Genomic DNA, 56,237 nt, shown 5'->3' on the forward strand with positions numbered 1-56,237 from the left:
AGGGGGCGTACACGATCCACTATCCGGTGATCATGGCCGGCGCGGTGCTGGCCAGCATCCCCGTCCTGATCCTCTTCAGTCTGACCCAGCGGTACGTCATCGAAGGCATCTCTCGCAGCGGCCTGAAAGGCTGACCCATGCACCTGGCTGTCATCGCCACGCTCATCCTCTCCCTCTTCACCAATCCGGTGTCCGGCTCCTTCTCCGACACGTTCGCCGACCCGTCGGTGATCCGCGGACAGGACGGCTACTGGTACTCCTACGGCACGTCGGACCCGCTGCGCGAGGGCGAGAAGGTCCTGCACAGGCTGCCGATCGCCCGCTCCGCCGACCTGGTCAACTGGACGTACGTGGGCGACGCGTTCGGGCCGGACAACCTGCCGTCGTACGCGGCGCCGGGCAGTCTGTTCTGGGCGCCGGACATCCGTTACCTCGACGGCCGGTACGTCATGTACTTCACCGTCACCGACACCGCCACCACGCCCGCCAACTGGGACTACTCGATCGGGGCCGCCACGGCGCCCACGCCGACCGGGCCGTGGACGCACATCGACGCCCCGGTCGTCGCCCCGCGCCCCTCGGGCGGCTCGTACTGGAACACGATCGACCCCTCCCAGTTCACGGACGTGGACGGACGCAAGTACCTGTACTTCGGCGGGTTCTTCGGCGGCCTGTGGGTGACCGAGCTGTCCGCCGACGGGCTGCGCGCCGTCGGGCAGCCGCAGCAGGTCGCGATCGACAACAAGTTCGAGGGCGCGTACGTGGTGCGCCACAACGGCTACTACTACCTGCTCGGCTCCTCGGCGAACTGCTGCGCCGGGCCGACCACCGGCTACTCGGTGCTGGCCGGGCGCTCGACCAGCCCGCGCGGGCCGTTCACCGACCGCGAGGGCGTGCCGCTGCTGGCCTCACGCGCCGGCGGCACCCCCGTCCTGGACCAGAACGGCAACCGCTTCATCGGCACCGGCCACCACGCCCAGCTCACCGACCTTTCCGGTCAGGACTGGATGCTCTACCACGCCATCGACCGCAACGACCCGTTCCTGGACGAGCCGTACGGGATCAACGAGCGGCCCATGCTGCTGGACCGGCTGGACTGGATCGACGGCTGGCCGGCCGTGCGTGCCGGGGCCGGGCCGTCCGAGCGGTCGCGGGAGACGCCGGTGACCCGCGGGGTCGTGGACGACCGGTTCGCGGGCGATCTGTCGGGCTGGCGGAACCCAGCCGGCTGGACCGTGCAGGATGGACATGTCCGCGGCCAGGGCACGCTGATCAGCCGCAGGTCGCTCGGCGGGGACGTCCGCGTCGAGACCGACCTCAAGACGGACAGGTCCGCCGGAATCCGCATCGGCGGCACGACCGCGGTCGTCTCGCGCGACGGGCTGACGCTCACCTCGGGCGGCACGTCCCGTACGGTGGCGCTGCCCGGAGGGGCCGCGACCTGGCACAACCTGGCCGTCACCGTCAAGGGACGGACGATCACCGCCGAGGTGACCGAGGCCCGGCTCCGTGACCCGCAGGCGAGCGTCACCGTCACGGGCAGCGCGCACGGCCCGATCGGGCTGGTCTCCGACGGGGGCGCCGACTTCGACAACGTCTCCGCCGCCCCGCTGTTCAAGGCCGTCACCAAGGCGGCGCCGACGCCGCGTACGGGCAGGCTGCTGGACGCCGACGAGTTCGACGGGCCGCCCGACTCCCGCTGGACCTGGGTGCGGCAGGACGCCGCGGCCAAGGTCGAGGAGGGCGTGCTGCGCTGGCCAGTCCAGGGCGCCGACCTGGTGGGGACCGGCAACAAGGCATCGGTGCTGCTGCGCGAGGCCCCCGAGGGCGACTACGTCGTGGAGACCAAGGTCACGCTCGACCTGGGCGAGGACTCCGTGCGCAACTACCAGCAGGCCGGGCTGGTCGCCTACGCCTCCGACGACGACTTCGCCCGCCTGTCCCAGGTCGCCATCTGGAACACCCGCCAGGTCGAGTACGGCCGCGAGCTGGCCTTCGCCGGTCGCCTGTCCTACGGCGGCAACATCGTCGGCCCGCCCGCCAGGACCACCTGGCTGCGGCTGGCGCACCACGTGGACCCGGTCAACGGGGAGCACGAGTTCCGCGCCGGGTCCAGCCGCGACGGCAAGACCTGGACCTGGGGCGGCGTGTGGACCTTCCCCAAGGACACGGCCGTGCGCATCGGCCTGGTCGCCCACGGAGGGGCCCAGCCCGCCGTCAACGCCGACTTCGACTACGTACACGTCTACCGAGGAGCCTGACCTGTGCCGCAAGCACACCTGACCCTTGACCCCGCTTTCCGCGTCGCCCCCGTCAACCGGCGCCTGTTCGGCTCGTTCGTCGAGCACATGGGCCGGTGCGTCTACACCGGCATCTACGAACCGGGTCACCCTGCCGCCGACGACAACGGCTTCCGCACCGACGTGCTGGAGCTGACCCGCGAGATGGGCGTGAGCGTGGTCCGCTACCCGGGAGGCAACTTCGTCTCCGGCTACCGCTGGGAGGACGGCGTCGGCCCCGACCGGCCCACCCGGCTGGACCTGGCCTGGCGGCAGATCGAGACGAACGCGTTCGGGCTCAACGAGTTCATGACCTGGACCCGGGCCGCCGGGGTGGAGCCGATGATGGCCGTCAACCTCGGCACCCGGGGCCTCCAGGAGGCCTGTGACCTGCTCGAATACGCCAACCACCCCTCGGGTACGCAGTGGTCGGACCTGCGGGTCAAACACGGGGCGACCGACCCGTACGGGATCAGGCTCTGGTGTCTCGGCAACGAGATGGACGGACCCTGGCAGATCGGCCACAAGACCGCGCACGAGTACGGACGGCTCGCCAACGAGACCGCCAAGGCCATGCGGCTCGTCGACCCCGGCATCGAGCTGGTGCTGTGCGGCAGCTCCAACAGCGGGATGCCGACGTTCGGCGCGTGGGAGGCCACCGTGCTCGAACACGCCTACGACGCGGTCGACTACCTGTCGCTGCACAACTACTACGAGGAGAACGGCGACCTGCCCGGCTTCCTCTGCAGCGCCGTGGACATGGACCGCTACATCTCGGCCATCGTGGCCACGGCCGACCACATCGGGGCGAAGCTCCGGCGCAAGAAGAAGATCAACCTGTCCTTCGACGAGTGGAACGTCTGGAACCAGAGCCGGTTCACCGGGCGCGAGCGCTCGCCGTTCCAGGAGGCGCCGGAGCTGATCGAGGACACCTTCACCGCCGCCGACGCCGTGGTGGTGGGGGACTTCCTGATCACCCTGCTGCGGCACGCCGACCGGGTGAGCATCGCCTGCCAGGCGCAGCTCGCCAACATCATCGCGCCGATCAGGACCGAGCCCGGCGGCCCCGCCTGGCGTCAGACGATCTTCCACCCGTTCGCGCTGACGGCCCGGCACGCGCGCGGCACCGTGCTGCGGGTGGAGCCGTCCGGGCCGCTCCTGGAGACCGAACGGTACGGCGAGGCGCCCGCGCTGTCGGCGGTGGCCACCATCGACGGGTCCCAGGTGGCGCTGTTCGCCGTCAACCGGTCACCCGACCAGGACCTCGACCTCACCGCCCGGCTGCTGGCGGCGGTCAGGCCGCTGTCGGCCTCGGTGATCGCCGCCGGGGACGACCCGCACCGGGTGGAGGCCCTTCCGCAGCCGCTGACCGTACAGGCTGACGGCGACCGGCTGACGGCGCGGCTGCCCGCCGCCTCGTGGACGATGATCCTTGCCGAATGCGAAAGTCTGCGCGACCAGCAATAGTTCGCAGACCGGGCTACGCGTGAACAGGAAGCCCGGGACGCTCCGTGGGGGCCGCGCTCCAGCTCGCGCTGGAACGCGGCCCACGCTCCGGGCTTGACCTTGCCCCTGGGGCAAGGTCCGACGATACTTCACATGAACGACAACGCACTGCACACCGTCGAAGCCCGGATCCGCGAGCAGGCCGCCGCCTACTGCGAGGCCAACCACGTCCCCGGGTTCGTCGCCGGCGTCCACCACGCCGGCGAGCAGATCATCGTCGCCCACGGCACGGCGAACGTCGCCACCGGCGCACCGATGCGCGAAGACACCGGATTCCTCTTCGGCTCCGTCACCAAGGTCCTGACCACCACGCTGGTCCTGCGGCAGGTCGACCGTGGGCTGCTGGACCTCGACGCCCAGGTGGTGAAGTACCTTCCCGAATTCGCCCTGGCCGTTCCGGGCACGGCGGACAAGATCCTGGTCCGGCACCTGCTCTCCCACACCAACGGCATCGACGCGGACCTGTTCTTCCCCGACGCCAAGGGCCGCGACGCCCTGAAGACCTACGTCACCGGCCTCGCGAGCGACTGCGGCACCCTGTTCGAACCCGGCGAGCAGCTCAGCTACTCCAACGGCGGCATGATCGTCGCGGGCCGCCTGCTGGAAGCGGTGACCGGCGTGCCCTTCCCCGACCTGCTCGAGCGCGAGATCTACGCACCCGTCGGCATGAAGGACTCCAGCACCTCGGCCGAGCAGGCCATCCTGCGCAGCACCGCCGTCGGCCACTTCCTGGACCCCGAGACCATGGCGGCGAAGCCCACGGGCATGTTCACGCTGCCTGACACCTGGGGGCCGGCCGGCGGCACGCCGATCGGGACCGTCGCCGATCTGCTCGCCTTCGGACGCACCCACCTCGCGGGCGGTGTGTCCCCATCCGGGGCACACGTCCTGTCGGCCGAGTCGACCGCGCTGATGCAGCAGGTCTCGCACGACATGGCGACCCCGAACGTCCCGCCGATGGGCCTGGGTTGGGTGCGGTACCCGTTCGGCGACACGACCGTGCTCGCCATGTCGGGCGCGTCGCCCGGTGGCGTGTCCATCCTGTGCGTCGTGCCCGAACACGACCTGGTCTTCACCGCCTTCGGCAACGCCTCGGGGGCGATCATGCTGCAGGACCAGATCCTGCAGCAGCTCCTGAGCGAGCATCTCGGCGTCCGGATCCCGGCTCTGGTCACCGAGGCGGAGCAGGACGTCGACCTCACCCCGTACGTGGGCACCTACCGCTCCGATCAGCTCCGCATCGACGTCAGCATCGTCGATGGTCAGCTCGAGGAGCGGACGACGTACGAACCGGCGGACGAATCACAGAAGCGGATCTTCACCGAGTTCGCCGGCGGCATGACCTCCGCCCCGCCTCAGCGCTACGTACCGATCCGGCCCGGCCTTTTCGCGCCCGCCGGATACCCGCTGGAGACGTTCGACGGATACCTGCGACTGCTGCTCGTCTCCTACCACGACGTCCGCGACGGCCAGGCGCGCTTCCGCAACGGGGGCGGCCGCCTGACTCGACGGGCCTGATCGTCCCGGCTGACCCGCCGGCTGGAAGGATGTCCCCTATGATCACGATTGGCCAGCTCGCGGACTACGCCGGAGTGACCACCAAGGCCATCCGCCACTATCACGAGCGCGGTCTGCTCCCCGAGCCCGACCGCGATTCGTCCGGCTACCGGCGCTACACCGCCAAGGACGCCATCGACCTCGTCAAGATCAGGACGCTGGCCAACGCGGGCGTGCCGCTGGCCCGCATCAAAGACGTTCTCGACGCCGGCCCCGACGCGCTCACGGCGGCCATCGCCGAGATCGACCACAACCTCCAGGACCGCATCGAGCAGCTGCGGCGAACCCGCGATCAACTCGCCCAGCTGCACGGCGGCGACCGGCTCTTCGTCACCCCTGAAGTCGCCGACCATCTCGACGAGTTGCGCGAACTCGGCGTCAGCGAGCGCCAGATACACCTGGAACGCGACGGCTGGATCCTCATGCAGACAGCCTCACCCGAAGACGTCCGCGTGTGGATCGCCGAAAGGCGCGAGCTCATGACCGATCCCGAGTTCCGCGCCCTCTATCTCGAGCATGACGCCGCCTACGACTGGTCGCCGGGCGATCCCCGCCTCCCCGCCCTCGCGGAGCGTACCCGGGACTGGTTCACCAGGCACCACAGCCGGTCCGAGACCCGCCCCGTCCACAACCCGACCATCGCGCGACTGGCCGCGCAGTCCCAGCCCGGAGCCTCATCCCCCGCTTGGGACCGGCTGGGGCAGCTGATGAAGGACTAGCCGCGGGTCTCATGAGACGCGGAACCTCATCCGCCGGTGGGCGTCGAACAGCTGCACCAGCTCCACGCCCGGGTCCCAGCGGTCCCAGTCCTCGACGAACGCCCGAGCCTGCCGCTCGTCCTCCGGGTGGGTGACGTTGACGGCCACCACCCGGTCGCCCAGCGACAGCGCCGCCGACAACGCGTCGCGGGTCAGCCGGGTGACCGCGTGCACCGGCACCACCACCAGCGAACGGCGTGGCCGCGGCGGCGACGGCGTCCTGCCCAGCTCCAGCCGGGCGCCGATCCGCGCGTACGAGCGGTGGACCCACTCCATGCCGGCCACCATCAGCGGCAGCGCCACCACGATCAACCAGCCGCCCTCGCCGAACTTCGAGCCCGTCACCACGATCGCGGCCACGAAGGTCAGCAGCGCGCCGAACCCGTTCAGCCCGGCCCGCCACCGCCACCCGGCGGGGCGCTCGCCCACCCAGTGCCGGACCATGCCGGCCTGCGACAGAGTGAACCCGACGAACACCCCGATCGCGAACAGCGGCACCAGCAGGTTCATCTCGCCGCCCGCCACGATCAGCAGCAGGGCGCTGGTGACGGCCAGGAACGCGATGCCGTAGCGGTGCACCTGCCGGTCGGCCCGCAGGGCGAAGAAGTGGGGCAGGTTGTTGTCGCGGGCCAGCAGCTCGGCCAGCACCGGCAGGCCGCCGAAGGAGGTGTTCGCGGCCAGCGCCAGCAGCGCCACGGTGGCGAACTGCACCACGTAGAACAGCGGCCCCGTCCCCAAGCGAGGCCCGCGTGACCTGGGCGAGCACGGTCACCCCGTCGGCCGGGGCGACGGCGAACTTCTCGATCAGCGCGGCGATGCCCAGCAGCATGACCGCCAGCAGGGCGCCCAGGGCGACCTCGGCCCGCTGTGCCCGCCGTACCCGCGGCTTCCTGAAGGAGGGCACGGCGTTGGCGATGGCCTCCACGCCGGTCAGCGACGCGCAGCCGTTCGCGAACGCCTTCAGCAACAGCAGCACCCCCACCGTGTGCAGGCCGCTCACCTGGTGGGAGACGTCCACGGCGGGTTCGCGGCGGATGAGCCCGGCCACGACGACGAGCAGGATCGCGCCCACGTAGATCACGGTCGGGGCGATGAACGCGCGGGCGCTGCGCGCGATCCCGCGCAGGTTGACCGCCGTCACCAGCGCCAGCACGGCCAGGCAGAGCCACACCGTGTACGGCACCTTCTATGAACCGCTCGGATGTGTAGTGGCTGGTCAACGGCGTGTCTACCAGTCAGGCGAAGGATCGGCCGACTGGCCGTATCTGAAGCCGTAGACGCCGGTTGAATACCCTCCGGTGCCGCCTGCTGTGGCGTTGAAGCTTGGCCGGAGTTCGGCCGAGGTAACCGCTCCACGGGCTGCGGGGCGAGTCCCTGGGCGGTGGAGTCGTGGAGTATGTCCCAGAGTGATCAGGTGACGGATCGCGCCACCAGTGCGATGGCCTCTCTCATGGCATTCCGTACCTCGGCGGGTCCGTCGCCGCGCTGCAGCGCTGTCACGGCGGACGCGCTGACCGCGCCCACCATCGCGCCGACCAGGGCGGAGGCTGTGATCGCGTCGAGTCTGTCGGGGAATGCCCGCAGCAGCGCCTGGGCCAGTTCGGCCTGCGCGGTGAGGTAACGCTGCAGCAGCCGGGCCTGCAGCGCCGGCACCGAGGCCGCCAGCCGTGTCCGAAGCGCTGCCAGTCCGCTAGAGAGGTCGCTGTCCCAGGCGTTGGCGATCATCTGGTCCATTGCCCGCACCAGCAACTCGGGCAGCCGTTCCTCGGCGCGGCGCTCGGCGATTGTCTGCAGCGCCAGGTCGACGCGCAGGTCGGCGTCGGCCAGGAGCACGTCCTCCTTGGCCTGGAAGTGGAGGAAGAAGGTGCGGGGGGACACCTCCGCGGCGTCTGCGATCTCAGCCACGGTCACGTGGTCGTAGCCCTTGTTCTCGAACAGGCGAACCGCCGCCTCGATCAGTGCCTGCCGGGTGCGCTGCTTCTTGCGCTCCCGCAGTCCGAGTTTCTCCACCATGCGGGGCAGTTTATTGCATCTTCCGAATTGATGCATACTATGAATTGCTACATAGACTGTAGTCATTGAAGGGTGGTCATCATGGGAAGTCTGGACGGACGCGTCGTCCTCATCACCGGAGCAGGGCGCGGCATCGGGCGAGAGGAGGCATTGTTCTTCGCCGCCGAAGGCGCCAAGGTCGTCGTCAACGACCCCGGCGTAGCCATCGACGGCACAGGCGGCGATGCCGGCGTGGCAGCGAAGGTCGTCGAGGAGATCACTGCCCGCGGCGGGCAGGCCGTGCCCAACACCGACAGCGTCGCCGACTGGAACGGCGCCCGCCGCATGGTGGAGACGGCACTACAGTCTTTCGGCGACCTGCATGTAGTGGTCAACAACGCGACCGTCGAACGGAACATGGGTCTGACCGACCTGTCGGAGGAGGACTTCGACGACGTCCTGACCGTCAAGCTCAAGGGCACCTTCGCGGTGACGCACTGGGCGGCCCGCCACTGGCGTGACCAGTTCCACGCAGGGGTCCACGCCGACCGCGCCGTCGTCAACACCTCCTCCGGCTCCGGGCTGCTCAACCCGCTGCCCGCGCAGGTCTCCTACGCGGCGGGTAACGCCGGAGTCGCGGCGCTGACCACCGTGGCGGCCCTCGAACTCGGCCGGTACGGCGTGCGGGTCAACTGCATCTCGCCCTCGATGGCCCGCACCAGGCTCACCCTCGCCGTTCCCGGCATGAGTCAGGAACCGCCGGCGGGCCGGTTTGACCCCCTGAGCCCCGCTGTCAACGCGCCTGTTGCCGCCTACCTGGCCAGTTCAGCCTGCCCGCTCACCGGCCAGGTGCTGTCGGTGCGGGGCGGGACGGTCGCGGTCAATCGCGGCTGGTCCCTCGGCGGCCATATCCACAAAGACGGGCTGTGGAGCGTGGAGGAACTGGCCGAGAGGGTGAAGGAGTTGCCGATGGACGACCCGTTCGACAAGCTCGCCCAAGCCCTGACTGGCGCGCTCGGCACCGTGGGACGCGCCCAGCTCCAGGAGATGATCAACGCCTTGCTTGACCAGGGAGGCGAGACCGGCACGGCCTCCACATGACGCGAAGGCGCACCGACCGGACCGCGTGCTCAGTCTCGCGGTCCGGGGACGGATGCGCTCGGCTCCAACACGGCCACGAGACCACAGCGGCGCTTTCGTTCCGCTTCTGCATCAGTCCCGCGCGTCAACACACATACTCGCAGGCAGCCTCAGCATTGCCCTTCACCTGTTCGAACCTCGCCCCGGATCGCTGACGTCCGCGGTGGCCCGCTCGGCCTCCTGACGGCGCCTACTGTTCTCGATCATTAGCCGTTGGTTGAGGTTGCGTAGTGCAGCGAGATCGGCTTCTGCGGTGCGCAGCTCGGCGAGGGCCCGGTCACGTTCGCGACGGAGCTGCTCGATTGTTCCGTCCGCGTCGGATAGTTGCCCAGCGAGAACACCGGTGGCGGACCGTGCGAGTTCCTGGATACGCATGGCGCGCAGTTCGGCGCGAGCGATGTTCAGGTCGCGGCGTAGCTCAGCGTTCTGCTCGATGAGCATCGCGTTTTCGATGACCAGGGCAGCCTCGTGCTCAGTGCGGGTAGCAGCGGCGGCGCGGACGGCGTCGCCCTCAAGGTCAGCGCGGACTTTCGCGGCTTGTGCTTTGAGGTCGCGGTGTCGCTGGAGGTATTGGGCATTGACCTGGGCTCGGCGGGTGATCTCAGCGTCGCTGAGTGGAGTACGGGTTCGCCGCATGGTCGCGATCACGGCGCTCACGCGGTCGCGGCAGCGCTGGCTCTCCGCGCGGCGGCGGGCGATGGCCGCATCCCGGCCAGCGTTCAGAATCTCCTCGCGTGCCGGCATATCCGCGGGTGGGAACATTCAGGCTCCGCGTGCTTGGGCGTCGAGGGTAATGGGGTCGAAGGTTGCCTGGTCAAGCCGCTGTTGGCGGGCCTTCAGAGCTTCGACCGGGATGAGGGTGGTGTAGCGGTCGCGGGCGGTGAGCCACTGTTCCACCTGGTGGCGTTCGTCGTCGGTCAGGCTGGTCAGGTCGGCTTCGCATTTACTGATCAGCGTGTCGAGCTGGGCAATCTCCTCGGCCAAGAGGCGCAGGTTGGCGTCGGTGAGCGGCCCTGCGCGCAGTATGGTTCCGTAGCTGGCTTGGAGCCGGGCCAGATGCTCGGCCTTGGCCTGGCGCAGCTCTCTGAGCTGCGGGAGCTGGGTGAAGTCGGTACTGAAGAAATGGCAGGAGAAGCAGCGGTAGAACACCGGGCAGCCCTTGCCGTCCGCGCGGACGTTGTTCATCTCGTGGCAGGAGCCCCCGGGCACGGGAACTGAGCCGACCCCTGCCCGGTGGCGGGCGGCGTCGGACTCAGCGCGGGTCTGGGAGCGGATCCGGTCGCCGCTGAGGTCAAATCGGAAGCGGGCGGCGATGTCGTGGACTGCCTCGACCCGGCGGCGATGAGAGACCCGGTAGTACACCTGCGTGGTGCTGGGCAGCTCGTGGCCCATGAGGACTTGAAGGACGTCGAGCGGAACGCCTGCGTCTGCGCGGAGCTGGGCGTAGGTGTGGCGAAATGCGTAGGCGAACACCCGGCGGCGGTCGAACGGTGCGCCGTCCTCGTCGAGCATCTCCGGGAGAGCCTGCATCCATGCTGCCAGCCAGTAGCCGACGGCCGATGACTCGTGCGGCCGGGTCCCGAACTGGTTGGCCCGCGTACGACGGGGCGTCGGGAACAACATCATCTCCGGATGCTGGGGCCTGCCCTCGTCGTCGAACCACTCCGGGTAAGTGCAGCGCAGGTAGTCCTGCTGCCGCTGGATCACCGCCGCGTCGGTGTCATGCAACGGCAGGACGTGACGACGCCGGGTCTTCTGCATCCAGTAGGTCAGGAAGGGATACGTACGATCTTCGAAGGTGCCGTCGGCCCGCTCCACCGTGATGGTGTCGAAGTTCAGGCAGTCGAACGGCAGGTTGAAGATCTCCCAGGGTCGGCGGCCGATCCGGGCCTGGAGCTCGACCAGGTTCCGCGGGGCGCCCGGCGTCAGGAGTGCGAGCGCCTCCTCACGCAGGAGTTGCAGGTAGACCGTCTCGGGGAGCGCGTCTTCCGAGCGTCCTTCTTCTTCGCTGAACCCTCTGTCCTTTTCCGGCCAGGGTGGGACCTCCTCGTCAGTGACATGAAGGTCGCCAGCGCCCTGCTCATGCAGCCACTGCCGATGGCGGTCAAAGGCATCCTTGAGAGCGCGGACGTAGTGCCAGTGAAGCTGAGCCGTCACGAGAAGGATTCGCGTGGGATCGGCGAGGCTGGGCAGCATTCGTTCAGCGATCATGGCCCGCCGCGGATTCGTCTCATCCATGTGCTGATAGTCCTCGCTGTCGCGTGCCCGTTCGGCGAACCACTCCAGGAAACCCATGACGCCAACGCGGCCCACGCTCCGCGCGGTGCGGCCTTGGTCGGGATGATGGAGCCGCAGGTAGTAGGCGAACCAACGAAGCGCGTAACAGGCCTGCCGGACGCGGGTGGAGCTGGCGCCAGCGGCCGCCAGCGCCCACGCCTGTTCCTGCGCCAGATGCACCAGCCAAGGTGCCTGGATGTCGGTGAGGTGGACGTAGCCCTTCAGCCGCGGGTTCAACGTCCCTAGCCGGATCACGGTGCTACGCCGGGCCTTTTCCGGGCTATCGGCGAGACGCAGCAGAGCCCGCTTCCAGACGCGCAGGTAGGTGGTCGTCGTGCCACGTTCCGGCAGATCAGCCTCCAGCAGGTCGTCGACCCGGTGGACCCGGAGCCAGATGATCGCGGACTTCACCTGGTGGGGACTGAGACGGCCGCCGGCGCGCAACTGTTCTTGATAGCCGACCAGGACCTGTCGCCGAACGGAGAGCTCAAGTCCCGACAGCGGGACCTCGTCCATGGCCGTCCAGACCGGATCGGCCTTCGCCGCCCAGGACGCCAGATCGGGCCGCCCCTCCACAACCGACCATTGCCGCTGGTGCGGCTTACACAGTCGAACCCCGCGCCAGGCGGCCATGCGTGTGCAGGTCGTTACCTGGCAGGTGCCAAATCCGGGCCTAGGCTCTGGCCGTGTCGCCAGGTACTCCTCTGCGGTCAATCCGCACTTACGGGCCGTTGTAGTGCAAGTCTTGCACAGCCCTGCGGCCTCGGCCGGACGCTCGCATCCCACCGCGCAGGGCTTCTCCCCGTAGATGCGTCTCTCGGGCGGCGCCGGGGCGGTTGAGCACCACGCCGCGACATCCGGGGGGCTTCCGGCCTTGCGCCACGCGGCCAGGCAGCGTTGGCACAACCAAGGACTGCTCTCGGAAGGGCGCTCACAGGCCGGATGAAGACAGCGACGCAGAACATGCCACGGTTCTCCGGCCGGGAACCGAAGCAGGTCGGCCGCCTGATCCAGGCCGTGCGCGATCAGGTAGTCCCAGTCCGGCTCCAGAGCAGCGAGACGGGCTGCCGCGATCTCGCTGGTCGCTATCGCGATCATGGAACATCATGCCCCTCGATGAGACGGCCACTGATCAGCGTCGCTGCTTCGACGATCCGTGCCGCCCCTGCGTGGCGGTAGATCTCTTGGGAGGCCAGGGCATCGTGGCCGAGGAGTCGTTGCAGCACGTCCCTTGCGATGTCCAGATCCGAGGCGGCAGCGCCAAAGGCGTGCCGGAGCATGTGCGGATGGATGTGGCGCAGCCCGGCCTTAGCGGCCAGGTCCACGACGATGCCGTAGATCCGCCGGGTACTCAACGGCTGCCCAGCGGCCGTGTGGGCCGGTCCGTCGAAGGACACGAACGCCCACGGACTCGTCGCCGCCGCTGGGATCGTCCGCCGCTCGTTCAGCCAGCCCGCGTACAGCATCACCAACGGTCCTGGCACCGGCAGCACGTTGGTACTTCGTGACTTGCTGATCGCCCCGCGGGGATGGCCATCACGGCGGACAACGTGGAGATGAGGGCCGTGCCGATACGCGCACCCGGGGACTGTCCGGCCAGGCGGCACCAGGTGGATGTCCTCGCGACGGACGGCGGCGAGCTGACCGATGCGAAGGCCCAGTCCGGCAAGGAATCCCACCATGCAGGCGTCCCGCGCGGTCGCCACCTGCTCCAGCAATGCGGCGACCTCGTCGGCGGTAGCCTCCGGCGGTCCCAGATGGGCTGAGTAGCTCGGCCGTGCATCGACGCGCAGCCGAGGACGAAGCACCAGCGACCGTTCCCGCTCCCCATACGGCAGGCGGTCACCCTCAATAACCTCGAACAGCAGGCGCAAGACCTGATCATTAACCTCGCCGACATCCGCAGCATGCCGGTAAAACCCATGAATGGCAGCCAGGGCCGGCCCCAGCGCGGCATCGCTTGGCGCACGTCCTCGGCCCCTGCCCGGGTGAGCCCGCGGTGTGATCCGCCGCTCAATGAGATGCCCAGCAATGTCGCGAGCAGCTTCCTCCCACGTCAGGCCACGGCTTTGACGCCATCGCTCGAACCGTTTGAGGTGTCCGGCATAGGACTTGGTCGTCGACTCCGCTCGACCGCGCCCGAACCGTAAGTGACGCAGGTAATGATCCATAGGCAGAACCGGAGCCAACGTGGGTCCGCTGAGCACCGTCCAGTAGGCCAGCCCCTGTCCTACCTCAACACGAGCGACGTCCGTCGGCCAAGGATCGACAGTTACATCCCGTGACACTTCGGTAACACTAGTGGCCTGCGCCTGTGGATGTGCGACGTTCGCACCTCCGACCCTGACAACTGAGGCTCGGCAGGAAGCCCGGTCACGTGTGGATCAATGCAGTTCGGCACGGCTCCACCCACTGGGCTCCTGGTATGACAGGACTACCAGTGGGTCATAACCATGCTCTGGTTCAGAGAAGGCAGCAGCTCGGGGAAGGCCGAGGTGAGCGCGGCCACCCCGGCGGCGACCGAGACGGCGACGTTGAGCACGTAGTCGATGACCAGGGAGGCCCCCGCCACCAGGGAGGCCCGGCGGCCGAGGTAGGTCCTGGCCACCCCGTAGGCGCCGCCGCCGTCGGGGAAGGCGGCGATGACCTGCCGGTAGGAGAGGGTGAGCACGGCCAGCAGGCCCGCGATGGTCAGCGTGACCGGGATGGTGAACCCGAGCCCGGCGCCGCCCGCCAGGGCCAGCACCAGCACGATCGCCTCGGGCCCGTACGCCACCGACGCCATCGCGTCCAGGGACAGCGCGGCCAGCCCGCCGATGACGGACAGCCGATGCCGTTCACCGGTATCAGCGGGCTCCTTGGCGGTGGGAGTCTTCACGAAGGCTGGTCAGCCGACGTGGACGCGCGGCCTGCGTTCCGGGTCCGGCTCGGCCTGCCGCAGGACCTCCCGGGTCAGCGGCGGGACGTCACCGCCGCCGAAGACCAGGTACCGCAGCATCGACACGACCGGATTGCCCTCGGTCCAGTGGAAGTAGATGTGCGGCACTCCCCCGGTCCGGTCGCGCAGGTAGAGCAGCAGCGCCGCCAGGGTGTTGGGCACGGCCGAGCTCTCGATGGTCAGGATCTTGTGGCCGTACCGCTCCTCGCCCTTGACGTGCAGCTCGGTCTCGAACTCCGAGGCGTCCGGCACCGAGACCTCCACGAACAGCACCGGCTCCGAGCTGCGCAGCCGATGGGTGGCCCACGTCTCGCGCAGCTTGTCGTTGTACTCGGCCTGGTCGCGCGCGTTCGGCTCGTTGGCGATCACGTGGATCTCACCGCACGCGTCGTTGACGAACCGCTCGGCCAGCGAATCCAGGTGCACCTCGGTGACCCGCAGCTCGGTGGAGCGGGTCGCCCGGGAGATCAACGAGGTGACGATGATCGCCGCGATGAAGAATGAGGCGATCTTGACGCCGTCCGGCCGCTCGATCACGTTGTCCACCAGGGTGTAGCCCAGCACGGCCGCGATGATCGCGAACCCGGCCGTCGCCCCCTGCTGGCGCTTCTTCCACGCCGACAGCGTCACCGCCACGGCCGCCGACAGCATGAGCACGAGCACCCCGGTGGCGTACGCGCCGCCCTGGGCGTCCACGTCGGCGTCGAAGATGATCGTGATACCGAACGCGATCGCCGAGAACACCAGCACCAGCGGCCGGATCGCGCCCGTCCACTCCGGCGCCATGCCATAACGCGGCAGGTAGCGCGGCACCAGGTTGATCAGCCCGGCCATCGCCGAGGCCCCGGCGAACCACAGGATCGCGATCGTGGAGACGTCATAGGCGGTGCCGAACCAGTCGCCCAGATACTCGTGCGCCAGATAGGCCAGCGCCCGGCCGTTCGCCTTGCCACCGTCCTCGAACTCCTGGTGCGGGATGAGCACGGTGGTGACGAAGCTGGAGAAGACGAGGAACACGCTCATGATCAACGCCGCGGTGGTCAGCAACCTGCGGGTGCCCTTCACCCGTTGCTCCATGTCACCCTTGACCACCGGCATCACCGCGACCCCGGTCTCGAAGCCGGACATGCCCAAGGCCAGTTTCGGCATCACCAGCAGCGACAATCCGATCATGACGAGCGGGCTGGAGAAGTCCAGGCTCAGCGCGCGCTGCCAGTCCACCACGACCTGCGGCGCCTCCAGCACGTGCACGAGGGCCGTCGCGACCACGACCGCGTTCAGCGCCAGGTAGACGAAGACGAGCACCACGGCGATGCCGATCGCCTCGGTGAAGCCCATCAGGAACACGCCACCGAGCAGGGCCAGCAGCACCAGTGTCACGATGACCCGCTGGCCGGCCAGGAAATCCGGCACGAACGGGTTCTCCAGGATGTGCGCGGTCGCGTCCGCCGCCGACAGCGTCATCGTGATCACGAAGTCGGTGGCCGCGAAGCCGAGCAGGGCCAGCACGAACAGCTTGCCCCACCACTGCGGCGCCAGCTTCTCCAGCATCGCGATCGAGCCCTGCCCGTACGGGCTCTCCACCGCGACCCTGCGATACACCGGCAGCGCCCCCAGCAGCGTGAGCGCCACCAGGAACAACGTGGCCAGCGGCGAGAGCAGCCCGGCCGCCAGCGCCGCGATGCCCGGCTGGTAGCCCAGCGTGGAGAAGTAGTCCACACCCGTCAGGCACATCACCCGCCACCACGAGTGCTTCGCGTGCGGGCCGTGCTCGATCTGCTTCCGGTCGGTCTGCAAACCCTCCAACAGCCAGGAACGCGCGGTCCCTTCCGTAGCGGCCGGCCGCTTCGCCAGCACCATAACGGGCACCCCTCCGTAAAGACCGCATCAAGCCGCATCGCACACTACTCAGCACAGAAGGGACATTGGCGGGGCGAGGGCGTCAAGAAAACGTATAAATTGGCCGGCCCGCAAAGATCACTTCCGGCCTGGCTGCTGGAGGAGGGGGCCAGGCGCGCACGACATCAGCTCATCGCGGCTCTGGTGTGGCGCGTTTCCTCACCAGGCCGGCCAGCAGGTCCTTGACCTCGGTCGCGTCGTAGCGGTCGCGGTCGAAGGGGCCGATGAGCAGCGGGCCGTCGTCGGGGCTGTCGGGCAGGCGGCCGTGGCTGCCCCGCACCGGTGCCGGGTCGAGCGGGACCACCGGCATCGTGTAGCGGAAGCCCAGTTTCTTCCTGGCCAGGGCCGCGGCGGCGCGGAGCTTGACGAACGGGTCGCGCGGGTTCATGAACAGCTCGGCGGGGTCGTAACCGGGTTTGCGGTGGATGTCCACGAGCCTGGCGAAATCCGGGGCGCGGTCGTCGGAGAGCCAGTAGTAGTAGGTGAACCAGGCGTCGGGTTCGGCGATGGCGACGAGTTCGCCGGCGCGTTCGTGGTCGAGCCCGTACTTGGCCTTGCCCGCCTGGTCGAGCACCTCGTCCACGCCGGCGAGTTCGGCGATGACGGCGCGGGTGCGGTCGAGGTCGGCGGGGTCGCGCACGTAGATGTGGGCCACCTGGTGGTCGGCGACGGCGAAGGCCCTGGACGCCCACGGGTCGAGGTATTCCATCCCGGCCTGGGTGTGGACCTCCAGGAGCCCGGCGGTGCGCAGCGCCCGGTTGACGTCGATCGGCCGGGACGCCGGGGTGATGCCGTACTCCGACAGCACGACGATCTCGGCCTCCTCGGCCAGGAGCGGGGCGAGCGCGGCGTCGACGGCGCGGGCGGCGGCGATGGCCTCGGGTCCGTCGGGGCCGTGCCGTTGCAGGTCGTAGTCGAGGTGCGGGACGTAGACCAGCAGCAGGTCAGGGCGTTCGCGGGCCAGGATGCGGCGGGCCGCGGCGATGATCCATGCGGAGGAGGTGATCCCGGCGTTGGGCCCCCAGTAGGTGAACAGGGGGAACGGGCCGAGAGCGGACTCCAGATCGTCGTGGAGCGAGGGTGGGCGGGTGTAGCAGTCGGGATCCTTGCGGCCGTCGGCGTGGTAGATGGGGCGTGGGGTGACGAGCAGGTCGGTGGCCGCGCCCATGGCGTACCACCAGCAGACGTTGGCGGTGCGCAGTCCGGGTACGGCGGTCCATAGTTGGTCGCCCTGGATGAGTGCGTTGTGCTGGCGCCACAGCAGCACCTCGCCGAGGTCTCGGAAGTACCATCCGTTGCCGACGATGCCGTGGTCGCGGGGCATCGCGCCGGTCAGCAGGGTGGCCTGCATCGAGCAGGTGACGGCGGGGAGCACGGGCCGCAGCGCGGCCGCCGTTCCCACCTTGGCCACGTTCGGCATGTGCGCGAGCAGGCGCGGGGTCAGGCCGACGACATTGATCACGACCAGCGGCGCCATCACTGCTCCTTCATTCCGAGCGAGGTCAGCCGGCCTCGCATCCAGTCGAGCTCGGCGGCGATGCCGGCGGCGAGATCCGGGGACGCGCCGGGGAGCACGTTCCAGGTGTAGGTCTCCACCTCGATGTGCCGGGTCAGCGGGCCGGGGCCGCCGAGGAGCGTGTCCAGCAGGTCACGCAGGTAGGGGGCGCTGGTGGTGAGTGGAGGGGGCGGGTCCGCGTGCAGCGGGACGTGGAAGTGCACCCGCCAGCTCTCGTCCGCGGGCAGGCCGCCGGCGAGGGCCTCTCCCAGGTCGTCGACGTATCCGGTGGCCGAGCGCGTCTGGTGAAGGAACCTGGGCTCGTCGAACGCCGCCAGCGCCCGCTGCGCTCCAGGCGGGGCCTCCAGGGCGCACGACGCCTGGAGCTTCACGATCGGGAGCCCGGTGCCGGCGCCCGCGCCGGGTTTCTCGAAGCCCACGGCCATGTGGCAGGCGTCCAGGCACAGGCCGAGGTAGTCGTGGTCCACCTCGCTCAGCAGGGCGGTCGCCTGGGGTGTGACCTCGATGACACAGCCGGGCTCCGGCTCGAAGCCCACCCGGATCACCTTGCCGGTCCGGTGGGTCAGGGCGCGCAGCCCCTGGGCGAGCGCGTCGAGGTTGGCCATGACCGCCGTCGCCTTGTCCTGTGTCCATGCGGTACGCCAGGCGAGGGGCAGCGTCGAGATCGTCCCCTCGGTCACGTCGTCCGGCAGCAACGCGGCGAGGATCTCGGCCAGCCCGAGCGTGTAACGCAGCCGCTCCGCGTCGGCCCAGTCGGGTTGGTACACGCGGTACTTCACGACCTCGTCGTGGAAGCCGCGGTAGGGGAACCCGTTCAGGGTCACGACCTCCAGCCCGAGCGAGGCCAGCCGCTCGCGCAGCGCGGCGAGTTCGTCGCCCCGGGCAAGCAGCTCGCCGGCGGCCTGCCGGGGCAGCCAGAGGCCGACGCCGAGCCGTTCGGCGCCGAGCAGGGTTCTGACCCGCGCGGCGATGCCGGAGAGTTGGCGGTGGATGCCGGGGAGATCCTCGGCCGGGTGCACGTTGGTGCAGTAGGCGAGGTGGATCGTCGAGCCGTCGGGGTGGCGCAGCCTCATCAGTCAGCCTCGCTTGATCGTGTTGCCGGCGTAGTCGGGGGCCGCCTCGATGCCCGCCTCCAGGCTGAGCCGGCCGCTCTGCCCGTAAAAGGCGACCGGATTGCGCCAGAGCACCTGGTCCACATCGTCCTCGCCGAAGCCGGCCGCGAACATGGCGTCGGCGACCTCGCGCGTCTTCAGCGGATCACTGCGTCCCCAGTCCGCGGCCGAGTTCACGAGCATCCTGTCCGTGCCGTACTCCTTGAGCAGGACCACCATCCGGTCCGGGTCCATCTTGGTGTCGGGATAGATCGAGAACCCCATCCAGCAGCCCGAGTCCGCGACCATGCCGACGGTCAGCTCGTTGAGATGGTCGACGAGCACCCGTTCGGGAGGCATCCCGGCGTCCCGTACCACGTCGAGCGTGCGGCGGGTGCCGGCGGCCTTGTCCCGGTGCGGCGTGTGCACGAGCACCGGGAGATCATTGGCCCGCGCGAGGGCGAGCTGGGCCTCGAAGGCCCGTTCCTCCTCCGCCGTCATGGAGTCGTAGCCGACCTCGCCGACCGCGACGACGGAGTCCTTCAGCAGGTATCGCGGCAGTTCGGTGAGCACCTCGGCGCAGCGCGGGTCGTTCGCCTCCTTGGGGTTGAGCGCGAGGGCGCAGTGGTGGCGGATGCCGTACTGCGCGGCGCGGTGCGGCTCCCAGCCGAGCAGCGCGTCGAAGTAGTCGAGGAAGCTGCCCACGTTGGTGCGGGGCTGGCCCAGCCAGAAGGCGGGCTCCACCACGGCCCGGACTCCCGCGGCGTGCATGCGCTGGTAGTCGTCGGTGGTCCGGGAGGTCATGTGGATGTGGGGGTCGAAGATACGCATTCAGATCCTCTCCATGACATCGCGCGGAACGGGCCGGCCGGCCGCCCGCCGCTCCGCCGCGTAGTCCGACAGCATCCGGGCCAGCTCGGCGTCGAACCGGCGCTCCAGGCCGGACACCGCCGCCAGCGGGATCGACATGAAGACGCACTTGAGCACCCCGTGACGGAAGGAGTGGTCGTCCAGCCACGCCGACCCGTAGGGGCCGAGGGCCGCGGCGACCAGCCGCGCGTCGTTGGCGCGCAGCGCGTCCTCCACCAGGTCGACCGCCGCCGGGCCGAGATCGAGCTCGGACAGGACGGACAGGATGGCCAGCCGCTCGCCGGTGTCGCCGCGCTCGTACAGTTTGCGGATCGTCGCGTGGTCGCCGCCCAGCGCTTTGAGCAGCGCGCCGCGGGCGGTGGGGCCGCCCTTCCGTTCGGCCTGCGGGAAGAGCAGGTGGATCGCGTCCGGGTCAGCCTCGACCCGCCGTACGGCCTGCGTCTGCCACTCGTCCCTCATGTGCCCTCCTCAGGAACTCGATCGATCGGCGGGCGACCTGCGGGGCCGCATGCCCGTGCCGGGCCAGCTCCACGGCCACCAGACCCGAGTAGCCGCGCAGCTCGGCGAGCACCGGCACGAAGTCGATCTCGCCCTCGCCGAACTCCAGGTGCTCGTGGACCTCGCGGCGCATGTCCTCGATCTGCACGTGCACGGTGTACGGCAGCGCCCGCCGGACGCAGGCGGTCAGATCGTCCCGCTCCACGCAGTGGCAGTGCCCGATGTCGAGGCTGAGGCCGAACCGGGGATGGTCGCCCAGCATCCGGCGCAGCCGCTCGAAGCCGTCCAGGTCGGCGACGAGCATCTCGGGTTCGGGTTCGAATCCCAATGTGACACCCACCTGGTCGGCCTCGTCGAGCAGCCGTGCGCACTGGCGGGCCAGCCGCGTGTACGCCTCCTCCTCCGCCATGCCGTCGGGCCGGACCCCGCTCCACAGATGGACCACCGGGGCGCCCAGATCGGCGGCGACCCGCATGGCCGTGGTCAGGAACTCCGCTCTCCGGCCCGCGTCCTCGCTGATGAGGGTCGGATGATGCTTGCGCCACGGGTCCAGGGTGTAGCGTCCGCCCGTCTCGACGACGGCATCGAGGCCGAGGCGTTCGAGGAGCTTGGCGATTCGCGACACCTCCGCGGCCAGGCCGGGGGCATAGGGGTCGAGATGGCCGCGGTCGAGCGTGATCGCCGCGCCGGCGTAGCCCAGGTCGTGCAGGATCGCGAGCGCCTCGGCGAGCCGGTGGTCGCCGAAACCGTTGGTGCAGTAGGCCCACTTCACGATGTCGCCAGCCGGGACGAGAGCCACCTGCCCAGGGGCAGCGAGCACAGCAGCGCGCCCGCCGCCACGAACCGCCCGCCACCGGCGAGCGCCGCCGCCTGGAGCGGGATCAGGGCGAGGATGCTGAGGCGGACGGCGTTCCGCACGTTCTCGGGATCGGGGTGGGCCCGTAACCCGGCCTGGACCGGGAGGGTGAAGGCGAGATAGCCGGCGATGAGGACGCCCGCTCCGGCCCGGGCGGTGGCTCGGTCGCGCGCGCAGGAGGCGGCCGCGAGCCCGGCCGCCGCGGTGCTGGCCACGAGCGCGCGCTCGGCCGTCCCGGGCGACGCCCCCGCCACCTCGGCCCGGCCGAGGACGCTGATCCCATAGGTGTGCGCGCCTATCGCCAGCGCCGCCGGCACGGCGGCCCTGACCTGCTCGCCCGCGCCGAGAAGCACGTCGAGCACGCGGCAGGCCGCCATCGACGCCGGTCCCGCCGCCGTCCGTTTGAGGCCCAGGTCGTAGGCCCACACCGCACCGGCCAGCAGGCCGGCGACGGTGAGGCCGCGGCGTCCACCGGCGAGGGCGGCGGCGGCCAGGCCGGCGCCGGTGAGGGCGGCGGCGACCCCGAGCGCGGCACCGGGGCGGACCCTGCCGGACGGGATCGGGCGCTCGGGCCGCTCGACGGCGTCGGCCTCGCGGTCGGCCCAGTCGTTGAGCGCCATGCCCGACCAGTACATCAGCACCGAGGCCACGGCCAGCCCCGGGTTCGGGCTCCGTCCCGCGGCGACCGCACCCGCCATGGTGTCGCCGGGCACCGACAGCGCGGCCGGCGCGCGGACCAGCTCCAGCATCGCCCTCATGACAGCTCCTCGGCGAAGGCGAGCAGGCGGGCGTACTGGGCAGCCAGGGCGTGTTCACCGGTGCCCAAGGGGTTCTTGAAGAAGTAGCCGAGCTCGGGCAGGACGCCATGCCGCCCCTTCTCGTGCGCCCGCGCGACCAGCCGGGCCAAGTCCAGGACGAGCGGAGCGGCCAGCGCCGAATCGCAGCCCTGCCAGGTGAACTGCAACGCCATCCGCACGCCGAGAAAGCCCTCGAAGGTCACGTGGTCCCAGGCGGTCTTCCACTCTCCGAGATCCGGGACGTAGTCGATGTGCGTCTCACCCTCGACGGGTCCTCCCAGGACCTTCGCGACGACCTGGTCCTTGGACAGCTCCTTGCTCGACCTGGCGGCCGGATCGGCGAGCGTCGCCCCGTCCCCTCCGCCAAGCAGGTTGAGCCCCGACCAGGAGCGCACCCGTAACGCCCGATCGGCGAACATGGGCGCCAGAGCGCTCTTGACCAGGGTCTCGCCGGTCTTGCCGTCGCGTCCCGCGTACGGCACGCCCCGCCGGGCGGCGAGTTCCGCCAGCGCCGGCAGGGTCGGCCCAGTGGAGGGCGTGAACTCCACATAGCCGCACCCGGCCTGGAACGCCGCATAGGCGTACAGCGAACTCGGCGGCAGGACGTCGTCCCCCGTCGCGAGCCGCTCCTCCAGATCGGCCAGCCTCTCGAACTCAGGACGCGAATCCACCGGAGGCTCGGTCGACGACACGTTGACGACGACCACCCGGGCCAGCCCGTGCCGGGCCCGGAAGCCGGCGATGTCCCCGCTCAGGCGGGCCGCGGCCGCGGCCCGCCCGCCGTCGCCGGGGACGTGGCCCGGCCGGATCTCAGCGTCGGCGGCGTCCAGGTCCGCGGCGATCAGCCGGGGCAGGTCCGGCGGTACCACCCCCGCCCTGCTCAGCTGTTCGGCGCGTTTGCGTAAGGAGACCTCGCTGATGTCGTGGCCACCGAAGACCAGGTCCGCGAAGGGGACCAGCTTCGCGGGAAAGTCCGGGGACTCGGTCACGCATCCCTGCGGGGGCGCGAGCCCTGCCCTGATCGCCGCGGCACCGGCGGTCGCGGTGGTCGCCACGGATCCGCGTGCCCCAATGAGCCACACCCCGACCTTGTCCATGCAAGCTCCTACGTGTCGGGCTCCATGCCGAACGAGAAATACGTCCGGTATGTCACTAGCCGCGATGCTAAGAGCGGCTTTTACCGATGGTCAAGCAGAAGATGTGCGGGCGACACAACCGGCCCATCGGTATGTAGGAGTTGGTGCCGAACTTTGGCCGGATTTTGGCGGAAGTGGCACAACTTTCGCCGATACGTCTTGACACAAGGCCGAAAAAGGCGCGTACTTCCATCGACAGTTACCCCTGACTCCACCTCCCACGCTCTGTGACTCCCACTCTTACCCCCTCGCTCCCGAACGCACACGAGCAGCTGCACCCTGCCCTCACGCGAGCGGGGCGCCGTCACCGATTGGGGAACCATGACCGAGGTAGGCAGAGGCATGGCGGAAGGCCGGTTCTCCCGGCGCGCCTTCACCGCCTCCGCGGCGTTCGCCGCGGTCGCACCGTTAGTAGCATCCAGCCAGGCCGAGGCAGTGATCGACAAGCCCGCGGACAAGCCCGGCAAGGGCAACGTCCGCCGCATGACCCTGTACGCCGAGCGGCTGCCGGACGGCCGGCTGGGCTACGGCCTGGAGCCCGGCAAGCCCACGATCCCCGGACCTCTCCTCGAAATGGTCGAGGGCGACACCCTCGAGATCGAGATGGTCAACAACCTGGACGTCCCTGCCAGCCTGCACGTGCACGGCGTCGACTACGACACGGCCAGCGACGGCACCAGACTGAACAACAGCGTGGTGGAGCCGGGCGGCCGGCGTACCTACACCTGGCGCACCCACGCCCCCGGCCGGCGCCCGGGCGGCAGCATCGAGCCCGGCAGCGCCGGCTACTGGCACTACCACGACCACGTCGTGGGGACCGATCACGGCACAGGGGGAATCCGGCAGGGGCTCTACGGGCCACTGGTGGTCCGCCGGAAGGGCGACATCAGGCCGGACAAGCAGTTCACCGTCGTCTTCAACGACATGTCGATCAACAACCAGCCGGCCCATCAGGCGCCCGAGTTCGTCGCGAAGCTCGGCGAGCGGGTGGAGTGGATCGTGATCACGCACGGCGAGTTCTACCACACATTCCACATCCACGGGCACCGCTGGGCCGACAACCGCACCGGCCTGCTGGAGCACCCGCAGGACCAGAGCCGGATCATCGACACCAAGATCACCGGACCGGCCGAGTCGTTCGGCTTCCAGGTGATCGCCGGGGAGCGCGTCGGCCCCGGAGCGTGGATGTACCACTGCCACGTCCAGAGCCACTCCGACATGGGGATGGCCGGGATCTTCACGGTGACCGACGCGGACGGGAACGTCCCCGATCGCCCGGGTGACGGCCACACGGACCACTCGACGGGCTCGCATCACTGACGCAGGCCACTCGACGGGCTCGCACCACTGACGCGGGCCACTCACTCGACGGACGCGCACCACTGACGCGGCCCGGGACCCGGCCGCGGCAGGACCCTCAGCTCTTCCCCAGCAGGTCCCGAATCACCCTCAACTCGAAGGAGCGAACGATGGGCCGGAAAGCCCTCTTACCGCCCCGACCACCCGCCTGGCGCCGCTTGCTGATCACGATGTCGAGCGCCGTCCTGGTCCTCGGGCTGGCGACCCCCGTCGCCGTACCCGCCCAGGCACAGGCCGCCGCCGCTCCGAAGCCGCCGGAGCATGGCCCCGGAAAGGGGTCTGTGAACGTGCTGGTCTTCCACGGCCCCGCCGACCAGCAGGACGACCCGGTCAAGCAGGCCGCGGCGGCGATCAAGGAACTGGGTGGGAAGAACGGCTTCTCCGTCGACGCCTCGCAGGATCCGGCGGTGTTCACCACCGACAACCTGGCACGCTACCGCGGCGTGGTGTTCCTGTCCGCCAAGGGCGCGGCGCTGAACGACGGCCAGCTGGCCGCCTTCCAGGCCTACATCAGGGACGGCGGCGGGTTCGTCGGAGTCCACGACGCCGCGCGCGCCCAGGCGGACTCGGCCTGGTTCACCGAGCTGATCGGCACCCGCCCCGCCGGCAGCCTCCCCCCTCCGGAGAAGGTGGTGGAGAGCGCCGCCAGCGCCGAGAACCCGCCGAACGAGACGAAGGACAAGCTGTTCGACGGGAGCAACGACACCAAGTGGCTGGCCCGGACTCCGACCGGATGGATCCAGGGGAAGCTCGAGAAGCCGGCCGCGATCGCGCACTACGCGTTGACGTCCGCCAACGACTTCCCCGGACGTGACCCGAAGGACTGGGCCCTGCAAGGCTCCCAGAACGGGACGGACTGGACCGACCTCGACAAGCGGAGCGGGGAGAGCTTCCCCCAGCGGTTCCAGACCAAGGAGTACACGTTCGCCAACAGCACGGCGTACCAGTACTACCGGCTCAACATCACCGCGAACGGCGGCGAGCCCCTGATCCAGCTGGCCGAGCTGCGGCTGTTCGGCCCCACCGCCGGAGAGCCACCGGAGAGCAAGCCGCAGGAGGCCGTCGTCGAGCTCGTCGACCGCCAGCACCCGGCGAACAAGGGGCTGCCCTTCACCGTGAAGCGCACCGACACGTGGATGAACTGGAGCCCCAACCCGCTGGGCAAGGTCCACACGGTCGCTCAGGTCGGCGAGCACACCTACGACCAGGGTCTGAACGGCAACGGCGCGTTCCATCCGATCTCGTGGTGCCGTGACTACGACGGCGGCCGGTCGTTCTACACCGGCATGGGCGGCACCAAGGCCGGCTACACCGGCGACGAGCAGTTCCGCAGTCACCTCGGCGGCGCCATCCGGTGGGCGGCCGGCCTGGTGCGCGGTGACTGCCAGGCGACGATCGCCTCGAACTACACCGTCGAGCGGCTGACCGCGCAGAACAAGCAGGGCCAGCTCGACCAGATCGGCGAGCCCCACGGCCTGACCATCGCCCCGGACGGCAAGGTCTTCTACATCGGCAAGGCGGCCTGCACGACCGGCCCGATCGCCGACTGGAACGACCCCAAGGTCGGCCTCGGCTGCGGCACCATCCACCAGTGGGACCCGAAGACCAAGCAGGTCAAGCTCCTGACCACGCTCCCCGTCATGGGCAACCGCGGCAGCGGCGACGAACTGGTCAAGAACGAGGAGGGCCTGGTCGGCATCACGCTCGACCCCAAGTTCGAGCAGAACGGCTGGGTCTACGTCTACTGGATGCCGCACGAGTCGATCGACAGGGACAAGCGGATCGGCAAGCGGACGGTCTCCCGGCTCACCTACGACGCCGCGAACCAGAGCATCGACCAGGGCACCCGCAAGGACCTGCTGCAGTGGGACACCCAGATCCACAGCTGCTGCCACGCGGGTGGCGGCATGGCCTTCGACAAGGACGGCAACCTCTACGTCGGCACCGGTGACAGCAACTCCTCCGGCGGCTCGGGCGGCTACTCCGGCAACAACTGGACCGCGGACTACAAGGGCGTCTCGTTCCAGGACGCCCGCCGTACCGCGGGCAACACCAACGACCTCAACGGCAAGATCCTCCGCATCCACCCGGAGCCCGACGGCACCTACACCATCCCCAAGGGCAACCTGTTCACCGGCAAGGAGGAGGGCGGCGGCAAGACCCGCCCGGAGATCTGGGTGATGGGCGTGCGCAACATCGCCCGCATCGCCTGGGACAATGTGAACGACTGGCTCACCGCCGGATGGGTCGGGCCCGACGCCGGCGGCCCCAGCGAGACGTGGGGTCCCGCCAAGTACGAGACCGCCACGATCCTCAGGTCCGCCGGCAACCAGGGCTGGCCGTACTGCATGGGCGACAGGCAGCCCTACCGTGACCGCAGCAACTCCGACGCCACCCAGCCCGCCGACTGGTACGACTGCGACCACCTGAAGAACACCTCACCGCGCAACACCGGCCTCGTCGACATCCCGCCGGCGCGCTCCAACATGATCTGGTACTCGCCGCAGGGCGGCGGCCCCGTCTACCCGAAGCGGAACGACGGCAGCGGCCTGCCCACGTACAAGCCGGGCGAGGAGACCCTCACCATTCCCTACCTCAAGGGCGGCGGCCAGGCGGTCATGTCGGGGCCGACCTACCATCGCTCCCAGGTCGACACCGACAGCGGTGTGGCGTGGCCGGCGTACTGGGAGAACAAGTGGTTCATCGGTGACGAGTCCAACGGCAACAACCGCGTCGCCGTGACCGTCGACCCGAAGACCGTGCCCGAGGCCGGCCGGCCCGTGTTCGGCGAGGACCTGCGCCAGATCATCCCGGGCGGCGGCGGCAACACCCAGCTCCAGTCGTGGATGGACGCCAAGTTCGGGCCGGACGGCGCGCTCTACATGCTCGACTACGCCGGCGGATTCTTCAGCCTCCACGCCAACCAGAAGCTGATCCGCGTCGCCTACAAGGGTGGTCCGGCGACACCGAACCCGAGCCTGGCCGTGGCGCGTCCCGTCCGGCAGAGCGACCCCAGGACGATGGCGTTCTCCAGCACGAAGGCCGGCGGCGTGTCGTGGGAGTGGGACTTCGGCGACGGCAGCAGGCCGTCGAAGGAGGCGAACCCCACGCACTCCTACAAGGACTTCGGCACGTACAAGGCGACGCTGAAGATCACCTACGCCGACGGCACGGCGGCCACCGGCACGATCGACGTCAAGGTCGAATGCACCGCCCCCGACGCCCGGCCGACGGTCCGGCTGCTCGACACCGACACCGGCGTGGCCAACCGCGTGGCCGGCGGCGGCTGCACGCTGAACGACCTGATCGACGACGAGCGCGGCTGGAAGAACCACGGCGAGTTCATGAGCCACCTCAACGACGTGGTGAACCAGGCCCGCAAGGGCGGCGTCATCGACGACCGCGAGGCGTCCGCGCTCAAGAAGGCGGGCGCCCAGTCCGAGATCGGCAGGACGAACGGGTACGAGACCCTCTTCGACGGGACGGCGCAGTCGCTCCAGGGGTGGACGCAGGCCCCGTCGGGACAGTTCAGCCTGCAGCCGGACGGCACGATCCGCGCCTCCGGCGGCCTCGGAATGCTGTGGTACTCCAAGAAGGCGTACGCCGACTTCTCGCTGCGGCTGCAGTTCCGTGACGTCGCGCCCGACGCGCTGCGCGCCAACAGCGGAGTCTTCGTACGGTTCCCCGACCCGAGAACGCCACTGGAGCAACGTCCGGCGGGAAGCTGCGGAACGACCGGCTCGGCCCGTACGTCGCCCGCCTGGGTCGCGATCTTCTGCGGTCACGAGATCCAGATCTACGACGGCGACACGGGCGAGCCGCAGAAGACCGGCTCCGTCTACAACTTCGCCGCCACGGGCCTGGACAAGGCCGGGGTCACCCCGAAGGGCACGTGGAACGACTACGAGGTCCGGGTGGTCGGGCAGCACTACACGATCACCCGCAACGGCAAGGTGATCAACGAGTTCGACAACACGCCGGGCAAGACGTCGTCCCGCGCTGGCGACCCGCCCACGGACCTGCGCCAGTTCATCAGCGGGTTCGTCGGGTTGCAGAACCACAGCAACAACGACGCGATCGAATTCCGCAACATCCGGGTGCGCGAACTCTAGGCCGGTCCATCGGCCGGGTGCCGGGTGGGGCGCCGACCCCGCCCGGCGCCCCACCCAGCCGCGCAGACTTTGAGAGGTGCATCGATCCCATGCATGTCCGCCTGATCCATGCCTTACGCAGGACGTTCAAGGCCGCTGCCACGGCGCCGGGCCTGGCCGTGGTGCTGCTGGCCGTGGCGCTTCCCGCGCTCTTCCTGTCGTCGGCCCAGGCCGGCGCGCAGGCCCCCATGCGGCTGACGGCCCAGGCCGACCAGGTGCTCACCTGGACGGCCGACAACAGCATGACCGCGTACAAGTCGACGCCGACCACCGCCACCGCGGGTCCCGCCACCATCGTCTTCGAGAACAGTGCGGCGACCGGCAACGACACCGGCATGACGCACACCCTGACCTTCGACGTCTCCACCCCCGGCTACAACCACGACGTCAGCCTCAGCATCATCGCCAGCCCCTTCGACGCGAACGGGGGCCGCCACCAGGCGCAGGTGAACCTCACTCCGGGCAAGTACCGCTTCTTCTGCGCGATTCCCGGTCATGGCCAGATGGTCGGCGAGCTGGTGGTCACCGACGGCGGCGGGACGGACACCACCGCGCCGCAGGTGTCGGCGCAGGTGGCGGGCGACCGGAACGACGACGGCGCCTACGTCGGCTCCGCGACCGTGACCCTCACGGCGAGCGACACCGAGTCGGGGGTGGAAACCGTGGAGTACGCGCTCGACAGCGGGGCGTTCACGGCGTACTCGGCCCCGGTGTCGGTCAACGAAGTGGGCGCGCACACCGTGCGTTACCGGGCCACCGACAAGGCCGGCAACACCTCGCCGGTGGGCTCGGTGACGTTCACCGTGGCGGCCCCTCCGGGACAGGACACCACTCCCCCGCAGGTCACAGCCCAGGTGACAGGCGACCGGAACGACGACGGCAACTACGTCGGCTCCGCGACCGTGACCCTCACCGCGACCGACGCCGGGTCCGGCGTCGCCACGGTGGAGTACTCCCTCGACGGTCAGCCGTACGCGGTGTACGCCCAGCCCGTCGCCGTCAGCCAGCCCGGCGCCCACACCGTGACCTACCGGGCCACCGACAAGGCCGGCAACACCTCCGACCCGGGCACGACGACGTTCACGGTGGTGGCGGAGCAGGAGAAGGACACCACTCCCCCGCAGGTCACAGCCCAGGTGACAGGTGACCGGAACGACGACGGCGCCTACGTCGGCTCCGCGACCGTGACCCTCACCGCGACCGACACTCAGTCCGGGGTCGACAAGGTGGAGCACTCCCTGGACGACGGCGCCTTCACCGCGTACTCGGCTCCGGTGTCGGTCAACCGGCCGGGCGCGCACACAGTGCGCTACCGGGCCACCGACAAGGCCGGCAACACCTCGCCGGTGGGCTCGGTGACGTTCACCGTGGCGGCCCCTCCGGGACAGGACACCACTCCGCCGCAGGTGACGGCACAGATCACCGGCAGCATGGACTGGGCCTGGAACTACGTGGGCTCCGCCACGGTGACGCTCACCGCGACCGACGCCGGGTCCGGGGTCGCCACGGTGGAGTACTCCCTCGACGGTCAGCCGTACGCGGTGTACGCGCGGCCCCTCGCCGTCAGCCAGCCCGGCGCCCACACCGTGACCTACCGGGCCACCGACAAGGCCGGCAACACCTCGGCTGTCGGCACGGCCAAGTTCATGCTGGTCAAGTCCGCACCGGACCCGCAGACGCCCGGCCCGGGATGCCCGAAGCCGGGCAAGGACAAGGGCTGCAAGGACACGTGACCCCAGCCGGCGGGCGGCCTCCTTCCTGAAGGCCGCCCGCCGGTGCGCCCCGGCGATCTGCCGGGCGATCCGCGGGCGGCGCAGGACGACCGTGGCACCGCTTCGGCCCTGTTCGAGTCCTCCCCGCACGTCGGCGGCGCGATCACCGTGGCCGTGTGCCTCACCATGCTCGGCGCGGGGCTCGGTGACGGCAGCGCGATGCTGCTGGGCGCGGTGATCACCGGGGTCGGTGGCCTGGCCACGCTGGCCGTCCTTCCCCGGCGAGACAGATGATCCGGTCGCCGCGCCCGCGTATCAGCCCTGCCATGAACGGAGTAGCGGATGGCCGACACCGGCGAACCGATGCTCTCGGCGGAGGGGTCCGGCGACTCGAGCCGGCAGGTCTGGATCCAGCGCTCCAGGATGGAGTTCGTCCGCGGCATCCGAATCCCGCTCTTGGCGAGGCCTATTCCGGCATCGGCCGGCACGGCGTCCAAGGCCGCGGCGAATTTGGCGGCTCGGCCGGGGATGAGGAACCCGGCTGGGGGACGGACGGTGACGCCGAGGACACGGATACGGCGGGCGGCCTGCTCGATGACCGCCAGAACGTACAGGCGAGCGCCGGTGAGAGTACGGACCTCGAAGAACGGCGAGGCACCTGTCTGGCTGCGCGGGAACGCGGCCCAGGCCGTAGCGGTTCGCTCGGGAGTCGGGTCGATGCCGTGCGCTTTACCGTAGAGGCGGCAACCGGCGCCTCAGCCTGTAGCATCTGTTGGTGTGACGTCTGGGCAGAGTCCGGCGTTCGCGCTGCCCCGCGACAGAAGGAACCTGGGGCTGCGTGCGCACCGCTGCCCGACTCACCCTGAGGATGGAGAGGGGGTGAGCCGTATGACCGGAACCCTCCTGAATGCTGGTGACGAGCTCGACGTCGTCGTCACGTCCGCCAAGCCGTTCGGGCTCTTCATTGAGTCTGATTCTGGTGTGCCAGGGCTCGTCCGCGGTGGCGGTGCCGCGGTCGGCGCGACGGTACGCGTGCGCGTGATCGAGTTCGACGCAGCCAAGTCGCGATTCAGCGCGACGCTCGTCGACTGACGAGTTGGCCCGGTCGGCCTTATGCGTCGGCCGGGCCATCTTTGCTGATCGAACGCGATGGCCGGCTTCGCCGCGTTCGCTGGTCAGGCGGCTTCAGTGTCGGGTCGTCCGCCACCTTCGCCGGCCCGTTCGATATCACAGAGCGGTCGAAGCCCTCCACCGCAGGACGTCGTGGGGCAGCGGTGTCAGGAGAGCGGCGAGGAAGACTCGATCCTCGGGCGCGAATCTCACGCAGACGTCCGTGACGGTCAGGCGAGCCAGGCTCGCAGCCCTGCACGTCGAAGCGCTCATCGACGGCGGCGCGGCCGGCCCCTCGACGGGGGTGTGTTCACCAATTTAGGTAGATCTTTCCGCATATCTCCCATAAGGGAACATGTCTAACACTGCCTTTCACCTGGGACTTTACCTTCGCCGGAACCGTTGAACCGTCCTTGGGATGCACTTGACCTGCGGAAACATCAAGCTACCCTCGCTCTATCGCAGACTTCCGGTCTATTCACATTGGTCACATGATTACCAATTTTGTCAGGATCAATGTGCATATATCCGGCCTTGTTCGGGAGGTCCCCTCGCTTCCATGACGCCAGAGACACAGAGGTTCATCGAACTGCTCCAGCGCCAGCTCGGCCATGCCGACTACAGTTCGGTCCCACGGTCCGACATGTACACGAGCACGCCGGTTCAGGCGCGGCCTGGGCCCAGGGCGCCGCAGCAGGAGGCCGACGACTGGTCCGCCGAAGCACGACCCGGGTCCCAGACGCGGCACCCAGCAGGCGACCGGCCCGGGGCTGACGAGCCGGGCTGGAACACCGCGGACGGACCGGGCACGGGTGCCGCACGCCCCGCCCCCGAACACACTCAGGCTCCGGACTCACCGCCGAACGCGACAGCCCCAACCCGGGATGCCGCCGACCTTCCATCCGCCACGGTTGCCCCGGCCCCGAGTTCCCCCGACAACCCGAACGCCAGTCCGACATCGGACACACCGTCCACCACATCCACCCCCACCGCCAGCCCCAGCCCGACATCCGACACCCCGAGCGCCACCCCAACTCCCACGGTCACCCGGTCCTCCGAAACGCCGTCCGCCACGGCCACCCCGACTCCAACCGCTTCCGAGACGCCCCCCACAGCCGGCGCATCGGCGCCGCAGACGGCTCCGGAAACCACTCCTTCGCCGACCGCCACCACCGCCGAACCGACCGAGCCCGCCGCTTCTCCCGAGCCCGAGCCGACCGCTTCCCCGACGGAGGCGACGGTCATGTCTCAGTCCGAGCCGGCCGCCACCCCCACGCCGGCCACCGCCCCCTTCTCGGCCGAGCCGCTCACGTCCTCCGCGACCGGGCCAGTCCCCGAGGAGAGCACCCCTGCCGCGCCGAAAGCGGCTGACACCGCAGTGTCGACGGCGTTCCCCACGCATCTCCAGTCCTCGGTCAGCAGCCCGCTGCCGAGCCTGTCCACTCCGGCGCTGGTCACCTCGGCCGTGGTCACCGTCATGGCTCTGTTCGCGGTGTTCGTGGTGCTCAAGACCCGCGCCGGTGCCCGCTCGGCCGCCGCCGCCACCGGGTACGCGCCCCCGAGGCCGCCCGAGCCGGTCGTCCCGCGACACGGCGTCGCCGAGCCCGACGAGGGCACGGGGTGGAGACGGGAGCTCCTGGAAGCCATCGAGGCTGCCATAGTCCTCGACACCACTCCACCCGGCGAGCAGGACGGCGCCCCACCTGCACCCTCCCAGCAGGGGAACTGGCGACCCGGCCCTGCTCCCGGCCCTCAGGAGGAGGACCCCTTGACCGAGCCGCTGGAGTCGATCGTCGTCACCGGGCCCGTCGAGCGCATCGTCATCCCCGCGGCGACGAGCCCGTTCAACGCCTTCACCCCGGCCGGTTCCACGGACGAGAACGTCCCCGGCCCGGCCCACAACGGGCGCAGCGAGCACGGCAACCAGCACGCCGGCGATGAGGATGTCACCGACGGGAGGACGCCTCCGTCCCCGGCCCCCGACGCGCTCTAGCTTGAGCGCCTGCTCAAGCCGGGGGCTGGAGATTCGGCGTGTCTGGCGAATCCGCAGGCCGGACGCTGCGGCCGAATCTGCGAGCTCTGGGCTGCTTGCCGGATCCGTTCGCTCACCGTCCGAGTGAGGGATCGTGGCTGTTGAGCCTCGCCCGCAGCTCATCGGCGGTGCGGTGCCCCAGTTCGTCCAGGATGGTCAGCGAGAGGCGCCACGAGTCGACCGCCTGGGTGGGCCGACCGGCCGCGTGGAGCGAGTCACCGAGGTGGAGCAGGATTTCGGCCTCGTCGTAGCGGTGCCCGAGATCGCGGCACGAGATGAGAGCACGCCGGTAGTGCGCGATCGCGTCCTGAAGGTCGCCCCGGTGATGGTGGATCTTGCCCAGCGTGTCCAAGATATGGCCTTGGCCGGACTTATCGCCCAATTCGGTGGCGATGGCCAGCGCCTTCTCGCCGGCCTGGAGTGCTCGCTCGTAGTCGCCGAGCGCGCACCGGCACCAGCCGATCAGGTTCAGGACGTAGGCTTCGGTGGCGGTCAGCCGAGCCCTGCGAAGAGGATCGAGGGCCGCCTGCGCATGCCGCAGGGCCTCCTCCATGCGTCCCCCGTGGACGCAGGCCAGGGCGATGTCGAAGTGGCATAATCCTTCTTCGGCCAGATCGCCCGCCTCGCGCGCGAGCGCGACGCCCCGGTGGAAGAGCGCGTACGCCTGCTCGAGATCCCCGCGTTCGGCGGCCGGCGGAACGAGCCACCGGTACGCGGCCGCCTGCGCTCGCCGATCGCCCGTGCGAACGGCCGCTTCCAGCGCGACGTGCAGGCAATCGAGGTGTTCCTGCCGGTGACCTCGCCGGAGCAGCCAGAATTGGAAGGCCGACACCAACTGGACGATCTGGGCGTACAGGCCGTCGGCCATGGCCTGGCGGAGGACCGCCGTCAGGACCGCGTGCTCGGCCTGGAACCACGCCAGCGCCTGCCGGTGTTCTGCCAGGTGCTCGGCTCGCACGCCGGGGGCGGCCGGCTCGGGGGCCTCCAGCCACTCAGCCGGCACGTACAGCCGCACCGCCGCCTCGTACGCGGTGTGCAGGTAGTGTTCGACCACTCGGCACGCCGCGGCACGTCGCTGCGCCGGCTGCTCCGTCTCGCCCGCGAGCTCTCGCGCGAAGGCACGGAGCAGGTCGTGGCAGGCGTACCGGCCATGCGTGACCTCCGTAACCAGGTGCGCGTCGAGCAGGGCGTCGAGGAGCCGCCGGACCCGCGCCGGCTCGACGCCCGCCAGGCTGGCGGCCGCCGCCGCGGTGAGGTCCGGTCCAGGATGTACGGCGAGCAACCGGAACAGGCGGGCCACGTCGTCGGGCAGCACGTCGTAGGAGCGGGCCAACACCACCCGCAGACTGGTGGCCGAGTCCGTGGTGGCCAGCCCACCCAGATCACCACCGGCCCGGCGCAGGTCCGCGGCCAGGGCGCTCAGCGGCATGGCCGGGCTCGTGACCGCCCGGCCCGCGGCGATCGCCAGGGCCAGGGGAAGCCGCGCACACGCGGTGATGATCTCGTCGGTGGCGTCCGGGTCGGCCTCGACCCTCCGTCGGCCGAGGCGGTGGGCGAGCAGTTCACGGGACTCCGCCCGCGCAAGCACGTCCAGCGTGATCAGCCCGGCTCCCTCCTCGGCGATCAGACCGCTCAACTGGCGGCGGCTGGTGACGATGACGCTGCAGTGAGGGCCGCCGGGAAGCAGCCAGCGAACCTGCTCGACGTCACGGGCGTTGTCGAGCACGACCAGGACGCGCCTGTCCGCCAGCGTCGTCCGGTACAGCGCGGCCCGGGCCGGCAGATCCTCAGGGATCCGCTGCGGCGGCACGCCCATGGCCTCCAGGAAGGCCGTCAGCACGTCCTGCGGATCGGTTGCGTCGTGGGCCGGACCGAAACCCTGCAAGTTCACATAGAGCTCTCCATCCTCGAATCGGCCACGTGCCTGGTGGGCCCAGTGCAGCGCCAGGGACGTCTTGCCGACGCCGGCCGTGCCGGACACGATGCAGATCCTCGTCCCTCCCGCGCCCGCGTCGAGCTGACGGTCCAGTTCCGCCAGTGAACCGGCACGCCCCGCGAACCCGGACACGCCGACCGGCAGTTGCCGTGGCGGCGGGGGCGAAGCGGTCATCTCGGATGCCGCCGGCTCGGGCTCCCGGCCCGTGAAACCGTCCACCTCCGTCGGCGCCCCGAGCTCCGCCCGGGATGCCGCGGCGAGCGCCTCCCGTTCCCGCGGGTCCAGCCCGAGGGCCTCCGCCAGGCTCCGGAGCGACGCGCTCCGGGGTCGCTCCACGCCATCGCCTTCGAGCCTGCGAATGGTGCGGACGTTGACGCCCGCCCGATCGGCGAGCTCGTCCTGGGTCAGCAGCGCCCGGTTCCGCCAGGCCCGAAGAAGCGTTCCCAGGCTTCGGCACTCCTCGCCGGCGTGGACGTCGGCATCGTCTCCTGTCCCAGCAGACATGACACTTCCCCGATCTAGGTGCCGGCGATGGGCACTTGCCATGACACCACAATGTCCCGCGGGTGTTGAGCCGGCGGGGGGTCAGCCGGCGGGAGGTCTTCTCGCCGACCACGGCCGTGCGTTGGGCGATGCGCCCATTCATGGTGACCATGCTGACCTGATGCTCACCTGATGGCGGAAGGTCCGGTGCGCGGGGTCCAGGAGGGCACTCCTGGGCTGCGCGGAAGCGACGGCCGTCCCAGAGCCGACGCGAGGCCAGGTGTCTGCGACTTCGATCCCGTTGTTCAAGCTGAGGACGTTCTTCACCAAGGGGTAAGGCATGCCTGACGAGCGGCAGAAGTGAGAGGACTGACATGGCGCTGATTCTGGTGACCGGAGCATCCAGCGGGCTCGGGTACGACACGGCACGCGCGTTGGCCGATGAGGGGCACGACGTGGTCGTCCACGTCCGTAACCGGGCCCGTCTCACCGACGCGGACGACACCGCCAGGTGGAAAGGCGTCGTCACCGGGGAGCTCGCCAAGCTGGACGAGATCCGCGGCGTTGCCCGGCAAGCCTCCAGGTTCGGCCGCTTCGACGCCGTCATCCACAACGCCGGCACCATGCACTCCCCCGAAGCGGGGATCGTCAACGTCGTGGCCCCCTACGTGCTGACGGCCCTGATGGACAAACCGGCCAGGCTCATCTACCTCAGCAGTTCCATGCACCGAAACGGCTCCACCGACCTGCGACGGCTGGCCGATGGCACCGCTTCCTACAGCGACAGCAAGCTGTGGGTCACCACCCTCGCGCTCGCACTGGCGTCCCGATGGGAAGGAACCTCCAGCCATGCGGTCGACCCCGGGTGGGTCCCCACCCGGATGGGCGGTCCCAGCGCACCGGACGACCTGACCGCCGGGCACCAGACCCAGGTGTGGCTCGCCACCCACCATGACGTGACCCCCAGCACCGGCGGCTACTGGTACCACCGGCAGGTGCAGGCACCGCACCCGGCGGCGCAGGACGAAAAGTTCCAGGCTGACCTCATTCACGTCCTGGAGAGCCACACAGGCGTCCCGCTCGACGACCGCCACGCTCTTTGACCAGGACGAGCGCGAAGGCCGTCTCTAACGGGTTGCGCACGGTGCACGCGTACGCGGCCGTTTCAGCGACCGAGCCGCTGGTTCCCACCCGATCGAGCGCCGTGATGTCGGCCCGCACGATATGACCGTACGTCAGCGGCCGTTCGGCCGCTCCGCGTCTCCACCGGCGCCGGGAGCGGGACGGATGAGGCGGACCATGGCGCGGTACAGCGCGGTAGGCGCGGGGGACTGCTCCAGCGGTGGCAGGTCGGCACCGGGGGCGGCGTAGGCGCGCAGCATCTGGCCGACCAGGCGGCGCCAGGTGCCGGGGGCGGCGTCTTGGGTGGCGGCGACGACGCCGGCGTTGGCCATCAGCAGGATGACGAGGTCTTCTGAGGTGAAGTCGGCGCGCAGGTGACCGCCGGCCTGGGCGCGGGCGATGAGTTCGAGGAACCCGTTGTAGGCCTCCGCGCGGCGGGCTTCCAGGGCTTTGGCGGTGGGGAAGGTCATGGTCAGTACGTCGGCGAAGCCGCGGTCGGCGGCCTGCATGGCGCACACCGTGTGGATGTAGCCGGTGAAGCCGCGCCAGGGGTCGGGGTCGGCGAGGGCCTGGGCGACGGCGGCGGCGTAGGCGTCCATGCGGTCGGCGAAGACGGCGTTGATGAGCTCTTCGGGGGTGGCGAAGCGGCGCGACAGGGTGGCCTTGCCGACGCCGGCTTCGCGGGCGATGCAGGCCATGGAGACGCCGAGTCCGTGGCTGGCGTACAGGCGGCGGGCGGCGGCCAGGATGCGCTCGCGGTTGCGTTCGGCGTCGGCGCGCAGCCCCGGTTCTGGCTGCCGGTCCGGGGACGGGTCGGGGTCTGCGGTGGAGGTCATCACTCCAGTCTACCAACTGGAACGGGCTACCCACTTTAGATGCCGCCACCGCGGCCGGCTACCCGGTAATGGGGCAGGTGCCGCGCGGGGCAACCGGCAGAGCCAGGTGTCGACCTCGATCAGGGCTTCAGGAGATGTGGGGGCTGCGGCGTTCGATGAGGATGACGTCGCGCCAGACCCCGTGGTGGCGGCCGATCCGCTCGCGGGTGCCGATGACGCGGAATCCGGCGCGGGCGTGCAGGGCGAGGCTGGCGGTGTTCTCGGGGAAGATCCCGGATTGGACCGTCCAGATCCCGGCGGCCTCGGTCGAGGCGATCAGGGCGCCGAGCAGGGCGGAGCCGGCGCCGCGGCCGCGGGCGTCGGGGTGGACGTAGACGGAGTGCTCCACGACGCCGGCGTAGGCGCATCGGTCGGAGACCGCGGAGGCCGCGACCCAGCCGAGGACCTGACCGGCAGGGTCGAGGGCGACGTGGCGGTGTGCGGGCAGCTTGGCGGCGTCGAACTGGGCCCAGGTGGGTGCTCGGGTCTCGAAGGTGGCGTGCCCCTCGTCCATGCCGAGCTGGTAGATGGCCAGGACCTGGTCGGCGTGGTCGGGCGTCATGGCGGCGATGCGCAGGGTGGGCGTCATGCCGGGTCCCCGGCGTCGGGCAGGAGTTCGCCGACCAGGGCGCGGATACGGATTTCGATCTCGTCGCGGATGGGGCGCACGGCGGCGATGCCCTGGCCCGCGGGGTCGTCGAGCTTCCAGTCCTCGTAGCGCTTGCCGGGGAAGATCGGGCAGGCGTCGCCGCATCCCATGGTGATGACGACGTCGCTGGTCTGGACGGCCTCGGCGGTGAGCGCCTTGGGCAGCTCGGCGGCGAGGTCGATGCCGACCTCGCTCATCGCCTCGACCACGGCGGGGTTGACGCGCTCGGCGGGGGCGGAGCCCGCGGAGCGGACCTGGACGCGGCCTCGGGTCAGGTGGGTGAGGAACGCGGCGGCCATCTGGGATCGGCCCGCGTTGTGCACGCAGACGAACAGCACGGACGGAACACGAGCGGTCATGGGTGTGCGCTTTCTGGCTCGGCCGCGGCAGGACGGCGCGTGGGTGCGGGTGCCGCGAGCGCGGGGAACAGGATGGCGACCAGTCCCGCGCCGACGAGCCCGCCCAGCAGCTGGGCGGCGACGAACGGGCCGACCGAGGCGGGGGCGATGCCCGCGTAGGTGTCGGTGAAGGCCCGGCCGATGGTGACGGCAGGGTTGGCGAAGCTGGTGGAGGAGGTGAACCAGTAGGCGGCCCCGATGTAGGCGGCCACCGCCGGCGCGGAGAGGTGGGATCGGCCTGCCCGGGCGAGGCCGAAGACGAGCAGGACCAGCCCGGCGGTGGCCACCGCTTCGGCCAGCCACAGATGGCCGGCGAAGCGCGCGTGAGCCGACCACTCCACCACCGGCAGATCGAACATCGCGTTGGCGAGCGCGGCCCCGGCCACCGCCCCGGCGATCTGCGCGCCCGCGTACGCGGCCGCCTCCGGCAGCGCCAGGCCCGCAGGCTCGCGGCGGCCCTGCCACCAGGCTGCCAAGGACACGACCGGGTTGAAGTGCGCACCCGAGACCGGGGCCAGCAGGGCGATCAGCACGCCCAGGCCGAGCACCGTGGCCAGCGAGTTGGCCAGCAGCGCCACGCCGGCGTCGCGGCTGAGCCGTTCGGCCTGGATGCCGGAGCCGGCCACGACGGCGACCAGCAGCGCGGTCCCGACCGCCTCAGCGGCCAGGCGCCGCCGCAGCGGCAGGTTCATGTGCCCGAGCTCGCAGGGACGGAGTCCTGTACGGGGGTCTGGAGCAGGCCGGACAGCCGGCGCAGCGCGGCCGGGATCACCCAGTAGTACACCCACGTGCCGCGCCGCTCGGAGCCGACCAGGCCGGCCTCCCGCAGCACCTTCAGATGGTGCGAGATGGTCGGCTGAGACACGTCGAACGGCCCGGTCAGGTCGCACACGCACGCCTCACCGCCCTCGTACGAGGCGATCAGGGACAGCAACCGCAACCGGACCGGATCCGACAGCGCCTTGAACATCCGCGCCAGCTCGACGGCGTCGCCCTCGCCCAGCGGCTCACGCACCATGGGCGCGCAGCATCCCTCACCGGCGGGGAACACCGGCAGCACCTGCTTCGACATACGTCTATGTTGACAGGCATCTAATCACGATGGCAACCTCCCCTATATCGACGCCTGTCGATACAAGCCCCGATGGGAGATCATCATGTCCCGAGTCCAGCTCGCCCTGCGCGTCGGCGACCTCGAAGGCTCGATCGCCTTCTACTCCAAGCTCTTCGGCGTCGAGCCGGCCAAGCGCCGCCCCGGCTACGCCAACTTCGCCATCACCGAGCCCCCGCTCAAGCTCGTGCTTCTGGAGGGCGAGCAGGACCAGGAAACCGTCATGGACCATCTCGGCGTCGAGGTGGCCGCCACCGAGGACGTCACCGCCGCCGCCGAGCGCCTCGAGCGGGCCGGCCTGGCCACCTTCGCCGAGAACGACACCTCCTGCTGCTACGCCCTGCAGGACAAGGTGTGGGTCCGCGGCCCCGGCGCCGAACCGTGGGAGGTCTACGTGGTCAAGGCCGACGCCGACACCCTCGGCAAGTCCGCCGCCGACCCCGCCGCGCCGTGCGCCTGCGGTCCGGCCGACGGCCAGGCCGGCGGGCGGAACGCACCGGCAGCCGCCGGCTGCTGCTGACCCTGGGTACGGCCAGGCCCGGTGGAGAGGCGAGTCACCGCAGGACTCGCGCCTCGAAAGGTGCGAGAGTGACCTCACCGGGCAGCCGGTCGCGCTCGCCGCCGGTAAAGCTCGACGACCAGAGCGTGCTCCTCACGCCGGGGAACGCGACCCGCTGGTCGCGGCCGGAAAGGTTCACCGCCACGACGAGTGAGTCCCCGCCGTCGCCACGGAGGTATGCCAGATGGTCCGGGTGGGCGGAGAGCACGGTGATGTCGCCCTGGCGCAGCGCGGCCAGCTCTCGCCGGAGCTTCAGGAGTTCCCGGACGCGGGAGAGGGGCGAGCGGGGGTCGAGTTCCTGACTCTCGACGCTGAGCTGCCCCGCCCACGCGGGTATGGGCAGCCACGGCTCGACGTCGTCGGGCGTGAATCCGGCGTGCGACGGCGTCGTCTCCCAGGGCATGGGCATCCGCTGGGGGTCCCGGCCGAGTCCGAGGCCGGGCGCGCGAAGCTCGGCGCAGTCGCGGGCGCGGCCGGCGTCGACCGGGGCGTCGGGCAGGCCGAGTTCGTCGCCGTAGTAGAGCGTCGGCGTTCCCTTGAGCGTGAGCAGCAGAGCCAGCGCGCCGGGGACGCGTTCGAGCCCGATGCGGCTGGCGAGCCGGGACCTGTCATGGTTGCTCAGCGCCCAGTTGGGGTGCCTTCATCCGCGGGCCAATGTGGCCAAGATGGCTTCGGGCGGGACCTCATCGCCCGCCGCGTCGAGGCACGCACCGGGCATTTCATGCCGGGGGCGCTTTTCGATTCGCAGCTGAAAACCCTCGAACCGTTGGAGGCGGACGAGCCGGGGTTCCGCGTGGACTCCACTCCCGAGCCGGACCGCGTGGTCGCGAACCTCGTGGAGGAAATCCTGCCGGATCTTGCCTGCACCCAGGGTCAGCTGCCGGAGATCTGAAGAGACCCTTTACCTGAACAGCGGTGTTGGGATGACGAGGCGGGCATGGGGTCAGTGAATGCTCCTGCCTGCGAGAGGAAAAGGTGGTGTGCACCATGGCTGAACAGCCGACGCACCCGATTTCCGATATAGATCGGCATCCCGACATCGCCGCGCTTCGCGCGCGCTACGACTGGGCGGTGCAGCGGCCATCGGGGCAGACCGTCAGCGGGCTCGCCTTTCTGAGCGGGCTCTACCTGGCCATCTCATCATGGGTGGTGGGCTTCTTCGGCCACACGACCCTGACGGTCAACAACCTGGTCACCGGGATAGCAGTGGCCCTGCTGGCGGCCGGGATCGCCTCGGCCAACGGCCGCATGCACGGTCTCGCCTGGGTCCTGCCGATCATCGGCGTCTGGACCATCATCGCGCCGTGGGTGCTGCCTCCACACGGAGCCGGCGCCTCGGCGATCGCCAGCAACGTCGCCACGGGAGCGGTCATCTTGGTGATCGGCGTGGCGTGCGCCTCGCTCGGGAGAATGTCCAAGCGCCGACGCTGAGCCGCGAGGAAACCTCGTGGCCTCGCCCGGGGACTGCTCCTCCCACGCGCCCTGGGCGGGGTCACCGAGGGCGGCACCGCGCATCTGCTCACCCCGACGGTGGCCGAGACGTGCCGCGCTCGGGCAGACGCAGCACGAACCGGGCCCCGCGGGGACTGTCCTGAGCGGTCAGGGTCCCGCCGTGGGATTGGGCGATCTGCCTGGCGATCGGCAGCCCGAGCCCGGTGCCGCCGGGATCGCGGGCGCGGGAGGCTTCAAGGCGGGTGAAGCGCTGGAAGATGACCTCCCGGTGCTCGGGAGCGATCCCTTCACCGTCATCGCTCACCTCCAGCGTCACGACCTCGCCATCCAGCGTCAAAGTGACGGTGACGGCGGAGTCGGCGTGCCGTTCGGCGTTGTCCAGCAGGTTGTTCAGCAGCCGGGAGAGCTCGATCCGTGAGCCGTCCACCATGACGCCGGGCGTGAGGCGGTGGCGCAGGTCGGTCTTGGCGAGGCGGCGCTCCAGCTCGCCGGCGACCAGTTCGGTGAGATCGATCGGCTCGTGGCGGCCGGTGACGCCGGCGTCCAGCCGCGCTTCCTGGAGCAGGTCGCCGATGAGGGCCTGCATGCGTTCCACGCTGTCCAGGAGCGCGTCGGCGGTGCGTTGCCAGTCGGCCTGGCGCGGGTCGATCAGCGCCTCCTCGATGCGGATACGCATGGCGGTCAAGGGGCTGCGCAGGTCGTGAGAGGCGTCGGAGGCGAAGCGGAGCTGCTGATCCACCGCCATCTGGGCGCGTTCCAACGCCTGATTCGCGGTCTCGGCCAAGCCCCGCAGCTCGTCGCGGTATTTCGGCACGGGCACCCGGTGACGCAGATCGCCGGATGCGGTGATCTGGGCCAGGTTGCCGCCGATGGCGTCCACGGGCTGCAGCGTCTTGCCCACGATCCGGTAGCTGCCGGCCGCAGCCGCCGCGACCAGCAGCACGCAGCCGGTGGCGAGCGGGATGATCAGCTCCGGGCCGACATACCAGGGGACGTCGGGGACGGCCGTGTTCAGCTGCCAGACGCCGCCCTCACGGTGGAAGGGATAGGCGAGTACGATCATGCAACGGTCGGGGAAGACCCTGGTGTCACAGGACGTGGTGGTGGCGTAGGCGTCGGGATCCGGGCGCAGGTTCGTCATCGGCGGCTTGCCCGCCAGGTCACGCGTGGCCGCGACCATGGTGCCGGCCGGGTCGAACACCTGGATCGCCTGCCCTGGGCCGATCTCGGTCAGATCGGGGACGCGATGGCGCAGCTGAGCGCCAAGGCTCACGGCGCCGCTGAAGAGCTGATCGGTCCGGAAATCGACAGCCGCCTGCCGGCTCATCACCACGATGAACACCGCCATGGTGGTGCACAGCAACCCCGTGACGAGGCCGGCCACCACGGCCAGGCGGCACCTGATCGAATAACGATGCCAACAGCTCACTCTGATCACCCCCTCCTGATCAGAGACACCGCTATACCTCCTTAGTTCCTTACCGGTTCGCGGAAGAGCGACCACCAAAAGGTGGCAAACGTCAGCACTGACGCATGAAACACCCATCCCCTGGCATGGAGGCACCAGAGACACGGCCGGGTCGATGGAGCCGTACGCATCGGGGCCTATCGTGGAGGAGTGGGTGGACTCGCCTTCCGGCGACAGCACCTGCCGGGAGTCACCGTCATCTCCGTCGGCGGGGAACTGGACATGACCACCGCCGGCGAGGTGGAGGAGGTCATCCGCCGCGCCCATCGGGCGGGCGACGATGTCGTCATCGACCTGGCCGGCACCCCGTTCATGGACTGCGCCGGACTGAACGCCCTGCTACGCCTGCGCCAGGAGGTGGGGCACGACGGCGGCACGGTCCGCCTGGTCGCGCTGCGGCGCGAGCCCGCCCGCGTGCTTCGCCTCACCGGCACTGAGCGATATCTCCGCGTTCACCGCACCCTCGCCGAGGCACTCGCCGCGGCCACCGCCGCCAGGCGGCCGGCTTCGTGTCGATTCCAATGGGCCCATGGAGCTGACCGGCCCCCGCCTCCTGACGCTTCGTAGCGGTACGGTGCATCGGATACCGGTGTGTCTGCCGGCGTAGCCGGTGGCATGCGAGTGCGGCCGACGGTGAGGATCAGGAGAATCGACAGGGCGGTCAGGATGACGACGGCGAGGAAGACGCATACGAGTTCCTGGCGTGTGGTGTGGCAGGCGTAGCGTTGCGGCCCCTGTCTGGCGGAGGCGGTGTTCAGCGCGTCCATGCGCCAGGCGAAGGCGCGGTCGTGACGGCGGAGGTGTTGTTCGATCTCCGCCAAGAGGCGGTGCTCGCGCTCGGATGAATCCATCGTTCAAGACCGCGACAGCGCCGTGGCGCCCCTGCGGGCGGACACGGTGCGACAACATGGAGACGTTGACCGGATGGTCATGGCGTCCTGCCGCTCTCGCCGTCGTCGTCACGATCTTGCGGGTCCCCGGGTGACGAATGCGGGTAGTGCAGGTCGAAGGCCGGCCGCTCGGAGCGGATGGGCGGCAGGTACGTGAAGTTGTGCCGAGGCGGCGGACACGAGGTCGCCCACTCCAGCGAGTTGCCGTACCCCCACGGGTCGTCGAGGGCGACCCGTGGGGCGTGGCGCGCGGTGTGCCAGACGTTGAACAGGAAGGGCAGCGTGGAGACGCCGAGCAGCATCGCCCCCGCCGAGGAGATCTGGTGCAGGCCGGTGAAGCCGTCGGCGGCGCTGTAGTCGGCGTACCGCCTGGGCATGCCTGCCATGCCCAGCCAGTGCTGCACCAGGAACGTGGTGTGGAAGCCGATGAACAGGGTCCAGAAGTGCCACTTGCCGAGCCGGTCATTGAGCATCTTGCCGGTCATCTTCGGCCACCAGAAGTAGAACCCGGCGAACATGGCGAACACCACGGTGCCGAACACGACGTAATGGAAATGGGCGACCACGAAATAGCTGTCAGTGACGTGGAAATCCAGTGGGGGTGATCCGAGGATCATCCCCGTCAGGCCTCCGAGCAGGAACGTGATGAGGAACCCGATGGAGAACATCATGGGCGACTCGAAGGTCAGGTACCCCCGCCACATGGTGCCGACCCAATTGAAGAATTTCACCCCGGTCGGCACCGCGATGAGGAACGTCATGAACGAGAAGAACGGCAGCAGGACCTGCCCGGTGGGGAACATGTGGTGCGCCCAGACGGTCATCGACAGCCCGGCGATGGCGATGGTGGCGCCGACGAGCCCGACGTAGCCGAAAACGGGTTTACGGCTGAAGACGGGGATGATCTCGGTGATGATGCCGAAGAACGGCAGGGCGATGATGTAGACCTCGGGGTGGCCGAAGAACCAGAACAGGTGCTGCCAGAGCAGCGCGCCGCCGTTCTCGCTGTGGAAGACCTGCGTGCCCAGCTTGCGGTCCGACTCCAGCACGAGCAGCGCCGCGGCCAGCACGGGGAAGGCCATCAGCACCATCATGCTGGTCAGCAGCACGTTCCAGGTGAAGATCGGCACCCGGAACATCGTCAGGCCGGGCGCGCGCATGCAGATGATGGTGGTGAAGAAGTTGACCGAGCCGAGGATGGTGCCCAGTCCGGACAGCGCCAGCCCCATGAGCCACAGGTCGCCGCCGAGGCTCGGGCTGAAGGTGGAGTACGACAGTGGCGTGTAGGCGAACCAGCCGAAGTCGGCCGCGCCACCGTCGGAGAAGAAGCCACTGACCGTGATGATCCCACCGAACAGGAACAGCCAGAAGCTGACCGCGTTCAGCCGGGGAAAGGCGACGTCGGGTGCGCCGATCTGCAAGGGCATGATGACGTTCGCGAATCCGGCGAACAGTGGGGTGGCGAACAGCAGCATCATGATCGTGCCGTGCATGGTGAACAGTTGGTTGTACGTTTGCTGACTCACCAGGTCCATGCCGGGCTGGATCAACTCGGCGCGAATGACCAGCGCCATGATCCCGGCCAGCGCGAAGAAGAGGAACGAGGCGATCAGATACATGTAACCGATCACCTTGTGATCGGTGGACGACAGCCAGTCGGCTATCACCTCACCAGGGCGGCGCGCACGGACCGGAGCCAGAGACGTCAACGGCTCTTCCAGGCGTGGTCTATCCATGGCCACGAACTGCCCCCCCACCGATCCGACCGATGTGATGCGCATGCCGGCGGGGAGAAGGCCTGTCACAGCAGTGCCCGGCAGCCACTGTTGTACCCCGACCTACCCTTGTCCTTTGGCTCCATGCCGACCCCTGTGCGGGACTTCGGGGAGCGGTTCGGTCGCGCAGGTTTCCCTCGCGGGGCCGCCGGAAATTCGATCTCGCGGCCTCGGCTATTCGGTCTCGGCGTCGTCGCGCGGGATCAGGCGAGCCAGTTGCCTGGCGTTGACCTGGGCGTTGTCGCGGTAGCAGTTGTTCATGAGAATGTGCGTCGTGTCGGCGTCCTCGGCCAGCCGCCGTAGCCGGGGCGCCCATTCACCCAGCTCCTCCTCGCTGTAGAGATAGCCGAACCGCTCGTGGACGTCGTGGCTGGTCCATTTCGCCGAATGGCCGTGGAAACGCACGACGGCCAGGTCCGCGGTGGCGGCGAGCACGGGCGGGATGGAATCGGGATACCCCTGAGGCATGTCCACGCTGACGTACGCAAGCCCGTAGGAGGTGAGGAAATCCAGCGTCTCGGCCTGGTTCTCCTTGGTCATCCAGGTGTGGTTCCGGAATTCGACGGAAATTCGCAACGGATCGCAGCGTGCTTTGCACTCCAGGATGTACTGCTTGTTGCGCTTGCCGATCGGGAACCACCGCGGAAACTGGAAGAGGATCGCGCCCAGCCTGCCCGAGTCATGCAGCGGCGCGAGAGCCGTCACGAACCGGTCCCACACCTGCTCGACGGCCTGCGGGTCCAGGTCGCGGAGGTAGAGGTTCTTCTTGGTGTCGCCGAGGCGGTCCCGCAGGTCTTTGGGCAGAGCCGCCGGCTTGGCCGGATGCTGGGTCAGCAGCGAGAACGCCTTGATGTCGAAGGTGAACCCCGCCGGAGTGCGATCGCGCCAGAGGGAGACCGTGCTCTCCGGGGGTGGTGCGTAGTATGACGAATCCACCTCCACCACGGGGAACCGGCTCGCATAGTAGGCCAGCCTCTCCTGCGCGGAGGTGACGTCGTCGGGGTACCACCCCGACTCCAGCAGCGTCTTGTCGGTCCACGATGCGGTCCCCACCAGGATGCGGCCCATGCCCGACCCGTACCCGAACCGCCCCCGTCGAGACGCGCGGTTCGATCGCGTCGAATCCGTGTTCCCAGCCGCATGGTGGAGACGACGGCTTGTTTCCGTGGGTATCGGCTGGGCAAGTGCGGCCCCATGGATCATTCACAGGCGCCGATCCTGCGAGCGTTGCAGGCGTACCACGACAGCGGGCAGTTGCCTTTCACTCCGCCCGGCCACAAGCAGGGCCGGGGTGTCGATCCGCGGGTCAGCGCGGTGCTCGGCGAGGCGGTCTTCCGCTCGGACGTCCTGGCGGTCGGCGGGCTCGATGATCGCGAAGCCTCCGGAGGGATCCTGGAGCGGGCCCAGCAGCTGATGGCCGACGCGGTGGGCGCCGGGCAGACGTTCTTCTCCACCTGCGGCAGTTCCCTGTCCGTCAAGGCGGCGATGTTGTCGGTGGCGGGGCCGCGCGAAAAGCTGCTGATCGGCAGGGACGCCCACAAGTCCGTGGTGGCCGGCCTGATCCTGTCCGGGATCTGCCCGGTATGGGTCGAGCCGCAGTGGGACGAGGACCTGCATCTGGCTCATCCGCCCTCGCCGCAGGCGTTCGCCGACGCCTTCGAGGAGCATCCCGACGCGCGCGGCGCACTGGTGGTGACGCCCACCCCGTACGGCACCTGCACCGACCTCGGCGCGCTGGCACGCCTCTGCCACGAGCGCGGGAAACCGCTGATCGTGGACGAGGCCTGGGGCGCTCACCTGCCCTTCCATCCCGATCTGCCGACCTGGGCCATGGACGCCGGCGCCGACGTGTGCGTCACCAGCATTCACAAGATGGGCTCGGGCCTGGAGCAGAGCTCGGTCTTCCACCTTCAGGGCGATCTGGTCGCGCCGGAGCTGCTCAAGGAACGCGCCGACCTGTTCAGCACCACGAGCCCGTCGGTGCTGATCTACGCCGCGCTGGACGGCTGGCGCCGCCAGATGGTCGAACACGGCCGCACCATGTACGACAGCGCGCTGGAGCTGGCCGGGAAAGCGCGCTCGCGTATCGAGGCCGTCGAAGGGCTGCGCCTGCATGGCCGCGACGACTTCTGCGGCCCCGGGCGCGCCTTCGACGCCGACCCGCTGCAACTGGTCGTGGACGTGAGCGCCTTGGGGACGGGCGGCTACCAGGTCGCCGACTGGCTGCGCGAACACCACCGGATCAACGTCGGCCTCTCCGACCACCGCCGCATCGGCGTGCAGCTCACCCACGCCGACGACAGCCGGACGACCGGGGCCCTGCTCGACGCGTTGCGGGATCTCCGCGAGCACGCGACCGAGCTGCCGCCCCCGCCGCGCGTGCGGATCCCCTCGCCGTCCGAGCTGCGGCTGGAGCAGGCCATGGCGCCCCGTGACGCGTTCTTCGCCCGGATCGACCACGTTCCGTGGCAGGAGGCCGCCGGTCGCGTCGCCGCGGAGCTGCTCACGCCGTACCCGCCCGGCATTCCGGCCGTGCTGCCGGGAGAGCGCCTGACCGAGGAGGTCCTGCGATACCTGCGCAGCGGCGTCGAGGGCGGCATGGTCGTCCCGGACGCGGCCGACGTCTCCCTGAACACCGTCCGAGTGGTGGCCGCAGACCGTTGACGCGGGCCCACGGGGGTTGCACCTCGACATGCACGCAGGTGGGCGGCGGTGTTCGAGGCGGGCGTGGCGAGGTGTGGAGGACGTGATCGATGGGCATCGGGTTCGGATGGATGTGGTCACGGTGTCGTCCTGGAGGGAGCTGGATGACGCGATCAGCGAGGCCGGCCGCGGCGACGGGCCGGCGCACGCGCATTCCACGCTGGTCTTCCGCGGCCTGGCGCGCAGCACGTACTCGCACGTGTCCGGCCTGGCCCGGCTGAAAGGCGACTACGCCGCGCTCGAATCACATCTGATCCGTAATTTCCGTAAATACGCGCATCGGCAGGAGCCGGGGCCGACGATCTGGGACTGGCTGGCGCTGGGCCAGCACCACGGCCTGCCCACCCGGCTGCTGGACTGGACCTTCTCCCCCTTGGTGGCCCTGCACTTCGCGACCGCGTCGTGGCCCGAGCAGGACGCCGTGCTGCTCGCGGTGGACTGCGCGGGCGCGCACCGCCTGCTGCCGCAGCCGGCGCGCCGGGTCCTCGAAGAGGAGGGAGCACTCCTGTTCACCACCGAGATGCTCGCCACCTGCGCCCCGGACCTCGGGTGCCTCGACCGGCTGGGCGGCGAGGAGCCGTTCCTGACGTTCTTCGAGCCGCCGTCCCTGGACGAGCGCGTCGTCAATCAGTCGTCGGTGCTGTCGGCCTTCTCCGACCCGACGTACCAGCTGGAGCAGTGGCTCGACGAGCATCCGGGCCTGTGGCGCGGATGGACGATCCCGGCCGAGGTGAAGGCGGAGATCAGGCAGCGCCTGGATCAGGCGAACATCACCGAGCGGGTGCTCCTGCCCGGCCTCGACGGGCTCGCGGACTGGCTGCGACGCTACTACTCCCCCGGTGCGATCCGGTACGGCGAAGGCGACGGCGGCGCCACCATGGCCGAGTGAGCTGTTCCTCTCCGGATCAGAAGGCGGGGAAGGCCCAGCCCGAGGGATGGAACGGCTCGCGTTCGCCGCGGAAGGCGAGGGAGGCGGCGGTGACCGCGCCGCCGCGCAGTCCCTCGACCCGGCCGGCGGCGGCCAGGGACGACAGGGTGGTGCCGCCCAGGTAGGCCGCGCCCAGCTCGGCGGCGGTCAGCCGCAGGTCGGCGCGGGCCCGGGTGCGTTCGCAGGTGACGGACTCGCCGTCGGCTCGCAGGTGGTGGCGCCCCGCGTTCCACGGGCAGAACGTGTCCTGGACCTCCAGAACCAGGTCCAGCGGGGTCGAGTAGCGGCGTGCCGCCAGCGCCCGGCCGACGTCCACCAGGCGGACCCAGAGGTTGTCGATCACGGTTGCGCGGGCCGCCCGCGGGTCGGTCAGCAGGTGCTTCAGCGGCTCGTCCATGGCGCCGTCGTAGGTGAGGCCGGCGTGGGCGTCGAGGTCGATGAGGAAGCGCCACAGGGCGGCGTACGACTGCCCGGTGGTGGCCGCGACCTCGATGACGTGCACCGACCCCGGCTTGGAGCGGTAGAAGGCGTAGCCGCCGGCCTCGCCTCCGGGCTCCAGGTGGACGGCGAAGCGCAGTGCCGTCCCGCCGTCGCGCACGCGCTCGCCGTCGGCCAGCCGGGCCTGCCAGAACTTCTCCGTACGGTCGACCCAGCCGACCGCGCCACGGCGGGCGGTGTCGTAGACCTGCTCCAGCAGCGGCCGCGCTTTCTGCCGGTCGAGCAGGCGGATCGTTCCGTCGCCGAAGTCGATGCCGGGCCGCAGGGCCATGAACCTCTTGTCCGCCCGGATCTCGGCCACGTGACTGGCGATCCCGTACCCGAAGCGGCCGTAGATGGCGGCCTCGGCGGCGTTGAGCGCGGCGATCGGCTCGCCATCCGATTCGTACAGGTCGGTGAGCTGCTTGCGCATCATCGCGGTGAGGATGCCGCGGCGCCGGTGCGTGGGCAGGACCGCGACCAGCGTGATGCCGGCGACGGGTGTGGCCGCGCCGGGGACCGTCATGATGCGGCCGTAGATCGACGCGCCGCCGACGATCTCCTCACCGTCGTAGGCGGCGATCGTGCGTTCGGGTTCGATGGAGGAGGCGGCGTTCCTGAGGGCGCCCTCGTGCCAGTCCTGGCCGTAGGTCGTGGTGACCATGCGAGCCCACGCGTCGAGCTCACGGGCGCCGATGGTCCGCAGCGGGTAGGTGGCTGTCATGCTTCGAGCGTGGCCGGGTAAACACGCCTGACACATCGGGTGATCTGTGTATTTATATGCTGTCGCACGTGGTGGCGGAGCGCGTGGTCAGTCCGGTGTTCGTCGGCCGGGGCGAGGAGTTGTCGGCGCTGGCGGCGGCCCTGGACCTGGCTGTGGAGCAGGGGCCGGCGGTGGCGCTGGTGGCCGGGGAGGCCGGGATCGGCAAGTCGCGGCTGCTCGCCGAGTTCGCGCGGTCGCTGGGTCCGGAGGTGCGGGTGGTCGAGGGCGCCTGTGCCGAACTGGGCAGTGACGGCCTGCCGTACGCGCCGTTCGTGACGGTGCTGCGCAGGCTGATCCGGGTCGAAGGGGTGCTGCCGGGGCCCTACCGCCAGATCGCCCGCTGGTTTCCGGAGCTCGGCGCGGCGGATGACGCGGAAGGCGGCAGACACCGGCTGTACGAGGAGGTCTTGACGCTGGTCGAGCGGGTGGCCGCGGATCGGCCGGTCGTCGTCTCGATCGAGGACCTGCACTGGGCGGATCCCGCCACCCGCGAGCTGCTCGGCTTCCTGGCCAGGAACCTGGTTCAGGCCGGCGTGCTCCTGGTGATCACCTACCGGTCACCCGAGAACGGTGACGGGCAGCTCGGGCCGCTGCTGTCCGAGCTCTCCCGCCGCCCGCGCACCACCACGCTGCGGCTGGAGCGCCTGGATCGGCAGGGCGTGGGCCGCCAGCTGGCCGCGATCCTCGGCGCCGAGCCGGACGCGGCCACCGTACGCCGCGTCCACGAACGCAGCGACGGCAATCCGCTGTTCGTCGAGGCGCTCGCCCGCGCCGGTGAGCGGACCCCGGACAGCCTGCGCGACCTGCTGCTGTACGGCCCGCGATCGCTGCCGGGCCCGGCTCGCGAGCTGTTGCGCATCGCTTCAGTGGCGGGCGGCCGGATCGGCCACCCGCTGCTGGCGCAGGTGGCCGGGCAGGACGGAGCCGAACTGGACGCCCTGCTGCGCGAACTCGTCGATCGCGGCCTGCTCGTCACGGCAGGCGACGGCTACGACTTTCGCCACGCCCTGATCCGGCAGGCGGTGTACGAGGATCTGCTGCCCGGCGAGCGGGCGCGCCTGCACGCGCGCTACGCCGCGGCCCTGAGCGATCGCGGCGCCCACGCGGAGCTGGCCGCGCACGCCTACGCCGCAGGGGATCGCGGGCTGGCCTTGTCCGCCGCTTACCTGGCCGCGGGCCAGGCACACGGGTCCTACGCGTACGAGGAGCAGGTCCGCATGCTCGACCAGGTCCTCGAACTCTGGGACCCGCAGGCCCGGCTGGGCGCCGACAGGATCGACGTCCTGACCGGCGCGGCCGAGGCGTGCATGCTCAGCGGCGACTACGCCCGCGGCGTCGACTACGCCACCGCCGGGCTGGCCGCCGTGGACGAGCGGCGCGAGCCCGAGCGGGCCGCCCTGTTGCTGGAGCATCTGGGCAGGCTGCGGCACCGGCTGAACGCGACCGGCGTTCACGACTGGCATCGGGCCCTTGGCCTGCTCCCCGCCGACCCCCACGGCCTTCAGCGGGGGCGGCTGCTCGGGGTGCTGGCCATGGGTCTCCTGCCGGAGGTGGACAAGGCACGCGAGCCGTTCGAGGAGGCGCTCGGCATCGGCCGGCGCACCGGCGACGCCACGGTCACCGTCCGCGGACTGCTGGGCGTCGGGTCCATGACGCGCGACCTCGGGATGCTGGAGGAGGCCCGTACGCTCGCCGAACGGCTCGACAGCCACGACCTGCTCATGACCGTCCCGATGTACGAGGCCACGCTGCACACCAAGGCCGGCGACCAGCAGCGCGCCATCGAGGCGGCCCGCGACGGCATCCGCCACGCCCGCCGGTACGGGCTGGGCCGCAGCCGCGGCGCCGAGCTCGCTCGCTACGCCGGGCGCGGCCTGATCCTGGCAGGGCGGTGGGACGAGGCGGCCGCCGTACTGGCCGAGAGCCTGCGGGAGGATCCACCGCCGCTGTCGCGGCAGGCCCTGCGCGCCCTGGCCGGCTACCTGTCGCTGCTGCGCGGGGACCTGGCCGCGGCGGCCGGCGCCGCGGCCGGCCTGGAGCACGCCGACAGCGGAAGCCTGTTCCACCGCCATCAACTGCTCTGCCTGCTCGCCGTCGCCCAGGGCGACCCTGAGCGGGCCGATCTGCTCCTGAACCGGGCGCTGGCCGATCCGGCGCTCACCCGGATCTACAGCAGCGACGCCCGGCCGGTCCTGGTCGCCGGCGCGCTGGCGCAGCGCGTACGGCTCGCCCACGGCACCGGCGAGGATCTGCGGCGGCGGGTCGCGGCCCGGCAGGCCGAACTCGCCGCGGCTGATGCGGCGCTCGGCGTGGACGGGCCGCTCGACCGGGCCTGGCAGATCATGCTGCACGCGCTGATCGAGGACGACGGCTGGGACCTCGCGGTGGCTGCCTGGCGGGAACTGGGGCAGCCGTACGAGCTGGCGCTGAGCCTGTTCCACGGCGCGCGAGCCGCACTGGAGGCGGGCGACCGGCCCGGCGGAACGGCCCGCCTCAGGGAAGCCGCCCGGCTGGCCGAAGACCTGGGCGCCGCGCCGCTCGCCCGGGAGATCGCCCTGCTCGGGCGGCCCCGACCGGCCCAGGACGGACTCACCGAACGCGAACGTGACGTGCTCCGCTTGATCGCCGAGGGCCTGAGCAACCGGCAGATCGCCGCCCGGCTGCACATCTCGCCGAGTACTGCCGGCGTGCACGTCTCCCACATCCTGACGAAACTGGGCGCGGCCACCCGCACCGAGGCGGCAGTCATCGCCTTCCATGAGGGACTGGCGGGAGCGGCGATGCTCGCACGCTAGATCACTCCGCCCGTGGCGTTGAGGTTCTGTCCCGTTATCCAGCGGGCGGTGTCGCCGGCCAGGAACGCGATCACGTCGGCGACGTCCGCGGGCGTGCCGGACTGCTGCGGATCGGGTTCGCCGCGGCCGCCGAAGGCCAGGCCTTGACGCAGGTCGTCGAGGCCTTCGAGGCACGCCACCATGACTGCCGGATCGTCCTGTGCGAGATCAACGCCACCGATCTTTACGAACCGCTGCGCCGGGGCGAGATCGACGTCCTGATCAGCTGGCTCATTCTGGACGAGCCCGACCTGACCGCCGGCCCGGTGATCGACTCGCGGTCCCGCGTGCTGGCTGCGGCCGCCCCCCATCCGCTGGCGATCCGGCGATCGGTGTCCGTCGAGGACCTCGGCGACGAGGAGGTCGCGATGATGCCGCATTATCCGGCGGCGCTGCACGACGCCATCACGCCCCCGTACACGCCGTCGGGCAGGCCCGTCCACCGCACGCACCGCGTCGGCACCATTCACGAGACGGCTTCCCTGGTGGCGCGCGGGCGCGTCATCCACCCCACCGTCGAGCACATGCCCGTGTTCCGCCGAGCGGACATCGTGACCATCCCCATCCGGGACATGCCACCCCTGCCTCTAGGGCCGATCTGGTGCACCGCGCACGAGAACGCACGCATCCGCGCCTTCGCCGAGATCGCCGCCAGCAGGGGGCCGGCACCCTCGTAAGATCCGATCGATGTCTCCACAGGAGGACGCTGAGCGACTCCGTGCGGAAGCCTGGGAATATCGTGTTTGGGTCCTTGGCTCCGACCGGTTCAGGCCTGGCCTCGACCTGCGAAACCTCCGCCACGAACGAGGGCTTGGCCCATGCAGACTCTCACGAGACGCGTTTTACGAGATGCCCGTCAAAGCAGGGCGTCGGCGATGATCACCTGCTCGTGAGCCTGTCACGAACGTCCCCGGCCGGTGAGAAGGTCTCAGATGCGGTACACCAGCCCTGCCCCGGCGTCGGTCACCACAGTCTTGTCCTTAAGCCCTCATGAGCAGCAACAGCGGCCCGCCACCCACCGGCCGGACAGCGGAAGCGTCTAACCAGGGGGCAGCTGGGTAGCGAGGAGCTGAGAGTCACCCCGGGGAACTCCAAGCCGGCCGAGACAGCACATGCCCCCACAGGAATGGGCTACTCGCATTGACGAGACGGCTCGTATCGGCACGAAAGCGCACACAGATGACCGTTCAAAGCCCATCTGCGTGATGCGCTCTGTGACCAGCCCGACGTCAGCGCCTCCCGCTGAAACCCTGACAGGCTCGGTACCGGCGGTCTGGACGTTGGCCCCGTTCCGGTGTGCCCTGCGTGTCCGCGGGAGTGACTTTGCCCAGACCACGCCACTCCGCCGGGCGCGTCAGCTCACCGGCGTTCTGCCACCGTACGCGGGGAAACTTGCGCACCTCCTCGGCAGCACCGGTCACCTCCTGCTTCATGTGGGCGACCTCACGCCGGGTCAGCACGCCGGCGGTCCGCAATTGTTTCAGGCCAAGCACAGTCAGGGCGCCGCCGGCTGCCAGGTATCCGCCGGTCAACATGAGGGCGGCGCGCCTGGGATCGACCACCGTTTCCAGGAAGCGGAGCATGGCCACCGAGACTGGCTGTCCAGTCAGTGGTGCACAGGAACAGGCTTGCGGCGTACGGCGGGGGCGATGGTCCCATTTAGCGACATGTCGCCCTCCAGACACCGCGACGCTGCAGCCAACGGCCCGGGACTCACAAGAACAGGAAGCCGATCGCCGCGGCCGCGATGACAGTCCCCAGAACCAGCGCAATCGCGATCTCTCGGGAACTCGCCCGCTTCTCGCGTCTGATCCACGCCAGGTAACAGACGGTCGCCGGGACGGAGACCACGGCGGCGGTGACCGCGCCGGGCGAGTACTCACCCAGGACGGCCCAGGTGCTCATGTGGAAGAGCGCGTTGACGGCGAACTGCCACTGGAAGGCGGTGGCCAGCACAACCCAGCCACCGTGGCGCCCCTGACGCATGGCAAGCCAGGAACACGCCAGCACCAGCAGCATGAGAGGGATGTGATAGGCGGCGAACATACTCGTGGTTTCCGGGCCGAAGTGGCGCGTGGCCCAGGCGGCGAAGCCGGGGAGCTCCTCCACGGTGTGCAGAACGTAGACGCCGAACGGCAGCAGGAAGGGCAGAACACCAGCTACCGGCTGGAGCTGGTCTCGCTCGGTGACGTCGGGCAAGGTCATGGAAATACCTCCAGGGGGTTTCTGGGATGGGTGGCGGCTAGAATACGAGGAATTCCTCGGTTTTTGTACTCGCATCTGGAGGCGGCTCGATGCCCCCTGCCCGCTCGCCGTATCGCCCCAGGAAAACGCCCCGGC

Annotated in this window: 52 protein-coding genes and 1 pseudogene (2 of these 53 running past the window's edge); 22 read left to right on the forward strand and 31 right to left on the reverse strand. The window is 69.9% G+C overall.

The features are described from left to right. From H4W80_RS11135 to H4W80_RS11155, 5 genes are all read left to right on the forward strand, one after another. Positions 1–134: the end of a carbohydrate ABC transporter permease gene (locus H4W80_RS11135; RefSeq protein ID WP_192785020.1), read on the forward strand. The gene continues 676 nt to the left of window position 1, outside the view; 134 of the gene's 810 nt are visible here — the last part of the coding sequence; its start codon lies beyond the left edge, outside the window; the stop codon is at positions 132–134. Positions 135–137: 3 nt separating this feature from the next. Then, a complete protein-coding gene (locus H4W80_RS11140) occupies positions 138–2,261 on the forward strand; it encodes a glycoside hydrolase family 43 protein (RefSeq protein ID WP_192785021.1) in 2,124 nt (707 codons plus the stop codon). Positions 2,262–2,264: 3 nt separating this feature from the next. Continuing rightward, positions 2,265–3,746, forward strand: a complete 1,482-nt coding sequence (gene arfA, locus H4W80_RS11145; protein WP_192785022.1) for an arabinosylfuranosidase ArfA — start codon at positions 2,265–2,267, stop codon at positions 3,744–3,746. Positions 3,747–3,878: 132 nt separating this feature from the next. Next, positions 3,879–5,303 carry a serine hydrolase domain-containing protein gene (locus tag H4W80_RS11150; protein ID WP_192785023.1) on the forward strand — a complete coding sequence of 475 codons (1,425 nt, stop codon included), beginning with the start codon at positions 3,879–3,881 and terminating at the stop codon, positions 5,301–5,303. A 38-nt stretch (positions 5,304–5,341) separates the two neighbouring features. Then, entirely contained in the window at positions 5,342–6,061 is a 720-nt protein-coding gene (locus tag H4W80_RS11155; RefSeq protein ID WP_192785024.1) for a MerR family transcriptional regulator, read from the forward strand. A gap of 9 nt (positions 6,062–6,070) precedes the next feature. Here the strand turns inward: H4W80_RS11155 and H4W80_RS62620 are convergent, their stop codons facing one another. The 3 genes and pseudogenes from H4W80_RS62620 to H4W80_RS11165 all read right to left on the reverse strand — a co-directional run bounded on the left by H4W80_RS62620 (position 6,071) and on the right by H4W80_RS11165 (position 8,113). Continuing rightward, the gene (locus tag H4W80_RS62620) at positions 6,071–6,838 is read right to left on the reverse strand and encodes an amino acid permease (RefSeq protein ID WP_264085977.1); all 768 of its coding nucleotides are present in this window, start codon (positions 6,836–6,838) and stop codon (positions 6,071–6,073) included. 73 nt (positions 6,839–6,911) lie between these two features. Next, positions 6,912–7,283: pseudogene (locus H4W80_RS63525) on the reverse strand (amino acid permease); the annotation flags it as partial. Between the two features lie 227 nt (positions 7,284–7,510). Beyond that, on the reverse strand, positions 7,511–8,113 hold the full coding sequence (locus tag H4W80_RS11165) for a TetR/AcrR family transcriptional regulator (protein WP_192785025.1): 603 nt from the start codon (positions 8,111–8,113) through the stop codon (positions 7,511–7,513). Between the two features lie 81 nt (positions 8,114–8,194). On the opposite strand from H4W80_RS11165, the gene H4W80_RS11170 reads away from it, so the two are divergent. Then, positions 8,195–9,193, forward strand: coding sequence for an SDR family NAD(P)-dependent oxidoreductase (locus H4W80_RS11170; protein WP_192785026.1), 999 nt, complete (start codon positions 8,195–8,197; stop codon positions 9,191–9,193). A gap of 162 nt (positions 9,194–9,355) precedes the next feature. Here the strand turns inward: H4W80_RS11170 and H4W80_RS11175 are convergent, their stop codons facing one another. The 12 genes from H4W80_RS11175 to H4W80_RS11230 all read right to left on the reverse strand — a co-directional run bounded on the left by H4W80_RS11175 (position 9,356) and on the right by H4W80_RS11230 (position 23,071). Beyond that, positions 9,356–9,994, reverse strand: coding sequence for a hypothetical protein (locus H4W80_RS11175; protein ID WP_192785027.1), 639 nt, complete (start codon positions 9,992–9,994; stop codon positions 9,356–9,358). Beyond that, positions 9,995–12,142: a tyrosine-type recombinase/integrase gene (locus tag H4W80_RS11180; protein WP_192785028.1), complete on the reverse strand. Its 2,148-nt coding sequence runs from the start codon at positions 12,140–12,142 to the stop codon at positions 9,995–9,997. A gap of 461 nt (positions 12,143–12,603) precedes the next feature. Further along, positions 12,604–13,680 carry a tyrosine-type recombinase/integrase gene (locus H4W80_RS11185; protein ID WP_192785029.1) on the reverse strand — a complete coding sequence of 359 codons (1,077 nt, stop codon included), beginning with the start codon at positions 13,678–13,680 and terminating at the stop codon, positions 12,604–12,606. Positions 13,681–13,943: 263 nt separating this feature from the next. After that, positions 13,944–14,387 (reverse strand): APC family permease, encoded by a 444-nt coding sequence (locus H4W80_RS11190; RefSeq protein WP_225963362.1) that lies wholly within the window; start codon positions 14,385–14,387, stop codon positions 13,944–13,946. A gap of 9 nt (positions 14,388–14,396) precedes the next feature. After that, positions 14,397–16,244: an APC family permease gene (locus H4W80_RS11195; protein WP_225963363.1), complete on the reverse strand. Its 1,848-nt coding sequence runs from the start codon at positions 16,242–16,244 to the stop codon at positions 14,397–14,399. A gap of 232 nt (positions 16,245–16,476) precedes the next feature. Continuing rightward, a complete protein-coding gene (locus tag H4W80_RS11200; RefSeq protein WP_192785031.1) occupies positions 16,477–17,823 on the reverse strand; it encodes an alkaline phosphatase family protein in 1,347 nt (448 codons plus the stop codon). Further along, positions 17,823–18,935 (reverse strand): metabolite traffic protein EboE, encoded by a 1,113-nt coding sequence (gene eboE / locus H4W80_RS11205; RefSeq protein WP_192785032.1) that lies wholly within the window; start codon positions 18,933–18,935, stop codon positions 17,823–17,825. Before eboE ends, H4W80_RS11200 begins: the two co-directional genes overlap by 1 nt. 3 nt (positions 18,936–18,938) lie before the next feature. After that, positions 18,939–19,784, reverse strand: a complete 846-nt coding sequence (locus H4W80_RS11210) for a TatD family hydrolase (RefSeq protein ID WP_192785033.1) — start codon at positions 19,782–19,784, stop codon at positions 18,939–18,941. Next, a complete protein-coding gene (locus H4W80_RS11215) occupies positions 19,785–20,282 on the reverse strand; it encodes an EboA domain-containing protein (protein ID WP_192785034.1) in 498 nt (165 codons plus the stop codon). Beyond that, positions 20,236–21,093 (reverse strand): sugar phosphate isomerase/epimerase family protein, encoded by an 858-nt coding sequence (locus H4W80_RS11220; RefSeq protein ID WP_192785035.1) that lies wholly within the window; start codon positions 21,091–21,093, stop codon positions 20,236–20,238. Before H4W80_RS11220 ends, H4W80_RS11215 begins: the two co-directional genes overlap by 47 nt. Beyond that, complete coding sequence (locus H4W80_RS11225) at positions 21,090–21,935, reverse strand: SCO3242 family prenyltransferase (RefSeq protein WP_192785036.1); 846 nt, start codon at positions 21,933–21,935, stop codon at positions 21,090–21,092. The genes H4W80_RS11220 and H4W80_RS11225 overlap by 4 nt, the downstream gene beginning before the upstream one ends. Beyond that, positions 21,932–23,071 carry an inositol-3-phosphate synthase gene (locus H4W80_RS11230; RefSeq protein ID WP_192785037.1) on the reverse strand — a complete coding sequence of 380 codons (1,140 nt, stop codon included), beginning with the start codon at positions 23,069–23,071 and terminating at the stop codon, positions 21,932–21,934. The genes H4W80_RS11225 and H4W80_RS11230 overlap by 4 nt, the downstream gene beginning before the upstream one ends. A 360-nt stretch (positions 23,072–23,431) precedes the next feature. On the opposite strand from H4W80_RS11230, the gene H4W80_RS11235 reads away from it, so the two are divergent. The 5 genes from H4W80_RS11235 to H4W80_RS11255 all read left to right on the forward strand — a co-directional run bounded on the left by H4W80_RS11235 (position 23,432) and on the right by H4W80_RS11255 (position 31,424). Continuing rightward, positions 23,432–24,430 carry a multicopper oxidase domain-containing protein gene (locus H4W80_RS11235; RefSeq protein ID WP_225963364.1) on the forward strand — a complete coding sequence of 333 codons (999 nt, stop codon included), beginning with the start codon at positions 23,432–23,434 and terminating at the stop codon, positions 24,428–24,430. 209 nt (positions 24,431–24,639) lie between these two features. Then, positions 24,640–28,581: a ThuA domain-containing protein gene (locus H4W80_RS11240; protein ID WP_225963365.1), complete on the forward strand. Its 3,942-nt coding sequence runs from the start codon at positions 24,640–24,642 to the stop codon at positions 28,579–28,581. An 89-nt stretch (positions 28,582–28,670) separates the two neighbouring features. Continuing rightward, positions 28,671–30,353, forward strand: a complete 1,683-nt coding sequence (locus H4W80_RS11245) for an OmpL47-type beta-barrel domain-containing protein (protein ID WP_192785039.1) — start codon at positions 28,671–28,673, stop codon at positions 30,351–30,353. A 42-nt stretch (positions 30,354–30,395) separates the two neighbouring features. Then, entirely contained in the window at positions 30,396–30,626 is a 231-nt protein-coding gene (locus H4W80_RS11250; protein ID WP_192785040.1) for a hypothetical protein, read from the forward strand. A gap of 594 nt (positions 30,627–31,220) precedes the next feature. Continuing rightward, complete coding sequence (locus H4W80_RS11255; protein ID WP_192785041.1) at positions 31,221–31,424, forward strand: hypothetical protein; 204 nt, start codon at positions 31,221–31,223, stop codon at positions 31,422–31,424. 858 nt (positions 31,425–32,282) lie between these two features. Here the strand turns inward: H4W80_RS11255 and H4W80_RS11260 are convergent. Then, the gene (locus H4W80_RS11260) at positions 32,283–32,687 is read right to left on the reverse strand and encodes a hypothetical protein (protein WP_192785042.1); all 405 of its coding nucleotides are present in this window, start codon (positions 32,685–32,687) and stop codon (positions 32,283–32,285) included. Between H4W80_RS11260 and H4W80_RS11265 the strand changes: the two genes are divergently transcribed. After that, positions 32,686–33,435, forward strand: a complete 750-nt coding sequence (locus H4W80_RS11265) for a hypothetical protein (protein WP_192785043.1) — start codon at positions 32,686–32,688, stop codon at positions 33,433–33,435. The genes H4W80_RS11260 and H4W80_RS11265 overlap by 2 nt on opposite strands. 112 nt (positions 33,436–33,547) lie before the next feature. Here H4W80_RS11265 and H4W80_RS11270 read toward each other — a convergent pair whose 3' ends face one another. After that, positions 33,548–35,914 (reverse strand): ATP-binding protein, encoded by a 2,367-nt coding sequence (locus H4W80_RS11270; RefSeq protein ID WP_192785044.1) that lies wholly within the window; start codon positions 35,912–35,914, stop codon positions 33,548–33,550. 353 nt (positions 35,915–36,267) lie between these two features. On the opposite strand from H4W80_RS11270, the gene H4W80_RS11275 reads away from it, so the two are divergent. After that, on the forward strand, positions 36,268–36,996 hold the full coding sequence (locus H4W80_RS11275) for an SDR family NAD(P)-dependent oxidoreductase (protein ID WP_192785045.1): 729 nt from the start codon (positions 36,268–36,270) through the stop codon (positions 36,994–36,996). A 132-nt stretch (positions 36,997–37,128) separates the two neighbouring features. On the opposite strand, the gene H4W80_RS11280 is transcribed toward H4W80_RS11275, so the two are convergent. The 5 genes from H4W80_RS11280 to H4W80_RS11300 form a co-directional block, all read right to left on the reverse strand. Further along, positions 37,129–37,851, reverse strand: coding sequence for a TetR/AcrR family transcriptional regulator (locus H4W80_RS11280; RefSeq protein ID WP_192785046.1), 723 nt, complete (start codon positions 37,849–37,851; stop codon positions 37,129–37,131). Between the two features lie 127 nt (positions 37,852–37,978). Then, the gene (locus tag H4W80_RS11285; protein WP_192785047.1) at positions 37,979–38,479 is read right to left on the reverse strand and encodes a GNAT family N-acetyltransferase; all 501 of its coding nucleotides are present in this window, start codon (positions 38,477–38,479) and stop codon (positions 37,979–37,981) included. Then, on the reverse strand, positions 38,476–38,898 hold the full coding sequence (locus H4W80_RS11290; RefSeq protein ID WP_192785048.1) for an arsenate reductase ArsC: 423 nt from the start codon (positions 38,896–38,898) through the stop codon (positions 38,476–38,478). The genes H4W80_RS11285 and H4W80_RS11290 overlap by 4 nt, the downstream gene beginning before the upstream one ends. After that, on the reverse strand, positions 38,895–39,629 hold the full coding sequence (locus H4W80_RS11295) for an aquaporin (RefSeq protein ID WP_192785049.1): 735 nt from the start codon (positions 39,627–39,629) through the stop codon (positions 38,895–38,897). The genes H4W80_RS11290 and H4W80_RS11295 overlap by 4 nt, the downstream gene beginning before the upstream one ends. After that, positions 39,626–40,009 (reverse strand): ArsR/SmtB family transcription factor, encoded by a 384-nt coding sequence (locus tag H4W80_RS11300; protein WP_225963366.1) that lies wholly within the window; start codon positions 40,007–40,009, stop codon positions 39,626–39,628. The genes H4W80_RS11295 and H4W80_RS11300 overlap by 4 nt, the downstream gene beginning before the upstream one ends. 85 nt (positions 40,010–40,094) lie before the next feature. On the opposite strand from H4W80_RS11300, the gene H4W80_RS11305 reads away from it, so the two are divergent. Next, positions 40,095–40,568, forward strand: coding sequence for an ArsI/CadI family heavy metal resistance metalloenzyme (locus H4W80_RS11305; RefSeq protein ID WP_192785050.1), 474 nt, complete (start codon positions 40,095–40,097; stop codon positions 40,566–40,568). A 34-nt stretch (positions 40,569–40,602) separates the two neighbouring features. Here the strand turns inward: H4W80_RS11305 and H4W80_RS11310 are convergent, their stop codons facing one another. Beyond that, entirely contained in the window at positions 40,603–41,229 is a 627-nt protein-coding gene (locus H4W80_RS11310) for an alpha-amylase family glycosyl hydrolase (RefSeq protein ID WP_465263725.1), read from the reverse strand. On the opposite strand from H4W80_RS11310, the gene H4W80_RS11320 reads away from it, so the two are divergent. Both H4W80_RS11320 and H4W80_RS11325 read left to right on the forward strand, forming a co-directional pair. Then, the gene (locus H4W80_RS11320; protein ID WP_192785052.1) at positions 41,218–41,499 is read left to right on the forward strand and encodes a hypothetical protein; all 282 of its coding nucleotides are present in this window, start codon (positions 41,218–41,220) and stop codon (positions 41,497–41,499) included. The two genes, H4W80_RS11310 and H4W80_RS11320, sit on opposite strands and share 12 nt — an antisense overlap. 95 nt (positions 41,500–41,594) lie before the next feature. Next, positions 41,595–42,038, forward strand: coding sequence for an SPW repeat protein (locus tag H4W80_RS11325; RefSeq protein ID WP_192785053.1), 444 nt, complete (start codon positions 41,595–41,597; stop codon positions 42,036–42,038). An 88-nt stretch (positions 42,039–42,126) separates the two neighbouring features. Here the strand turns inward: H4W80_RS11325 and H4W80_RS63530 are convergent, their stop codons facing one another. Then, entirely contained in the window at positions 42,127–43,488 is a 1,362-nt protein-coding gene (locus H4W80_RS63530; RefSeq protein WP_192785054.1) for a sensor histidine kinase, read from the reverse strand. Between the two features lie 189 nt (positions 43,489–43,677). On the opposite strand from H4W80_RS63530, the gene H4W80_RS11335 reads away from it, so the two are divergent. Beyond that, positions 43,678–44,094 (forward strand): STAS domain-containing protein, encoded by a 417-nt coding sequence (locus tag H4W80_RS11335; protein ID WP_192785055.1) that lies wholly within the window; start codon positions 43,678–43,680, stop codon positions 44,092–44,094. On the opposite strand, the gene H4W80_RS64470 is transcribed toward H4W80_RS11335, so the two are convergent. The 3 genes from H4W80_RS64470 to H4W80_RS11350 form a co-directional block, all read right to left on the reverse strand. Then, positions 43,980–44,378, reverse strand: coding sequence for a DUF3040 domain-containing protein (locus H4W80_RS64470; protein WP_192785056.1), 399 nt, complete (start codon positions 44,376–44,378; stop codon positions 43,980–43,982). The genes H4W80_RS11335 and H4W80_RS64470 overlap by 115 nt on opposite strands. Before the next feature lie 77 nt (positions 44,379–44,455). Continuing rightward, positions 44,456–46,153: an aa3-type cytochrome oxidase subunit I gene (ctaD, locus tag H4W80_RS11345; protein WP_192785057.1), complete on the reverse strand. Its 1,698-nt coding sequence runs from the start codon at positions 46,151–46,153 to the stop codon at positions 44,456–44,458. 213 nt (positions 46,154–46,366) lie between these two features. After that, complete coding sequence (locus H4W80_RS11350) at positions 46,367–47,260, reverse strand: DUF72 domain-containing protein (RefSeq protein WP_192785058.1); 894 nt, start codon at positions 47,258–47,260, stop codon at positions 46,367–46,369. Positions 47,261–47,386: 126 nt separating this feature from the next. On the opposite strand from H4W80_RS11350, the gene H4W80_RS11355 reads away from it, so the two are divergent. After that, positions 47,387–48,856 (forward strand): aminotransferase class I/II-fold pyridoxal phosphate-dependent enzyme, encoded by a 1,470-nt coding sequence (locus H4W80_RS11355; protein ID WP_192785059.1) that lies wholly within the window; start codon positions 47,387–47,389, stop codon positions 48,854–48,856. 106 nt (positions 48,857–48,962) lie between these two features. Then, positions 48,963–49,784: an FRG domain-containing protein gene (locus H4W80_RS11360; RefSeq protein WP_192785060.1), complete on the forward strand. Its 822-nt coding sequence runs from the start codon at positions 48,963–48,965 to the stop codon at positions 49,782–49,784. A gap of 16 nt (positions 49,785–49,800) precedes the next feature. Here the strand turns inward: H4W80_RS11360 and H4W80_RS11365 are convergent, their stop codons facing one another. After that, positions 49,801–51,024, reverse strand: a complete 1,224-nt coding sequence (locus H4W80_RS11365; protein WP_192785061.1) for a GNAT family N-acetyltransferase — start codon at positions 51,022–51,024, stop codon at positions 49,801–49,803. Positions 51,025–51,092: 68 nt separating this feature from the next. On the opposite strand from H4W80_RS11365, the gene H4W80_RS11370 reads away from it, so the two are divergent. Beyond that, entirely contained in the window at positions 51,093–53,858 is a 2,766-nt protein-coding gene (locus H4W80_RS11370; protein WP_192785062.1) for an ATP-binding protein, read from the forward strand. Here the strand turns inward: H4W80_RS11370 and H4W80_RS63535 are convergent. Continuing rightward, positions 53,855–54,040 (reverse strand): SDR family oxidoreductase, encoded by a 186-nt coding sequence (locus tag H4W80_RS63535; RefSeq protein ID WP_318786810.1) that lies wholly within the window; start codon positions 54,038–54,040, stop codon positions 53,855–53,857. The genes H4W80_RS11370 and H4W80_RS63535 overlap by 4 nt on opposite strands. Here H4W80_RS63535 and H4W80_RS11375 point away from each other — a divergent pair. Next, positions 54,002–54,574 carry a LysR substrate-binding domain-containing protein gene (locus tag H4W80_RS11375; RefSeq protein ID WP_264085979.1) on the forward strand — a complete coding sequence of 191 codons (573 nt, stop codon included), beginning with the start codon at positions 54,002–54,004 and terminating at the stop codon, positions 54,572–54,574. The two genes, H4W80_RS63535 and H4W80_RS11375, sit on opposite strands and share 39 nt — an antisense overlap. Before the next feature lie 552 nt (positions 54,575–55,126). Here the strand turns inward: H4W80_RS11375 and H4W80_RS11380 are convergent. Beyond that, on the reverse strand, positions 55,127–55,480 hold the full coding sequence (locus H4W80_RS11380) for a hypothetical protein (protein WP_192785063.1): 354 nt from the start codon (positions 55,478–55,480) through the stop codon (positions 55,127–55,129). A gap of 130 nt (positions 55,481–55,610) precedes the next feature. Beyond that, positions 55,611–56,102, reverse strand: a complete 492-nt coding sequence (locus H4W80_RS11385) for an HXXEE domain-containing protein (protein ID WP_192785064.1) — start codon at positions 56,100–56,102, stop codon at positions 55,611–55,613. Positions 56,103–56,191: 89 nt separating this feature from the next. Here H4W80_RS11385 and H4W80_RS11390 point away from each other — a divergent pair, with 89 nt between their 5' ends. After that, positions 56,192–56,237, forward strand: the beginning of a protein-coding gene (locus H4W80_RS11390) for a TetR/AcrR family transcriptional regulator (protein WP_192785065.1). 563 nt of this gene lie beyond the right edge of the window; only the first 46 of its 609 coding nucleotides appear in the window; its start codon is at positions 56,192–56,194; the stop codon falls past the right edge of the window.

This window comes from Nonomuraea angiospora, from assembly GCF_014873145.1.
GTDB classification, from domain to species: Bacteria; Actinomycetota; Actinomycetes; order Streptosporangiales; family Streptosporangiaceae; genus Nonomuraea; species Nonomuraea angiospora.

Excerpts from the sequence above, each read along its gene's own strand:
- H4W80_RS11385 (WP_192785064.1), bottom strand. The coding sequence starts at position 56,102 with ATGACCTTGCCCGACGTCACCGAGCGAGACCAGCTCCAGCCGGTAGCT.
- H4W80_RS11240 (WP_225963365.1), top strand. The coding sequence starts at position 24,640 with ATGTCGAGCGCCGTCCTGGTCCTCGGGCTGGCGACCCCCGTCGCCGTA.
- H4W80_RS64470 (WP_192785056.1), bottom strand. The coding sequence starts at position 44,378 with ATGGATTCATCCGAGCGCGAGCACCGCCTCTTGGCGGAGATCGAACAA.
- H4W80_RS11265 (WP_192785043.1), top strand. The coding sequence starts at position 32,686 with ATGTCTCAGTCCGAGCCGGCCGCCACCCCCACGCCGGCCACCGCCCCC.
- H4W80_RS11275 (WP_192785045.1), top strand. The coding sequence starts at position 36,268 with ATGGCGCTGATTCTGGTGACCGGAGCATCCAGCGGGCTCGGGTACGAC.
- H4W80_RS11170 (WP_192785026.1), top strand. The coding sequence starts at position 8,195 with ATGGGAAGTCTGGACGGACGCGTCGTCCTCATCACCGGAGCAGGGCGC.
- H4W80_RS11140 (WP_192785021.1), top strand. The coding sequence starts at position 138 with ATGCACCTGGCTGTCATCGCCACGCTCATCCTCTCCCTCTTCACCAAT.
- H4W80_RS11360 (WP_192785060.1), top strand. The coding sequence starts at position 48,963 with ATGGATGTGGTCACGGTGTCGTCCTGGAGGGAGCTGGATGACGCGATC.
- H4W80_RS11305 (WP_192785050.1), top strand. The coding sequence starts at position 40,095 with ATGTCCCGAGTCCAGCTCGCCCTGCGCGTCGGCGACCTCGAAGGCTCG.
- H4W80_RS11285 (WP_192785047.1), bottom strand. The coding sequence starts at position 38,479 with ATGACGCCCACCCTGCGCATCGCCGCCATGACGCCCGACCACGCCGAC.
- H4W80_RS11180 (WP_192785028.1), bottom strand. The coding sequence starts at position 12,142 with ATGGCCGCCTGGCGCGGGGTTCGACTGTGTAAGCCGCACCAGCGGCAA.
- H4W80_RS11270 (WP_192785044.1), bottom strand. The coding sequence starts at position 35,914 with ATGTCTGCTGGGACAGGAGACGATGCCGACGTCCACGCCGGCGAGGAG.
- ctaD (WP_192785057.1), bottom strand. The coding sequence starts at position 46,153 with ATGGATAGACCACGCCTGGAAGAGCCGTTGACGTCTCTGGCTCCGGTC.
- H4W80_RS11210 (WP_192785033.1), bottom strand. The coding sequence starts at position 19,784 with ATGCGTATCTTCGACCCCCACATCCACATGACCTCCCGGACCACCGAC.
- H4W80_RS11355 (WP_192785059.1), top strand. The coding sequence starts at position 47,387 with ATGGATCATTCACAGGCGCCGATCCTGCGAGCGTTGCAGGCGTACCAC.
- H4W80_RS11295 (WP_192785049.1), bottom strand. The coding sequence starts at position 39,629 with ATGAACCTGCCGCTGCGGCGGCGCCTGGCCGCTGAGGCGGTCGGGACC.
- H4W80_RS11150 (WP_192785023.1), top strand. The coding sequence starts at position 3,879 with ATGAACGACAACGCACTGCACACCGTCGAAGCCCGGATCCGCGAGCAG.
- H4W80_RS11280 (WP_192785046.1), bottom strand. The coding sequence starts at position 37,851 with ATGACCTCCACCGCAGACCCCGACCCGTCCCCGGACCGGCAGCCAGAA.
- H4W80_RS11200 (WP_192785031.1), bottom strand. The coding sequence starts at position 17,823 with ATGGCGCCGCTGGTCGTGATCAATGTCGTCGGCCTGACCCCGCGCCTG.
- H4W80_RS11155 (WP_192785024.1), top strand. The coding sequence starts at position 5,342 with ATGATCACGATTGGCCAGCTCGCGGACTACGCCGGAGTGACCACCAAG.
- H4W80_RS11175 (WP_192785027.1), bottom strand. The coding sequence starts at position 9,994 with ATGTTCCCACCCGCGGATATGCCGGCACGCGAGGAGATTCTGAACGCT.
- H4W80_RS11245 (WP_192785039.1), top strand. The coding sequence starts at position 28,671 with ATGCATGTCCGCCTGATCCATGCCTTACGCAGGACGTTCAAGGCCGCT.
- eboE (WP_192785032.1), bottom strand. The coding sequence starts at position 18,935 with ATGAGGCTGCGCCACCCCGACGGCTCGACGATCCACCTCGCCTACTGC.
- H4W80_RS63535 (WP_318786810.1), bottom strand. The coding sequence starts at position 54,040 with ATGGTGGCGTGCCTCGAAGGCCTCGACGACCTGCGTCAAGGCCTGGCC.
- H4W80_RS11350 (WP_192785058.1), bottom strand. The coding sequence starts at position 47,260 with ATGGGCCGCATCCTGGTGGGGACCGCATCGTGGACCGACAAGACGCTG.
- H4W80_RS11230 (WP_192785037.1), bottom strand. The coding sequence starts at position 23,071 with ATGGACAAGGTCGGGGTGTGGCTCATTGGGGCACGCGGATCCGTGGCG.
- H4W80_RS11215 (WP_192785034.1), bottom strand. The coding sequence starts at position 20,282 with ATGAGGGACGAGTGGCAGACGCAGGCCGTACGGCGGGTCGAGGCTGAC.
- H4W80_RS11235 (WP_225963364.1), top strand. The coding sequence starts at position 23,432 with ATGACCGAGGTAGGCAGAGGCATGGCGGAAGGCCGGTTCTCCCGGCGC.
- H4W80_RS11325 (WP_192785053.1), top strand. The coding sequence starts at position 41,595 with ATGGCTGAACAGCCGACGCACCCGATTTCCGATATAGATCGGCATCCC.
- H4W80_RS11260 (WP_192785042.1), bottom strand. The coding sequence starts at position 32,687 with ATGACCGTCGCCTCCGTCGGGGAAGCGGTCGGCTCGGGCTCGGGAGAA.
- H4W80_RS11320 (WP_192785052.1), top strand. The coding sequence starts at position 41,218 with ATGGTTGCTCAGCGCCCAGTTGGGGTGCCTTCATCCGCGGGCCAATGT.
- H4W80_RS11225 (WP_192785036.1), bottom strand. The coding sequence starts at position 21,935 with ATGAGGGCGATGCTGGAGCTGGTCCGCGCGCCGGCCGCGCTGTCGGTG.
- H4W80_RS11255 (WP_192785041.1), top strand. The coding sequence starts at position 31,221 with ATGACCGGAACCCTCCTGAATGCTGGTGACGAGCTCGACGTCGTCGTC.
- H4W80_RS11290 (WP_192785048.1), bottom strand. The coding sequence starts at position 38,898 with ATGACCGCTCGTGTTCCGTCCGTGCTGTTCGTCTGCGTGCACAACGCG.
- H4W80_RS11300 (WP_225963366.1), bottom strand. The coding sequence starts at position 40,009 with ATGTCGAAGCAGGTGCTGCCGGTGTTCCCCGCCGGTGAGGGATGCTGC.
- H4W80_RS11165 (WP_192785025.1), bottom strand. The coding sequence starts at position 8,113 with ATGGTGGAGAAACTCGGACTGCGGGAGCGCAAGAAGCAGCGCACCCGG.
- H4W80_RS11380 (WP_192785063.1), bottom strand. The coding sequence starts at position 55,480 with ATGCTCCGCTTCCTGGAAACGGTGGTCGATCCCAGGCGCGCCGCCCTC.
- H4W80_RS11365 (WP_192785061.1), bottom strand. The coding sequence starts at position 51,024 with ATGACAGCCACCTACCCGCTGCGGACCATCGGCGCCCGTGAGCTCGAC.
- H4W80_RS11185 (WP_192785029.1), bottom strand. The coding sequence starts at position 13,680 with ATGGATCATTACCTGCGTCACTTACGGTTCGGGCGCGGTCGAGCGGAG.